General features: G+C 43.3%; 59 protein-coding genes, 1 tRNA gene and 1 pseudogene (1 of these 61 running past the window's edge). 23 read left to right on the top strand and 38 right to left on the bottom strand.

Going from position 1 to position 57,671, the window contains the following annotated elements; translation table 11 throughout:
* From recQ to HC733_RS00280, 4 genes are all read left to right on the top strand, one after another.
* On the top strand, positions 1 to 626 hold the 3' portion of the coding sequence (gene recQ, locus HC733_RS00295; protein WP_190363069.1) for a DNA helicase RecQ. The gene continues 1,192 nt to the left of window position 1, outside the view; 626 of the gene's 1,818 nt are visible here — the last part of the coding sequence; the start codon falls outside the window, past its left edge; its stop codon occupies positions 624 to 626.
* Between the two features lie 17 nt (positions 627 to 643).
* Positions 644 to 940, top strand: a complete 297-nt coding sequence (locus HC733_RS00290; protein ID WP_190363068.1) for a DUF3630 family protein — start codon at positions 644 to 646, stop codon at positions 938 to 940.
* Positions 941 to 1,018: 78 nt separating this feature from the next.
* The gene (locus HC733_RS00285; RefSeq protein ID WP_190363067.1) at positions 1,019 to 2,716 is read left to right on the top strand and encodes a hypothetical protein; all 1,698 of its coding nucleotides are present in this window, start codon (positions 1,019 to 1,021) and stop codon (positions 2,714 to 2,716) included.
* A 71-nt stretch (positions 2,717 to 2,787) separates the two neighbouring features.
* Entirely contained in the window at positions 2,788 to 3,339 is a 552-nt protein-coding gene (locus tag HC733_RS00280; protein ID WP_190363066.1) for a mechanosensitive ion channel family protein, read from the top strand.
* Positions 3,340 to 3,450: 111 nt separating this feature from the next.
* Here HC733_RS00280 and HC733_RS00275 read toward each other — a convergent pair whose 3' ends face one another.
* Genes HC733_RS00275 through HC733_RS00265 form a run of 3 tightly spaced genes read right to left on the bottom strand, consistent with a single transcriptional unit; the run spans position 3,451 to position 5,838 of the window.
* Entirely contained in the window at positions 3,451 to 4,509 is a 1,059-nt protein-coding gene (locus tag HC733_RS00275) for a succinylglutamate desuccinylase/aspartoacylase domain-containing protein (RefSeq protein WP_190363065.1), read from the bottom strand.
* On the bottom strand, positions 4,496 to 5,401 hold the full coding sequence (gene rimK / locus HC733_RS00270) for a 30S ribosomal protein S6--L-glutamate ligase (protein ID WP_190363064.1): 906 nt from the start codon (positions 5,399 to 5,401) through the stop codon (positions 4,496 to 4,498). Before rimK ends, HC733_RS00275 begins: the two co-directional genes overlap by 14 nt.
* Before the next feature lie 2 nt (positions 5,402 to 5,403).
* Positions 5,404 to 5,838, bottom strand: a complete 435-nt coding sequence (locus tag HC733_RS00265; RefSeq protein WP_190363063.1) for an ATP-dependent zinc protease family protein — start codon at positions 5,836 to 5,838, stop codon at positions 5,404 to 5,406.
* Between the two features lie 143 nt (positions 5,839 to 5,981).
* Here HC733_RS00265 and HC733_RS00260 point away from each other — a divergent pair, with 143 nt between their 5' ends.
* Positions 5,982 to 6,953: a zinc transporter ZntB gene (locus HC733_RS00260; RefSeq protein WP_190363062.1), complete on the top strand. Its 972-nt coding sequence runs from the start codon at positions 5,982 to 5,984 to the stop codon at positions 6,951 to 6,953.
* 22 nt (positions 6,954 to 6,975) lie between these two features.
* Here the strand turns inward: HC733_RS00260 and HC733_RS00255 are convergent.
* A tRNA-Arg gene (locus HC733_RS00255) sits at positions 6,976 to 7,050 on the bottom strand.
* 245 nt (positions 7,051 to 7,295) lie between these two features.
* Here HC733_RS00255 and HC733_RS00250 point away from each other — a divergent pair.
* On the top strand, positions 7,296 to 7,478 hold the full coding sequence (locus HC733_RS00250) for a helix-turn-helix domain-containing protein (RefSeq protein ID WP_171627051.1): 183 nt from the start codon (positions 7,296 to 7,298) through the stop codon (positions 7,476 to 7,478).
* Here HC733_RS00250 and HC733_RS00245 read toward each other — a convergent pair.
* The 9 genes from HC733_RS00245 to HC733_RS00205 all read right to left on the bottom strand — a co-directional run bounded on the left by HC733_RS00245 (position 7,457) and on the right by HC733_RS00205 (position 15,476).
* On the bottom strand, positions 7,457 to 8,311 hold the full coding sequence (locus HC733_RS00245; RefSeq protein ID WP_190363061.1) for a phosphotransferase: 855 nt from the start codon (positions 8,309 to 8,311) through the stop codon (positions 7,457 to 7,459). The two genes, HC733_RS00250 and HC733_RS00245, sit on opposite strands and share 22 nt — an antisense overlap.
* Entirely contained in the window at positions 8,274 to 8,900 is a 627-nt protein-coding gene (gene pnuC, locus HC733_RS00240; RefSeq protein ID WP_190363060.1) for a nicotinamide riboside transporter PnuC, read from the bottom strand. The genes HC733_RS00245 and pnuC overlap by 38 nt, the downstream gene beginning before the upstream one ends.
* Entirely contained in the window at positions 8,900 to 9,148 is a 249-nt protein-coding gene (locus HC733_RS00235) for a hypothetical protein (RefSeq protein ID WP_190363059.1), read from the bottom strand. Before HC733_RS00235 ends, pnuC begins: the two co-directional genes overlap by 1 nt.
* Positions 9,149 to 9,160: 12 nt before the next feature.
* Positions 9,161 to 9,667, bottom strand: coding sequence for a nuclear transport factor 2 family protein (locus tag HC733_RS00230; protein WP_190363058.1), 507 nt, complete (start codon positions 9,665 to 9,667; stop codon positions 9,161 to 9,163).
* 32 nt (positions 9,668 to 9,699) lie between these two features.
* Positions 9,700 to 11,082 carry a Gfo/Idh/MocA family protein gene (locus HC733_RS00225; RefSeq protein WP_190363057.1) on the bottom strand — a complete coding sequence of 461 codons (1,383 nt, stop codon included), beginning with the start codon at positions 11,080 to 11,082 and terminating at the stop codon, positions 9,700 to 9,702.
* 127 nt (positions 11,083 to 11,209) lie between these two features.
* Positions 11,210 to 12,283 carry a phosphotransferase enzyme family protein gene (locus HC733_RS00220; RefSeq protein WP_190363196.1) on the bottom strand — a complete coding sequence of 358 codons (1,074 nt, stop codon included), beginning with the start codon at positions 12,281 to 12,283 and terminating at the stop codon, positions 11,210 to 11,212.
* A gap of 52 nt (positions 12,284 to 12,335) precedes the next feature.
* The gene (locus HC733_RS00215; protein WP_238937384.1) at positions 12,336 to 13,211 is read right to left on the bottom strand and encodes an NTP transferase domain-containing protein; all 876 of its coding nucleotides are present in this window, start codon (positions 13,209 to 13,211) and stop codon (positions 12,336 to 12,338) included.
* 93 nt (positions 13,212 to 13,304) lie between these two features.
* Complete coding sequence (locus HC733_RS00210; protein WP_190363055.1) at positions 13,305 to 14,738, bottom strand: NAD-dependent succinate-semialdehyde dehydrogenase; 1,434 nt, start codon at positions 14,736 to 14,738, stop codon at positions 13,305 to 13,307.
* A gap of 102 nt (positions 14,739 to 14,840) precedes the next feature.
* Positions 14,841 to 15,476: an NAD(P)-dependent oxidoreductase gene (locus HC733_RS00205; RefSeq protein WP_190363054.1), complete on the bottom strand. Its 636-nt coding sequence runs from the start codon at positions 15,474 to 15,476 to the stop codon at positions 14,841 to 14,843.
* 121 nt (positions 15,477 to 15,597) lie between these two features.
* Here HC733_RS00205 and HC733_RS00200 point away from each other — a divergent pair, with 121 nt between their 5' ends.
* Positions 15,598 to 16,506: a LysR family transcriptional regulator gene (locus HC733_RS00200; RefSeq protein ID WP_190363053.1), complete on the top strand. Its 909-nt coding sequence runs from the start codon at positions 15,598 to 15,600 to the stop codon at positions 16,504 to 16,506.
* A gap of 195 nt (positions 16,507 to 16,701) precedes the next feature.
* Here the strand turns inward: HC733_RS00200 and fdx are convergent, their stop codons facing one another.
* The 8 genes from fdx to trmJ all read right to left on the bottom strand — a co-directional run bounded on the left by fdx (position 16,702) and on the right by trmJ (position 23,028).
* Positions 16,702 to 17,040, bottom strand: coding sequence for an ISC system 2Fe-2S type ferredoxin (gene fdx / locus HC733_RS00195; RefSeq protein WP_190363052.1), 339 nt, complete (start codon positions 17,038 to 17,040; stop codon positions 16,702 to 16,704).
* Position 17,041: 1 nt separating this feature from the next.
* Entirely contained in the window at positions 17,042 to 18,904 is a 1,863-nt protein-coding gene (gene hscA, locus HC733_RS00190) for a Fe-S protein assembly chaperone HscA (protein ID WP_190363051.1), read from the bottom strand.
* A 45-nt stretch (positions 18,905 to 18,949) separates the two neighbouring features.
* Positions 18,950 to 19,474 (bottom strand): co-chaperone HscB, encoded by a 525-nt coding sequence (gene hscB, locus HC733_RS00185; RefSeq protein ID WP_190363050.1) that lies wholly within the window; start codon positions 19,472 to 19,474, stop codon positions 18,950 to 18,952.
* A gap of 96 nt (positions 19,475 to 19,570) precedes the next feature.
* Positions 19,571 to 19,894 carry an iron-sulfur cluster assembly protein IscA gene (gene iscA / locus HC733_RS00180; RefSeq protein WP_190363049.1) on the bottom strand — a complete coding sequence of 108 codons (324 nt, stop codon included), beginning with the start codon at positions 19,892 to 19,894 and terminating at the stop codon, positions 19,571 to 19,573.
* Positions 19,895 to 19,906: 12 nt separating this feature from the next.
* Positions 19,907 to 20,290, bottom strand: a complete 384-nt coding sequence (gene iscU, locus HC733_RS00175) for a Fe-S cluster assembly scaffold IscU (RefSeq protein ID WP_190363048.1) — start codon at positions 20,288 to 20,290, stop codon at positions 19,907 to 19,909.
* Between the two features lie 52 nt (positions 20,291 to 20,342).
* Positions 20,343 to 21,557 (bottom strand): IscS subfamily cysteine desulfurase, encoded by a 1,215-nt coding sequence (locus tag HC733_RS00170; RefSeq protein WP_190363047.1) that lies wholly within the window; start codon positions 21,555 to 21,557, stop codon positions 20,343 to 20,345.
* Positions 21,558 to 21,581: 24 nt separating this feature from the next.
* Positions 21,582 to 22,073, bottom strand: a complete 492-nt coding sequence (gene iscR / locus HC733_RS00165; RefSeq protein ID WP_190363046.1) for a Fe-S cluster assembly transcriptional regulator IscR — start codon at positions 22,071 to 22,073, stop codon at positions 21,582 to 21,584.
* Between the two features lie 226 nt (positions 22,074 to 22,299).
* A complete protein-coding gene (gene trmJ, locus HC733_RS00160) occupies positions 22,300 to 23,028 on the bottom strand; it encodes a tRNA (cytosine(32)/uridine(32)-2'-O)-methyltransferase TrmJ (RefSeq protein ID WP_190363045.1) in 729 nt (242 codons plus the stop codon).
* A 235-nt stretch (positions 23,029 to 23,263) separates the two neighbouring features.
* Here trmJ and suhB point away from each other — a divergent pair, with 235 nt between their 5' ends.
* Complete coding sequence (suhB, locus tag HC733_RS00155; protein WP_152084996.1) at positions 23,264 to 24,067, top strand: inositol-1-monophosphatase; 804 nt, start codon at positions 23,264 to 23,266, stop codon at positions 24,065 to 24,067.
* 54 nt (positions 24,068 to 24,121) lie between these two features.
* Here the strand turns inward: suhB and HC733_RS00150 are convergent, their stop codons facing one another.
* Positions 24,122 to 24,994: a substrate-binding periplasmic protein gene (locus HC733_RS00150; protein WP_190363044.1), complete on the bottom strand. Its 873-nt coding sequence runs from the start codon at positions 24,992 to 24,994 to the stop codon at positions 24,122 to 24,124.
* A 125-nt stretch (positions 24,995 to 25,119) separates the two neighbouring features.
* The gene (locus HC733_RS00145; protein WP_342365970.1) at positions 25,120 to 26,919 is read right to left on the bottom strand and encodes a GGDEF domain-containing protein; all 1,800 of its coding nucleotides are present in this window, start codon (positions 26,917 to 26,919) and stop codon (positions 25,120 to 25,122) included.
* A 366-nt stretch (positions 26,920 to 27,285) separates the two neighbouring features.
* Between HC733_RS00145 and HC733_RS00140 the strand changes: the two genes are divergently transcribed.
* The 9 genes from HC733_RS00140 to HC733_RS00100 all read left to right on the top strand — a co-directional run bounded on the left by HC733_RS00140 (position 27,286) and on the right by HC733_RS00100 (position 37,680).
* Positions 27,286 to 27,618 (top strand): hypothetical protein, encoded by a 333-nt coding sequence (locus HC733_RS00140; RefSeq protein ID WP_190363042.1) that lies wholly within the window; start codon positions 27,286 to 27,288, stop codon positions 27,616 to 27,618.
* 100 nt (positions 27,619 to 27,718) lie between these two features.
* Positions 27,719 to 29,104 (top strand): TolC family protein, encoded by a 1,386-nt coding sequence (locus HC733_RS00135; protein ID WP_190363041.1) that lies wholly within the window; start codon positions 27,719 to 27,721, stop codon positions 29,102 to 29,104.
* Positions 29,104 to 30,849, top strand: a complete 1,746-nt coding sequence (locus HC733_RS00130; RefSeq protein ID WP_190363040.1) for an efflux RND transporter periplasmic adaptor subunit — start codon at positions 29,104 to 29,106, stop codon at positions 30,847 to 30,849. The genes HC733_RS00135 and HC733_RS00130 overlap by 1 nt, the downstream gene beginning before the upstream one ends.
* 11 nt (positions 30,850 to 30,860) lie before the next feature.
* On the top strand, positions 30,861 to 34,019 hold the full coding sequence (locus tag HC733_RS00125) for an efflux RND transporter permease subunit (protein WP_190363039.1): 3,159 nt from the start codon (positions 30,861 to 30,863) through the stop codon (positions 34,017 to 34,019).
* Entirely contained in the window at positions 34,003 to 34,710 is a 708-nt protein-coding gene (locus tag HC733_RS00120; RefSeq protein WP_190363038.1) for a PepSY domain-containing protein, read from the top strand. Before HC733_RS00125 ends, HC733_RS00120 begins: the two co-directional genes overlap by 17 nt.
* 3 nt (positions 34,711 to 34,713) lie before the next feature.
* On the top strand, positions 34,714 to 35,748 hold the full coding sequence (locus HC733_RS00115) for a 2Fe-2S iron-sulfur cluster-binding protein (RefSeq protein WP_190363037.1): 1,035 nt from the start codon (positions 34,714 to 34,716) through the stop codon (positions 35,746 to 35,748).
* A 173-nt stretch (positions 35,749 to 35,921) separates the two neighbouring features.
* On the top strand, positions 35,922 to 36,140 hold the full coding sequence (locus tag HC733_RS00110) for a DUF6500 family protein (protein WP_171627022.1): 219 nt from the start codon (positions 35,922 to 35,924) through the stop codon (positions 36,138 to 36,140).
* Positions 36,141 to 36,928: 788 nt separating this feature from the next.
* Complete coding sequence (locus tag HC733_RS00105) at positions 36,929 to 37,087, top strand: hypothetical protein (protein ID WP_190363036.1); 159 nt, start codon at positions 36,929 to 36,931, stop codon at positions 37,085 to 37,087.
* 32 nt (positions 37,088 to 37,119) lie between these two features.
* Positions 37,120 to 37,680, top strand: coding sequence for a hypothetical protein (locus HC733_RS00100; protein ID WP_190363035.1), 561 nt, complete (start codon positions 37,120 to 37,122; stop codon positions 37,678 to 37,680).
* A gap of 277 nt (positions 37,681 to 37,957) precedes the next feature.
* On the opposite strand, the gene HC733_RS00095 is transcribed toward HC733_RS00100, so the two are convergent.
* Positions 37,958 to 39,499, bottom strand: a complete 1,542-nt coding sequence (locus tag HC733_RS00095) for a hypothetical protein (RefSeq protein ID WP_190363034.1) — start codon at positions 39,497 to 39,499, stop codon at positions 37,958 to 37,960.
* Between the two features lie 224 nt (positions 39,500 to 39,723).
* On the opposite strand from HC733_RS00095, the gene HC733_RS00090 reads away from it, so the two are divergent.
* The gene (locus HC733_RS00090) at positions 39,724 to 41,811 is read left to right on the top strand and encodes a winged helix-turn-helix domain-containing protein (protein ID WP_190363033.1); all 2,088 of its coding nucleotides are present in this window, start codon (positions 39,724 to 39,726) and stop codon (positions 41,809 to 41,811) included.
* 212 nt (positions 41,812 to 42,023) lie between these two features.
* On the opposite strand, the gene HC733_RS00085 is transcribed toward HC733_RS00090, so the two are convergent.
* From HC733_RS00085 to HC733_RS23365, 12 genes are all read right to left on the bottom strand, one after another.
* Positions 42,024 to 43,463 carry an MATE family efflux transporter gene (locus tag HC733_RS00085; protein ID WP_190363032.1) on the bottom strand — a complete coding sequence of 480 codons (1,440 nt, stop codon included), beginning with the start codon at positions 43,461 to 43,463 and terminating at the stop codon, positions 42,024 to 42,026.
* Positions 43,447 to 44,109 carry a GrpB family protein gene (locus tag HC733_RS00080; protein WP_190363031.1) on the bottom strand — a complete coding sequence of 221 codons (663 nt, stop codon included), beginning with the start codon at positions 44,107 to 44,109 and terminating at the stop codon, positions 43,447 to 43,449. Before HC733_RS00080 ends, HC733_RS00085 begins: the two co-directional genes overlap by 17 nt.
* A gap of 35 nt (positions 44,110 to 44,144) precedes the next feature.
* Complete coding sequence (locus HC733_RS00075; RefSeq protein ID WP_190363030.1) at positions 44,145 to 45,047, bottom strand: sulfotransferase family protein; 903 nt, start codon at positions 45,045 to 45,047, stop codon at positions 44,145 to 44,147.
* Positions 45,041 to 45,751, bottom strand: a complete 711-nt coding sequence (locus tag HC733_RS00070; protein WP_190363029.1) for an SDR family NAD(P)-dependent oxidoreductase — start codon at positions 45,749 to 45,751, stop codon at positions 45,041 to 45,043. The genes HC733_RS00075 and HC733_RS00070 overlap by 7 nt, the downstream gene beginning before the upstream one ends.
* 33 nt (positions 45,752 to 45,784) lie before the next feature.
* Entirely contained in the window at positions 45,785 to 46,534 is a 750-nt protein-coding gene (locus HC733_RS00065; RefSeq protein ID WP_190363028.1) for a sulfotransferase family 2 domain-containing protein, read from the bottom strand.
* A gap of 1 nt (position 46,535) precedes the next feature.
* On the bottom strand, positions 46,536 to 47,834 hold the full coding sequence (locus HC733_RS00060) for a coproporphyrinogen-III oxidase family protein (protein ID WP_190363027.1): 1,299 nt from the start codon (positions 47,832 to 47,834) through the stop codon (positions 46,536 to 46,538).
* A gap of 45 nt (positions 47,835 to 47,879) precedes the next feature.
* Positions 47,880 to 48,122 carry an acyl carrier protein gene (locus HC733_RS00055; protein ID WP_190363026.1) on the bottom strand — a complete coding sequence of 81 codons (243 nt, stop codon included), beginning with the start codon at positions 48,120 to 48,122 and terminating at the stop codon, positions 47,880 to 47,882.
* On the bottom strand, positions 48,115 to 49,515 hold the full coding sequence (locus tag HC733_RS00050; protein ID WP_190363025.1) for an AMP-binding protein: 1,401 nt from the start codon (positions 49,513 to 49,515) through the stop codon (positions 48,115 to 48,117). The genes HC733_RS00055 and HC733_RS00050 overlap by 8 nt, the downstream gene beginning before the upstream one ends.
* Positions 49,516 to 49,525: 10 nt before the next feature.
* A complete protein-coding gene (locus HC733_RS00045; RefSeq protein WP_190363024.1) occupies positions 49,526 to 50,110 on the bottom strand; it encodes a hypothetical protein in 585 nt (194 codons plus the stop codon).
* Positions 50,111 to 50,846: 736 nt separating this feature from the next.
* Positions 50,847 to 51,038: a hypothetical protein gene (locus tag HC733_RS23050; RefSeq protein WP_238937383.1), complete on the bottom strand. Its 192-nt coding sequence runs from the start codon at positions 51,036 to 51,038 to the stop codon at positions 50,847 to 50,849.
* Between the two features lie 23 nt (positions 51,039 to 51,061).
* Positions 51,062 to 51,436, bottom strand: coding sequence for an alpha/beta hydrolase-fold protein (locus HC733_RS23045; protein WP_342365968.1), 375 nt, complete (start codon positions 51,434 to 51,436; stop codon positions 51,062 to 51,064).
* Between the two features lie 55 nt (positions 51,437 to 51,491).
* Complete coding sequence (locus HC733_RS23365) at positions 51,492 to 51,626, bottom strand: hypothetical protein (protein WP_274602005.1); 135 nt, start codon at positions 51,624 to 51,626, stop codon at positions 51,492 to 51,494.
* 577 nt (positions 51,627 to 52,203) lie between these two features.
* On the opposite strand from HC733_RS23365, the gene HC733_RS00035 reads away from it, so the two are divergent.
* The 4 genes from HC733_RS00035 (at position 52,204) to HC733_RS00020 (ending at position 54,728) form a co-directional block, all read left to right on the top strand.
* A complete protein-coding gene (locus HC733_RS00035; RefSeq protein ID WP_190363023.1) occupies positions 52,204 to 53,136 on the top strand; it encodes a restriction endonuclease in 933 nt (310 codons plus the stop codon).
* Positions 53,137 to 53,167: 31 nt separating this feature from the next.
* The gene (locus tag HC733_RS00030; RefSeq protein ID WP_190363022.1) at positions 53,168 to 53,443 is read left to right on the top strand and encodes a type I restriction-modification system subunit M N-terminal domain-containing protein; all 276 of its coding nucleotides are present in this window, start codon (positions 53,168 to 53,170) and stop codon (positions 53,441 to 53,443) included.
* Positions 53,444 to 53,532: 89 nt separating this feature from the next.
* Positions 53,533 to 53,670 carry a hypothetical protein gene (locus HC733_RS00025; RefSeq protein WP_190363021.1) on the top strand — a complete coding sequence of 46 codons (138 nt, stop codon included), beginning with the start codon at positions 53,533 to 53,535 and terminating at the stop codon, positions 53,668 to 53,670.
* Between the two features lie 35 nt (positions 53,671 to 53,705).
* Entirely contained in the window at positions 53,706 to 54,728 is a 1,023-nt protein-coding gene (locus HC733_RS00020; protein WP_190363020.1) for a Fic family protein, read from the top strand.
* Positions 54,729 to 54,816: 88 nt separating this feature from the next.
* On the opposite strand, the gene HC733_RS00015 is transcribed toward HC733_RS00020, so the two are convergent.
* Positions 54,817 to 56,004: an NAD(P)/FAD-dependent oxidoreductase gene (locus tag HC733_RS00015; protein ID WP_190363019.1), complete on the bottom strand. Its 1,188-nt coding sequence runs from the start codon at positions 56,002 to 56,004 to the stop codon at positions 54,817 to 54,819.
* Between the two features lie 499 nt (positions 56,005 to 56,503).
* Complete coding sequence (locus HC733_RS00010; protein ID WP_190363018.1) at positions 56,504 to 57,100, bottom strand: GNAT family N-acetyltransferase; 597 nt, start codon at positions 57,098 to 57,100, stop codon at positions 56,504 to 56,506.
* A 91-nt stretch (positions 57,101 to 57,191) separates the two neighbouring features.
* Here HC733_RS00010 and HC733_RS00005 point away from each other — a divergent pair.
* Positions 57,192 to 57,413, top strand: a pseudogene (locus tag HC733_RS00005) (integrase core domain-containing protein); the annotation flags it as partial.
* Positions 57,414 to 57,671: the final 258 nt, after the last annotated feature.

The raw sequence follows: 57,671 nt of genomic DNA, 5'->3' as shown, positions 1-57,671 counted from the left end.
GTAACTGCGATATTTGCCTCAACCCTCCGAAACGTTTTGACGGCACACTGGTGGCACAACAAGCCTTATCATGCGTATATCGTGCCGAGCAAAGATTTGGCTTAGGTTATATCGTCGATGTATTACGCGGTGCAAATACCAGTCGCATTAGAGATAATCAGCACCACACACTGAGCACTTACGGCATTGGTAAAGAGCACAGCAATGAGTATTGGCTCAGCGTACTCAGACAGTTAATCCACCATGGTTTGCTCACGCAAGATATTACTCAAGGTGCTAGCTTACGTTTAACCGAAGCGGCACGTGCGGTGTTAAAAGGCGAGTATGCTTTGCAACTTGCAGAGCCTAGATTACAGGCCAAACACGTTTATCAAGATAAACTTGCCCAGTTTAATTATGATAAAAAGCTGTTTGCGAAACTGCGTAGCTTGCGAAAAGAGCTAGCTGATGAAGATGATGTCCCACCTTATGTAGTATTCAATGATAAAACGTTGGCTGAAATGGCGCAGCTTATGCCAACTAACGACAGCGAATTTTTGAAAATTTCCGGTGTAGGATTTACCAAACTCAGTAAATATGGCGCGCCTTTTATGCAGTTGATCCGCAACTACCTTGCCGCTAGCTAATCACCAAGAGATATTAAATGAGCAAAATTGAACTTGATTTTGAACACCAAGTACTGGTCATTACCCCAAACTGCCTACCCGACGCGGACGAATTTGAACTATGGGCGAAAATATTTTTACACTTCCCTGAGCAGATAAAAATATTAGAATATGCCCAAGGCGCAGACCGCCATCAACTGCGCTTTTGCTACGCTGAGCATAACTTCAACCTTAACTTTGAGCACTACAGTGAGAGTATTTGGGTCTCGCCAGAAGGTCATGATGCACAAGCTCAGTTAGACAATTTAAAGCAATTGTTCCTATCAAATTCTTGATAATGCAATAGACTTAAAGGTAACAGGTTAACTATAGTAACAGATTCATATGACTAGATAATTCTTCGGGAGCTGTGAATGAAGGCGCTAAAATGCAATCTAATTCTCATCATTTTCAGCTTCCTCCTGAGCCCCTTGGTGCTGTCTAGCGAGTTCGGCAATATCATCCACAGTTGCGCAAATCAAAGACCGCTTGAGGCGCTTAATAGCGACCTTAATAGGCAATTAGATAAAGCGATAAAGCTACCTGAAGAAGGCAGCAACAAAAGAATAAAAACCATCAGCTTTCATCAACTCAACGTATTTGATACCAGCATCCCAGAAGAGAACAACGCGTTATTTCGTTTTGCTAACCGTGCTCATATAACGACGAAACCCGAAGTACTACGCAGTATATTATTGTTCCAAGAAGGCGACGGTTATTCTCAAAAGAAGCTAATCGAATCTGAGCGTTTACTACGTAGTCAAAACTTTTTATATGATGCCAGAGTATTTGCCGAAGAAGATTGTGATGGCAATATAGAGGTGAGTGTTGTTACCCGTGACTTGTGGACGCTACTGCCAGAACTGAGCTTTAGTCGCAGTGGCGGCGAAAATTCATCTAGGATCGGTTTTAGAGAAAGTAATTTATTTGGCTGGGGAAAACGTTTATCACTCACTCAAACCAATGATAAAGACCGCTCTGGATACTTATTTATCTACGATGACCCGCATATTTTATCAACCCGCTATCGGGGGCGCATTGAGTATGCAGACAACAGTGATGGAAAACGCCACTACCTAGGCATTCAATATCCTTTTTATTCTACCGATGCTCCTTATAGCTACGGGATATCGGATTTTCATAATCAACGCACGGAATCTTTATACCAAGCAGGTGAAGTTGTCTCTGAGTATGACCATACAAGTAAGGTCTCCGATATCTATTTGGGCGCAGCCACAGCGCTACAAAATAGCTGGACGCAGCGCTTGAGTCTTGGCGTTCGCAATCAAGAAGATACTTTTATTGCGACAGCAGCGACTAAATTGCCACTGGCAAAAAACAGAAGGCTTTCTTATCCCTATCTACAAGCACACTGGTTTGAAGACAATTTTATAAAAGTGCGAAATTTCGACTCGATATATCGCACAGAAGACCTCAATTTAGGATGGAATATCAATGCCTTGATTGGCTACTCCGATGACCAATTGAGTAACGATGAGAGTCACTTTATCTACCAACTCTCGTTGCAAAAAGCGCACTACACCTCAGATAGAAGCTTATGGCGAACCGAATTAGCACTCAATGGCCAGTGGAATAGTGAGCAAAATACGGCTCGTAATATGCTCTCTCAAGCCACGTTTGAATATTACTTAAACACGAGTTTGTATCAATCTTGGTATGCAAAAGTACAGCTACGCTTTGCCAAAAACCTAACTGAAGATGTGCAGTTAACACTGGGTGGAGAAACTGGTTTACGTGGCTACCCAATTAAATATCAACACGGAAGTAAAAGCGTTTTAGTTAATTTAGAAAAGCGCTACTACTGGGAATATGATTTACTGCAGTTATTTAAGGTCGGTGGTGCAATCTTTTTTGATATTGGTCGAGTCAGAGGTAATAGTTTAGTCAACAGCGACCCGAACTATCTTAAAAACATTGGTATGGGTCTGCGCCTCGCACCTAGTCGTGCTAATGCAGGGTTAGTGTTGCATTTAGATGTAGCCACGCCAATAAATGCTCCTGACAACATAGATGGCGTACAGTGGCTATTCACAGTTAAGAATCGCTTTTAACCAATCTTCCCTAGCGATATGATATAGCTATACTATTTCAGCTAAGAGATCACACTATTTTGTCTTATCTTATGACCTTTTTGAGCGAGCAATACCGTTTAATCGTCACTATTGTTGTTTTATTGCTCTTTCCAGTTATTTTAAAGTTCAGTCGACGTCTTTTAGAAAAAGTAACACAGGGCAAAATCGACCCTCACCGTCAGCTCAGAGCTGAGTTACTGCTTAAAATGATAACTGCTATGGTACTGGTGTGTATGCTATTGGTATTTTGGGGTATTGAATTGCGGGGCTTACTGGTACTTGGCTCTTCTTTGTTTGCTATGCTTGGCGTGGCGTTATTTGCCGCTTGGTCTTTACTGAGCAATCTCACCTCCTTCTTATTAATGTTTATACAAAATTACTGCCGTGTTGGTAACTGGGTTAGAATCGTTGACGGCGCAAACCACGTTGAAGGCTGCATTATTGAAATGGGATTGATGAATGTGGTGCTAAAAAGTGTTGATGGGAATCGCGTTATTTATCCAAATAACCTGTTTGTCACTCGGCCTGTTTTAGTGCTCAATCAAGAACCTAGCAAACCTAAAACGCCTACAATAAAACGCGTTTTAGGTCCTAAAAAGTGACATATTGGTTATTTTAATGTATCGCGAGCTTTCACTTTTACCGTATGAAAGCCGCTTTACAGGCTAAGCAATTGGCAGGCTTATAGTTTGCTCACTCATTGACTAGCTAGGTTAGTTATTGAGTATCACACCACCATTGGTTTCGTTACCATCGCTTAGTTCATCAATAAACGACTCTACCTGTTGCTCAACGATGCTATTTGCATGGGCAAAGAAAGCAAGATGAAACACGGCATCCCCTTCATTTACTAATGGCATTGTTTGTTGACCAATGACAATACCACTGCGTGGCGCCAACAAGGCTAGCTCGTTATTACCTAACGGGTTGTCTATGTAGGCCAGTACCTGCCCCTTCATAACTCTCTCACCGAGGTTTACCTGAGCACGGACGATGCCGTCAACTTCGGCCCTCACCCAGCTAGTTGACGCGGCTATCACTGCATCTGCACCCTTTTTGCGTCGGCGTCCTTTAAGCATTCTTAGCTTTCTAAGTACATTTTCAACGCCCTTTAAACCACCAGCTATCGCAACTGGGTCAAAACGCAGGGCTTCTCCGGCTTCATAAGTAATGACAGGGATATTACGACTACTTGCTTCACTGCGAAGCGAACCGTTACGTAATGTAGCGTCAATCACTACAGGCGTACCAAAAGCGTGTGCAATTTCAGCGGTTGCAGGGCACGATAAATCGGCACGCACTTGTGGCAAGTTAGAACGGTGTATTGAACCTGTGTGCAAATCAATAATATGCGTACATAAACTTGCTACCTGAGAAAAAAACATGTGCGCCATCCTAGCACCTAACGAGCCACGCTCAGAGCCAGGAAAGCAGCGATTGAGATCTCGTCTGTCGGGCAAGTAACGTGACTTTTGTACAAAGCCAAAGACATTCACAACAGGTACGGCAATGAGCGTGCCTTTTAAATCTTGCACATCTACTTTAGCAAGTAATTGTCGAACTATTTCAACGCCGTTGAGTTCATCCCCATGAATGGCAGCACAGACCAACACGACAGGCCCAGATTCCAAGCCATTTACAACTTCAATCGGAATAGTCAATGGCGTGTGGGTATACAGTTTTGCTATCTCTAGCGACAGCGTTTTTCTCTCACCCACACCAATAGATGTTTCTAGTAAAGTGAAAGGTCTATTTATTTTAGCCTTTGCCACGCGTTGCGGTCCTCCTAGATGCAGCATTTTTTTCAATAAAATCAATTATCATACCAGCAATATCCTTGCCTGTTGCTTTTTCAATACCTTCAAGGCCTGGAGAAGAGTTCACTTCCATCACCAATGGTCCACGGCTTGAACGAAGTAAATCCACACCAGCCACATTTAAACCCATGGCCTTTGCGGCTGCGACAGCAGTTTTTCGCTCTTCAGGTGTAATACGCACTAAGCTGGCGCTGCCTCCGCGGTGTAAGTTGGAGCGAAATTCACCTTCTTGCGCTTGACGCTTCATTGCTGCAATCACCTTATCACCAATAACAAAGCAGCGAATATCCGCGCCACCTGCTTCTTTGATGTATTCTTGCACCATGATATTCGCTTTAAGGCCCATAAATGCTTCAATAACACTCTCTGCAGCTTTACGCGTTTCAGCTAGCACTACACCAATGCCTTGGGTACCCTCTAGCAATTTAATCACCACAGGTGTACCACCCACCATTTCTAATAAGTCTTTAACATCATCTGGTTTACTAGCAAACCCAGTAATCGGCATACCCACACCTTTGCGAGACAATAATTGTAGCGATCTAAGTTTATCTCTTGAGCGCGTAATTGCCACTGACTCATTCAATGGGTATACACCCATCATTTCAAATTGACGAAGTACTGAGCAGCCGTAAAAGGTCACCGATGAACCAATTCGTGGTACAACTGCATCCACTTCAATGACCTTTTCACCTTTAAAGTGAATTTCAGGCTCATCTGAGTTGATATTCATATAACAACGCAGCGCATCCAGTACCAAAATATCATGACCACGTTGCTTAGCAGCTTCAATCAAGCGGCGTGTTGAATAAAGTTGTTTGTTACGTGATAAAATCGCAATTTTCATTGTTATTCCGTTTTTTTAGTTAAATACGAAGCGCTTGGGTCTACAACAATACGTCCGGCCATCGCCGTTCGTCCTAATAGCATTCTAAATTTCATGTTGTCACGGTTCGTGAGAGTTAGTTCAATTGGCCAACTTTGTCCTGCAATCACTACGTTACTTTCTATAACATAGCGCATTTCTTTGTGGCCTCCAGAGTCCGTAACTTGTCTTTCATCTTTGATTGGTGCTTCACAGTACACTTCAACATCAGTTCGCTCTTGCTCTGGATGCATCCAAAATCTCACCCATGCTTCGCCCTGTTTATCAAACTGTTCAACTTTAAATGCATGCAAACAAGAAGTGCGCGCGCCAGTATCAACCTTTGCTTTAATGCGAGCTATCCCAAGTTCAGGTAAAGATAGCCACTCACGCCAACCAACATTTATCATGTCAGACATACTCGCTCCTTAAAAAAACTGTCTTATACAGTAATTTCCAGCATATAACAGCAAATATTATTTATCCAAACAATTAGCAAATCACATTGAAGTATCAATAGTTTTGTACAATCATGATAACTAGAAAAGAAAAGGAAAGTATGATGAATTCAGGTTTAGTCCATGCAGTACAATTAGATGGTTCAGGCGGCGCGACACCGCTTGATGAGCTCACTGATATCACCCAATTACAGTCACAAAAAACACCGGTTTGGCTGCATTTTGATTATAGTTCAAACGAGACCATTGACTGGTTTAAAAGCCAGCCATTCTTAGAGGAGTGGGAGTGGCAGGCAATGACGACCGATGAAACTCGGCCTCGTGTCACACAAGCTGAGAATGGCCTGTTATTATTTTTACGAGGGGTTAATTTAAACCCACAGCAAAGTCCCGAAGATATGGTGTCTATTCGCTGTTTTGTAAATGAACATATTTTAATAACCTGTCGAAAGCGTCAGCTCATGTCTGCACAAGATATCCATAACGCTTTAAAAATGGGAAAAGGTCCGAAGAATATAGCGGAGCTTTTAAGTGCTCTAGTTCAAAGGCTTACAGCCAGAATGCAGGATGTTATCTATCAAATAGATGAACAGTTGGATATCTTCGAAGACATTCTAGATAACCATGATGGTCAAATTGATGCAACCGTGCTTTCTACCACGCGACGACAAACCATTGCCCTAAAACGTTATTTAAAACCACAAAAAGTGGCTATTAGTGAGTTGCTAGAGTGCCAGCTTCCGTGGCTAGATGACGTCACCGCACACAAAATTAATGAAGCTGACAACGCGTTAAGCCGTTATGTGGAAGAGCTTGAGTCAGCGATTGAACGAGCACAAGTTATCCAGCATAGTCTGTCCAACCAACTCAGTGAGCAACTAAACCAGCGTATGTATGTAATGTCAGTCGTTGCCGCGCTTTTCTTACCGCTGGGGTTTTTAACAGGTTTGTTGGGCGTTAATATCGGTGGTATACCAGGGACAGAATCGCCTTCTGCGTTTGCACTATTTGTGATTGCGTTGTGTTTATTAACAGGTGGAATTGGCTATTACTTTAGGGCAAAACATTGGCTTTAAAACAAACTTAGCAGAGTGACACTGGCGCTCTCGGCGGGGATCGAACCTGCAACTTAGCTTCCGGAGAGCTACGTGATATCCATTTCACCACGAGAGCGCGTCAGTCGCGACAATGATAATGGCATAGCCAAATAAATACTAGTATTTGTGTGCTATATGATTAATAAACAATCTAAAATTTAAAAAAACACTATACAAGACACAAAAAACACGATATTTAACTATGCTTAATAGATACAGATGTTTAGATTGGGCTCTGTAATCGGTAATGACAACGCAACTGTCGCACCATTTATACAACAAAGCGTCATTGCAATTTTATACATCAAGAGGATTTTATTTATGACCCCTATGACTACTGAGCAAGTTGCTGAATTTTTGGGTGTTAAAGTTGAACGCGTAAAACGTCTTGCAAGAGAAAACTTACTCGTGGCAAAAGACCAAGACCCTCAAGGGCACCCTATTTTTGATAAATCTGATGTTGAAAAGTATAAAGAGCTAGCTCAACGACTTGGTGGAATTTGAGCCACACATTGATCTAATTGACGCAGCAAGGGATCTGCCAGCTCAACATAACCTCTTTGTTCATACCATTGAATGCTTAAAAGCAAATATCCGCACCGATACGCGGCTAGTTTAATGTCCGCGTATTCAGGCAAGGGTTGCTGTTGTAAGTCGTAATAAAGCGCTAGCATGTTACTGCTTTGGCTCATTGTCATGTCAAAACTACAACATAATGCAGCTAAATCGAAAAAAATATCGTTAGAAGCACAATATTCAAAGTCGATTATTTTTGTCCTTTCCTTACTTATAATTAAATTCTCACGGACAAGGTCATTGTGGCAAAAGGCCTGTGTTTTAGGGTGTTGTTCAAGCTGGGCGATACTCCATGCCAACGCTTCTTTTACATTGCCTACCAAGCTTTTCTCTAACGGCTTAAGCAGTGGGATAATATCTAGGTAATTAGCTTCTAATGATGATGGCTCAAATTGATGCACAGTTATGACGGTTTGCAGCAGCTCTTTCGTCAGCGTTGTAGGAGAGTCAATACCAGGTAAAAACTCAAAAACGGCGATGCGCATTGCTTCGCTCCAAGCATGCACTTTCGCGGTCACTTCATGACAGTGAGCCAATTGCAGCTGAGAGTTTAAAGCCAAGATAGGAAAGTTGTCTCTATAACTTTTCAAAAGTAGAGGACCTATTGAAGACTCTATCAAAAAGTTATCGTTACTCAGGCCTTTTCCCAAAGGAGTTAGCTTAAAAACGCGCACATCTGGCATTAACGCTCGAAAATAATCAAGCATTACTTGGCTGTTAAGACTACAGGTTTGCAAGTGTTTTACCTTGTCTAAGCTCATAACTCTCGTACCAGCACTTATAGCCAACACAAGAAATCAAGGTAAGCAGCATTGCCAAAGCCAAAGTCGGATAATATCCTTTCATAAAATATAAATACATGGGCGCCATGTTAATAACAATCCAATATAGCCAGTTTTCTAGTACTTTTCTTACGACCAAATAAGTCACAACAACAGCAAAACACAGTGTAAAACTCTCCACATAGCTGAACCCGATATCACTTGAGAACTCTTGCATCAATGCGCCGAGAAATATGGCAAACAAAGAAGTTAGCACAATGATACACAGATGAACTTGCAAAGACCAAGATACGATAGGCAACGGGGTGTTTATAGTACCCTGTCGCCAGACCCACCATCCCATCACCGCCATGAGCATATAATAGAAATTCAGAATTGACTCAACCAATAAGCTTCCATGCCAGTACATAAGTGCATACATCGCAGTACTTACAAACCCAGCATACCAACACCACAGGCTTTCTCGCACGGCTAACACCACATACGTAAAGCCCAACAGCACTGCCGTATACTCCCAATAAGAGGAAGTTACTAGTGTGCTTAAAAACACTGAAAATGACTCTGGCATTAGGCTGACAAATCACCGCATATAAATTTACACACAAACACAATTTTTCCATATGCTTCAAAAGACTGCTTCATATGTGTTTGCAACAAAGGCATAACGACATCATACTCGCCAAATACTTGGGTAGACATGCAGTTAGTAACAACTTTAAGTTCCGAGTGCTGATTTAAACGTTCAATAAAGTCTTTAATGAAAGGAATATAATCTTCGTGTAAGGGGTATTTACTGATCTCTACTGATATTTTCATGTATTTTCCTTATTAATCGTTAGCTTGCACTGGCACATTCAAATTTTTGCTCTGTGTAATTAAGGAACGAGGTGTGTAATTTATCCAGTCTTGTTGATAAATAATTTTTCCTTGCTCATTAAACTGTAACTTAATTAAAAACCGCCAAGGCCCTAATTCTTTTCCAAAATAAGAAAAGCGATGAAACACCCCAGAAAAAATCGCTACTCTTTGGAGATTATCAACCACTTGCTGATCCACTGAAAAAAGCGGCATGCCCTCCAGTACTGTTAATTTGCTATTTGGCCAGTCATAAAACTCTGCTATGCCTTGACGATTGCTGGCATAGTGTCCGTACAGCATATCCTCAAGCTGTGCATCTGGGGCGTAAAATGACAGGAACTGCTCAAAGTTCTGACGTTTTTGAAACACTTCAATATACTGCTCTAAGGTATTCTCTAACTCAGTTGTGTTGGGGCTTGATTGACAAGCGCTCAACCCGATAGTGATAAATACGAAAAGTATTAGTTTGTTTATCATTACTATTGCTACTTGAAATCATGGGCGCAAGTTTACGCCCCAACTATGCCTAATGGTTTGCCTTGCTGCCAGGCACCACGAGTAAAATCAGGAATATCAATAGCAGCGCTTCTATTTGCCACTGATTGAGCTGAAAGTGGTGATATCACTGACCACGCAGCACCATCATATACATCTTGGTCGAGCGGCTCACCATTGCGCAAACAATAAATCATGCGCCAAAACATCAAAAAGTCCATACCACCATGCCCGCCATTGCGCTGAGCTTCTTCGCCCATTCTCAGCCAAAGTGGATGATCGTATTTGTCGTACCAAGTTTGCATCTCATAATCCCACTCATGAAAGCTCTTGTTACCATCTTGCTCAAGTGCGATACGATTTGGAAAACCGGCAAATACACCGTTCGTGCCTTGAATGAGATTATGCCTAGAGTAAGGCCTTGGTGTTGTTGTATCGTGCTGCACCATGATACTTCTACCTTGCACGGTTTTGATCATCGTGGTGTTCATATCACCTGCAATATACTTTGCTTGGTTGCGCTGATGATCTGCTGCAAATTCACGTTTAGCATATGCTGTGCGACCCAAAGACGGAGAACTCATTGAGGTCAAATAGTCAAAACGGTCACCTCGGTTGATATTCATGTACTGAGATACTGGCCCAAGACCATGGGTAGGATACAAGTTGCCATTACGCTTGGTATGCCAATCCGTACGCCAAGACCCTGTTTTATGTTCAACCTCTTTCATTTGCCAACGTAGTTCATGAATATACGCGGCTTCGCCGTGCAGTAGCTCACCAAATAGCCCTTGTCGAACCATATTGAGCACCATCAACTCATCACGACCATAGTTGACATTTTCCATCATCATACAATGACGTTGCGTGCGCTCAGCCGTGTCGACTATGTCCCACATTTCTTCTACGCTCAGCGCCAAAGGAACTTCTACAAACGCATGTTTGTTGCTGTTCATGGTATCGATTGCCATTGGTGCATGCCATTTCCATGGCGTGGAAATAATCACAATATCAATATCATCGCGCGCGATCATATCTTGATAAGCCAGTTCAGCCCCAGTATACACGCTAGGCTTTTGCAAACCTTGCTCAAGCAGATAATTAACCGAACGATTGAGCTCTTCGTCATGGGTATCACAAATCGCCACGATGCGTGTACCTTCTATCTGGCTCATTCTTTTTACATGACCAAAGCCACGCTGGCCTACGCCAATAAATGCCACTCGTACGATATCTAGTTTCTCGCTCACCAGTCCCATAACTGAACGACCTTGGCGAGATGGCGCTATATTTGATGCATTATGCTGGGCGCATCCAGATAACGTTGTGGTAAGCGCAGCAGCACCAACAGCACTCCCCGCGGCTTTTAAAAAATCACGGCGATTCATTTTTGTCATTATGATTGTTCCTTAAAAGATACTTCACCTAGCAAGCTACCCCATCTGAGTAACAATGCAAAGTGAATGCGATTAAGTAACGGGAGCTTAAAAACACAAGGCACTTTTACCGCCTTGTGTTATTTGATTAATACTGAGACAAAATGCGTGCTAGCGTTTTTTCTTTGGCTAAAACGTCTTGATATAGCTTGAACTGATTGCGAGCACGTTGCAGATTGTGTTGCGCTCGATGAGTTGCAAAATAATTATCACCATCTAAATAGTCGGTCAAAAAACGTAAACCTATCATAAACGGCATTACTTTAGCGCCTAGCAGAAAACTTTGCTTTTCCTGTGTAGTTAAGACATCGGCAAGAGGCTCAACATAGCCTTTTACTATTGCGCTAAAAATCTCTTCTCGCACAATCACATTATCTAAGTTGAGCGAATCTTCCGCCTCAGGAGAGCAAAACGTTCGTACCATATCACCAAAGTCAAACAACCAATAACCAGGCATACAGGTATCCATATCGATAACCGCTTTGCTTTCGTTGGTTTTGCTACAAAACAACATATTGTTGATTTTTGTATCGTTATGGCAAGGTCTCAACGGAATTGTTTTGCATGTACTTTGTAACTCATCGGCGAGAGAAAACTGAGATTGGCAAAATGCGATAACATCTTCACAGTGTGCAGCACGCCCATGAGCATCATCCGCCAGCACTTTCTCAAATGTTTCAATGCGCTTAGCTAGATTATGAAAATCGGGGATAACATGATGTAATTGCTGCGCTTCAAAATCTTCAAGCGCTTTGGCAAACAATCCAAATGCATTGGCCGCAGTTTGTGCTTTGTCGATTGAATCGACCACATCTTCACTATAACTGCCGCCAATGAATTCTAATGCTCGCCATACACCACCGCTTAAATTCACTAAGTAGTCATTTTCTACCGTTGGTAAGTGCTTAATTATATTTAAACTATATTCGCCATTATTGGCTTTTTCAGCCAAGTGCTGTTCAATAGCTCTGGCGTTTTCTACCAAGTGCTCAGGCTTTGGGAATACATCTGTATTTAGTTTTTGTACTACTACCGCTTGCTTGCCATCTTTAAGCAACATCGTCGTATTAATGTGGCCATTGCCAATTGGGTTCATTACGGGTTGCTCACCTGCCAACCCAAATTGTTGTGATAGTTGTGCCGCTACTGCACTATTTTCCATGCTAACCTCATTGACTAATGGCATACAACTGTTGAGAGCCTCACTCTCATTATTAGCGTTGTTCATTTATTTTTCCTGCCACCGCTGCTAATTCTTCTTTAAACGTAACGCCATACCAATGATCTTCTGCTGAATAGACAGTCAAGTCCATATGTTTTGATACGATACATCGTTCTATACAATTCGGTAAATAATACTCTTTTTTGACATCGCTGTCATAAGTTCTTAGAAACTCGTTAAAGCCACACTCAAGTTCAGCAAAAAGAGCCTCTGTTACGCCCCAAAATGTCATTGAGGCCAATGCTGTGCCTGGCAAAATGTGAACATTACTGTCGAGCTCCCCGACTATCTCTCGTTCGCTCTTTTGGATATTTTTATATTCTTTAACAGCAACGAGTCTATTGCCTTGTAACTGGCATATCCCTCGGTTAACTCCTCCTAACGACGAAAGCGTGTCAGCCAACGCATAAGCGACCATAGCCATATTGTGAGGATAATGTTGAAAGTGACGAACCATCTGGATATATGCTTGTTTGCCATAGTAATCATCAGCCGTAATAACAATGGCGGGCCCTGTGATATGAGGCTTTGCCGTTAACAATGCATGCCCTGTTCCCCAAGGTTTTTCGCGTTGTTTGGCTAGTTCAATGAACTGCTCAGGCACATCGCTCACACGCTGCTCAACCAAAATTACTTCAAGCTCTTTCGGTAAGCGCGGTAATATTTGCTGTTCAATGGTTTGTCGAATGTGCGCATTGATCACTAATACCGTACGCCTTACACCCGCCGCAAAAGCATCTTCAATGCTTAACTCCATAATGGTGCGCTCAATACCGGGTAATAGCGCTATTTGCTTGTTACCACCAAAGCGGCTACCTAAGCCAGCAGCTAATATCACTAATGTAGGGGCGTCTACTAGTTGTTGCAACGACATTGCTCCTTGCAAAAAAGATAAAAAAGTAATCAGACGCGAAAGTGTATCTCTCTTTACAACTAATGAAAAGTCATTGCAAAAATAGCGCTAATCAAACTTTTGGCATAGATATTTAATATCAAGATACTCATCTAACCCTTGATGAGCGCCTTCACGACCTAAACCTGAATGTTTTACCCCGCCAAATGGCGCTACAGGGTTAGAGACCATCCCCTCGTTAATACCTACCATACCGTATTCAAGAGACATAGACACTCGGTGTATTTGTGAGACATCCTGCGAATAAAAATATGCCGCAAGCCCCTCTTTTACACCATTGGCGATACTCAAAGCCTGCCTTTCATCAGTAAATGACATAACACTGACCACCGGTGCAAAGATCTCTTGTTGGGCAATCTGCATTTGCGGTGTTACCCCTGTTAAAATCATCGGAGCCATAAAGCAGCCACCTAGCTCTTCTCCTTGGTACACAACCTTTGCCCCTTGCTCAACCGCTTCAGCAACAAGTTTTTGCGCCTTTTGTTTTGCTTCAAGGGTGATCAGCGGGCCAATGTCTACCCCTTCGCTTAGACCATCACCAACAACGAGTTGTGCTACTGCTTTTACGAGATGCGCTAATACCGCTTGTTCAATACTTTGTTGAATTAAAAGTCGGTTGGCAGCAACACAAGTTTGCCCAGCATTTCTAAATTTAGCTGCCATTAAACCAGTGATTGCATGATCTATATTTGCTGATTCAAAAATAATAAACGGCGCATTGCCACCTAGTTCCATAGACGTGCGCTTAATTGTGCCTGCACACTGAGAAAGTAAGGTAGCCCCAACCTTTGTTGAGCCTGTAAAAGTCAGCTTGCGGATATCCGGATTGTCGCACAGAGGTTTGATTATCCCTGCTGAATCAGAGGTGAGGAGTACTTGGAACGCCCCCTTCTCCATACCCGCTTCGAGGGCAAGTTTTGCCAGCGCAATGGCACTTAATGGGGTCTGCTCCGATGGCTTTAAAATAAAGCTACAGCCTGCGGCATACGCAGGTGCCACTTTGCGGGTGATCATCGCCAGCGGAAAATTCCACGGTGTGATACCAAGCACCACACCCACACCTTGCTTAACAGTGCTTAGCTGATGTTGTGGATCATTGGCTGGAATAATCTCGCCATAGCAGCGCTTAGCTTGCTCAGCAAACCACTGGATAAAACCAGCAGCATAGTCGACTTCTCCCATGGCCTCTTGTAGTGGCTTACCCTGCTCTTGTGTGAGCAAACGTGCCAACATTGGTTTGTGCTCAATCACCAATTCAAACCAACGCTGTAGCACCTCACTGCGCTGTGCTGCACTTGTTTGTTTTAACGCACTAAATGTAGCCAACGCGCTGTTCAGAGCCAACTCTACGCCTTGCTCGTCCACTTCTGACACATAAGCTAGTTGCTCATCATTAGCTGGATTCAACACACAAAAGTGCCGCTCCCCTGTGTATGCCTCGCCCGCTATCAGTGAATGGTTTAGCTCTGTTAACAAACTCATCTCACGCCTCCTAAAAACGCAAAAACCGTAGTATTCACTACGGTTTATATTTTATCTAATGATGTAATACTAATCTCAAACTCACATTAGAACAAACCTCAGTTAATAAGCCACACTGATCCTTTGGCGTTGATACCGATTGTTTTGCGCTTCATCAATAAGCGCCTTTGCGTAGTCCTGCACAGAAATTTTGCTGTTACCATCCGCATCCGTTAGCAACTCGTCACCACCAATGCGATATTCCCCCAAACGCTCACTAGGAAATATTTGTGCAGCAGGGCTGACGAACAACCAATTTAGTGCACTTTGGCTAGTAATGAATACCTCTAGTGCTTGCCCCTGCGCAACCGCTTCGCCCTTGTACTCGTTGGGAAAATCAGCTTGAGACAAGAGCGTTTCTCCATTTGCAACTTTTAAACTTCCCGCGCCTCCTACCCAAATAAGTCGCTCGACACCTAGTTCAGGTAGCTCCTTTAATAGCCGAGTGGCTGTGTTTGGTACAATACTATGCTCCCCATTTGCTCTGCCGCCAATGGCACTTATGACCGCATCAGCATCTGCTAACGCTTCTTTGAGTCCACCTTGTGCCAGTAAATCTAAAGCGTAGGTCGTTACATTAGAGCGATCTATCGTTGGTGCCTGACGGCTGATGGCGATCACTTGATGGCCCTGCTCAAGTGCTTCATTAACGACTGTTGAACCTATCCAACCTGTTGCGCCAATCACTGCTATTTTCATCTTTATCTCCACATCTATAACTTTATCGTTAGGACTGACGCTATTATCCAGTGGCAATAAATTGTAATAAATACTGATTTATGCACATAATTAGTTCATAAAATGAAACAAAACAATCATTATGGATAAATTTGAAGCACTGAAAAGTTTTGCTGAAGTGGCCAGTACTGGCAGTTACACACAAGCTGCTGAGCAGCTCGGTATCAGCCGCGTCAAAGTGACAAGACAAATCAAGGAGCTTGAAGACTGGCTAAACGTTCGCTTGTTGCATCGAACAACCCGCAAAGTTAGCCTAACAGCGCCTGGAGAGGAGTTAATAACACAATGTGAACGCATACTGCATGAGGTATCTCAGTTAGAGAGCATCGCTCACAGTCACAATGAAGAGCTTATTGGCGAGATCCGTATAGCTTGTCCGATTGGGCTTGGCCAAAATTTACTGTACAACGCCTTAGTCCCTTTTACTTTTAAACATCCTAAAGTACGTGTGCAGCTGGTTATGTCTGACAGCAACGCGCAACTGGTTGAAGAGCATATTGATGTAGCACTGCGTTACACCAATCAACCCAGTGACACACTCATCGCACGTAAATTAATGAGTATTGATAGTACCCTATGCTGCTCGCCACAATACTTACAAAAGCATGGGCAAATTAACTCCCTCACGCAGCTAAGTAAACACAATTGTCTTGTGCATATTCCACAAAGTAGTTGGACGTTTGTAGAACAAGAGCAGCTAAGCACTATCAGAGTGAATGGCAATATCAAAGCCAATGATGTGTCTGTGCTGATCAGGGCATGTATTGACGGTTTGGGGCTCGCCTATTTACCCTGTGACTTAGCTAACCCTCATTTACAATCTGGAAAGCTCGTTCGGCTATTACCTCACACCGTACTACCCAGCATGTCGTTATGGGCAGTGTATTTGTCTAGAAGCTATCAAAGACCGGCCGTGCGAGCATTTATTGACCATTTGGCAGCACAATGGAAAACAGATATCAAAGCACCTTATACCAATCCGCTTAACTAAGTGGTCAATTTTGAGGTAAGGCAAAAACTTAGTGATTTAGTTGTTCTAAATGAGAAGTTTTTAACGCAGCCAGCGTCAGGTTTAATCCCTCAAAATGATTAAGTGTTATTGCTAATTAGTATTAAGTTTGCCTAAATACAAAAAAGCCACAGCATGTGCTGTGGCTTTTAGAATACTTTAAATAGAGCGAAGTACTTAGTGTTCTTCATTCACTATATTTAGGTTGTACTTAGGAATTTCAACAACAAGGTCTTCATCAGCAATCACTGCTTGACAACCTAAGCGTGACTCAGCTTCTAAACCCCATGCTTTGTCTAGCATGTCATCTTCTAGCTCATCACTTTCTTCTAAAGAGTCAAACCCTTCACGAACAATAATGTGACAAGTAGTACAAGCACATGACTTTTCACAAGCATGTGGAATGCTAATGCCATTTTTAAGCGCTGCGTCTAATACCGTTTGTCCTTTTGGTGCTTCAATGGCTGCGCCTTCTGGACAAAGCTCTTCATGGGGTAAAAAGATGATTTGTGGCATATTAAACCTCGTCTACCGACTGCCCTTGCAGTGCTTTTTTGATTGATACATCCATGCGGCGCGAAGCAAACTCACTGCTCGCCGCGTCTACTTTTTCAATCGCATTTTTAATTTCATCTGGCGATTGAGCCTGCTCACGCGCTTGAGCAAGCAAAGTCATTTGTTCACGTAAGTGAGTCAGTTCTTGCTCACTGAGCAGCGCGCTGTCTGTTGCAAGTGACGCTTCTAATGCTTCTAGTACACGTAGTGCTTCCACTTGCTGCTCTTTGAGCATACGCGCTTGCATGTCTTCTTTAGCATTACTCATTGACTCTTTGAGCATTTGCGCCACTTGGTCATCGGATAAACCAAATGAAGGTTTCACCTGAATTTCAGCCTGCACGCCCGTTGATTTTTCCATCGCTGAAACACTTAGCAAACCATCCGCATCAACTTTAAAGGTCACACGAATATGCGCCGCACCCGCCGCCATCGGTGGAATGCCTTTGAGGCTAAACTTTGCTAATGAACGGCAGTCATCTACTAGCTCACGCTCACCTTGCAACACGTGCAATGACATAGCGGTTTGACCATCTTTAAAAGTAGTAAATTCTTGCGCTCGAGCAACTGGAATAGTGGTATTACGAGGAATGATTTTTTCAACCAGCCCACCCATGGTCTCTAACCCTAGCGACAATGGCAGTACATCTAACAGCAACATGTCTGAGTCAGGTTTGTTACCAACAAGAATGTCGGCTTGGATAGCCGCGCCAATCGCCACAACTCTATCAGGGTCAATTGAGGTAAGCGGTTGCTTTTCAAAAAACGCCTCTACTTGCTCACGAATAACCGGCATGCGGGTTGAACCACCGACCATAACTACTTGTAGGATTTCTTCATTACTGACACCGGCATCTTTTGCCGCACGACGACATGCGCGTAGCGTTTTTTTCACCAGCGGCATTACCAGCTCTGCAAACTCAGCGCGAGTGATAGTGACTGTGTGACTTTGCTCACGCAGTTCAAGCTTCACATTAACGGTTTCGTAGCTGCTAAGCGCTTCTTTACAGGCTTTGGCTTTATTGATGAATAAGCGCAACTCTTTGGCATTTAGATCATTAATACCCGTTTGCTGCTTAAATACGCTCACTAGCGCAGAGTCAAAATCATCACCACCTAAGCTTGAGTCACCGCCCGTGGCCAGTACTTCAAACACACCTTGGTTTAAACGTAAGATAGAAATATCAAACGTGCCGCCGCCTAAATCATATACGGCTATCACGCCTTCTTGGCCCGAGTCTAAACCATACGCCACCGCTGCAGCGGTTGGTTCATTGAGTAAACGCAGTACTTTTAAACCGGCAAGCTCTGCGGCGTCTTTAGTGCTTTGGCGCTGCGCGTCATCAAAATACGCGGGTACTGTGATCACTGCACCTTGCAACTCTTCACCGGCAAAGCTGGCCTCTGCGCGAGCGCGTAGGCTTCTTAAAATTTCAGCAGAGGCTTGCACTGGGCTTATCGGCCCTGCTACGGTGTTAACCGCCAAGCCGCTGTCAGTTTGCACAAACTCATAAGGCAATTGACCATAACTTTGCTCAATTTCTGGTTGCGTTTTACCCAAAAAGCGTTTTACTGAGATCAAGGTATTCGTTGGGTCTTCAGCCGACGCTTGTTGCGCCGCACTGCCCACAACAACATCGTCACTTTGGTAGCGTACCACCGATGGCAACATCACTGAGCCATCAAAATCAGCCAGTGTTTTTGCTTCACCGCTTTGTACTGTGGCTACCAAAGAGTTAGTCGTACCAAGGTCAATACCGACTGCTAATTTATGTTCATGTGGTGCCGCGCTCTGCCCCGGCTCAGCAATTTGCAATAATGCCATAATGCTCTTTCACTTTTAGACTCGCTTTAACAACGGGTCGAGAAATTAATCAAATAAATTGTCTTCGATACGCGCTAATTCGTCACGCAACTTGTATACAAACTTAAGCTTACGAATATTGTCGGCAGCTAACTGTAAATCTTGCTCACTGTCGCTGCTAAGTTGCTGTGCCAATTGCTGGCTAAATTCAACATCCAGCGCTTTTATTTGTTGCTCAAACTGCTCAATCGCCGCTTCCACATCATCACTTTGCGGCAACTCTTCAAGCGCTTCACGCATCTCCATTTGCTGCATCAAAAATATCGGATCTTGCAGTGTTTGCTGCTCAGCACGTATATCAACACCGCGCTCGCTAAGCATGTATTCAGCGCGTTTTACTGGATGTTTTAGTACCGCAAGTGCATCGTTTATTTCCGCTGTTTTTTGTACTGCCAGCAGTTTTTCTCGTTCACCTTTTCCGGCGAAGCGATCGGGATGCACCACGCGTTGCAGCTCTAGGTATTGCTGATTTATTTTTGCAAGATCAACATTATAATCGACTGGAATGTTAAATAACTCAAAATAGCGCATGTCTTTTACTTACCTAAGATGTGCGCTTTACGCGCATTGCAAATATACGACAAAGCCCTACCAAGGCAGGGCTTTGAAAATCAACCAGTTCGGCGTTTATACCGTAAAGCTCTCGCCACAACCACATTCGTCTTTTTGATTTGGGTTATTAAACTTAAACCCTTCATTAAGACCTTCTTTGGTGTAATCAAGCTCGGTGCCGTCAATATAAACTAGGCTTTTGGCATCGACGATGATTTTTACATCATTGTGCTCAAATACTTCATCGCCTTCGCCTAGTTCGTCAACAAACTCTAGTACATATGCAAGACCTGAACAGCCCGTGGTTTTAATGCCAACACGTAAACCAATGCCTTTGCCACGATTTGCTAAAAAGGCCTGAACTCGGTTTGCCGCTGCGTCTGTCAATGTCACTGCCATGGTTCTTTACTCTTACTTCGCTTGTTTACTTTTATAATCTGCAATTGCTGCTTGAATGGCGTCTTCTGCCAAAATTGAGCAGTGAATTTTCACTGGCGGTAGCTCTAGCTCAGCGCTAATATCTGTATTTTTGATAGTCGCCGCTTCTTCTAGCGTTTTACCTTTAACCCACTCAGTTACTAATGATGATGATGCAATTGCACTACCACAACCGTATGTTTTAAATTTAGCGTCTTCGATAATACCTTGATCAGACACCTTAATTTGTAGCTTCATTACATCACCACACGCAGGCGCACCTACCATACCAGTTGCTACGCTTGGGTCATTTTTATCTAATGAACCAACGTTACGTGGGTTTTCCACGTGGTCTATTACTTTTTCACTGTAAGCCATAACTATTTCCTCACTATGTGCTCATAACGCTTGGCTACAAGCAAAAATTTGCTTAATGATGTGCCCATTCAACGCTATCTAGGTCGATGCCTTCTTGATGCATTTCCCAAAGCGGTGACATTTCACGTAAACGGCCAATTGAATTTTTGATTAGGTTGACGGTGTAATCAATTTCTTCTTCCGTTGTGAAGCGGCCAATACTAAAACGAATTGAGCTATGCGCTAATTCATCGTTACGCCCTAATGCGCGTAGCACATAAGAGGGCTCTAAGCTTGCTGACGTACAAGCTGAACCAGATGAAACCGCAATGTCTTTTACTGCCATCAACAATGACTCACCTTCAACAAAGTTAAAGCTGATGTTCACAATGCCTGGTACCGACTGGTCAATAGCGCCGTTAAAATACACTTCATCCATATCCATTACGCCGTCAATTAAACGCTGACGTAATGCGCTGATGTGAGCGTGGTCTTTTTCAAAGTCTTCTTTAGCGATACGAAACGCAGTGCCCATACCAACTAACTGGTGTGTTGCTAATGTGCCAGAGCGCATACCACGCTCATGACCACCACCGTGCATTTGCGCTTCTAAGCGTGCACGTGGCTTACGGCGAACATACAACGCACCAACGCCTTTAGGGCCATACACTTTGTGACCTGAGAATGACATGAAATCAACTTTCAATTCTTGTAAGTCAATTTTTACTTTGCCAGCGCTTTGTGCCCCATCAACATGAAACATAATTTTGCGCTCACGGCACATTTCGCCAATTGTGGCAATATCTTGAATAACGCCTAGCTCATTGTTCACGTGCATTACGCTCACTAAAATAGTGTCGTCACGCATTGCCGCTTCAAGCTTTTTCAAATCAAGTAAACCGTTTTCTTCCACTTCCATGTACGTAACTTCGAAGCCTTGACGCTCAAGTTCACGACACGTATCTAGCACTGCTTTGTGCTCGGTTTTAACGGTAATAATGTGCTTGCCTTTCTTTTTATAGAAATGCGCCGCACCTTTAATTGCCAAGTTATTTGACTCAGTAGCACCCGAAGTGAATACGATCTCGCGCGGATCCGCGTTAATTAAATCAGCGATATCATTACGCGCTTGGTCCACTAATTCTTCAGCCTGCCAACCGAAACGGTGCGAGCGTGAAGCTGGGTTACCAAAATTGCCATCCATTGTCAGGCATTGCATCATTTCGTCTGCAACGCGCTGATCAACCGGAGTGGTTGCTGCATAATCTAGATAAATCGGTAATTTCATTTGTTTCTCCGCTTGACGTCAACCTTACAGTTGACAGCTCACTTGAATATTGTCTAATTGCTTCATCGCACTGTTGACGCTTCTGTCCTGACGCGATGCAACAGATTGCACATCAGAATTAGCGACTAACTCGGCAAGGGAAATATTGTTTAAAAACTCTTCGATGCGCACACTTAAATCTGACCAAAGTGTATGAGTTAAGCAACGCATACCACTTTGGCAACCGCCCCCTTCTCCGTGGCAACGCGTAGCGTCTACAGACTCATCAACCGCATTGATAACATCTCCCACCGAAATACTCTGCACATCACGACCAAGTAGATAGCCGCCGCCCGGACCACGCACAGATCTGACTAATCCGTGTTTACGTAATCGAGCAAATAATTGTTCAAGGTAAGATAAAGATATTTCCTGACGCTCTGAAATATCTGCCAGCGGGACCGGACCAATTTCGGCATGCAAGGCAACGTCTAACATTGCTGTTACTGCGTATCTGCCTTTTGATGTCAGTTTCATGAAGCCCCCTAGCTTTTTTACCAAGCCGCAAATTTTAATTACCTGACTAGGATAGTCAAGTATTACTAACGAGTAATACGACTAAAGTTAGCCAATACCCGAGTAAAATAGTCAAGTACTAACTTCATTGTAATTACCTGAGTAATTTAGTCAAGTATTATCTCCGTCAATAGCCGCTCATTTTTAAAGCATAAAAGTACCTTTCAAAACGGCGAGACGGCTGAGGTTATTTGTTGTTTGTTGACTTATTAATTGAAGTCAAAATACCACGCAAAATATTGAGTTCTTGATCTTCTGGTCGTGCGCGATTGAATAAACGCTTAAGTTTGGTCATCACCATGCCTGGGTGTTGCTTGATGATAAAACCCGTTTCATTGAGTGTGCTCTCTAAGTGCTCGTAAAATAGCGCCATTTGCTTAGCACTTGGGTAAACAGCGTCATCTACTTCAGGTTGTGCATCTTGCGTATCTAAAAACGCCATGCGCGTTTCGTAGGTAAGCGTTTGCACAGCCATCGCTAAATTTAACGAGCTGTATTCAGGGTTAGCAGGAATACAAACATGGTAGTTACATAGTTGTAGTTCTTCGTTTGTTAGCCCACTGTTTTCACGACCAAAAACCAGTGCCACAGGCCCATAATTCGATTCATTTACTAACTTTTGTGCACATTCTCTTGGTTCAACCATTGGCCAAGAAAGTGTACGAGAGCGCGCACTCGTACCGATTGTCAGCGCACAGTCTTCAATTGCTTCTGATAGCTCTTTAACAATCGTCGCATTACCCAAAACATCCGTCGCGCCTGCCGCCAATGCACTGGCGTGGCTGTCTACTTCACATGCTGGGTCGACTAAATATAATTTAGATAGACCCATGGTTTTCATCGCACGAGCTACTGAGCCAATGTTACCTGAGTGAGATGTGTTTACTAACACGATACGAATGTCTTCTAATGCCATTGATAAACAAGCCTTGAAAAAAATAATGGCGAAGTTTACCACAGCCACGGGGGGGCACCATAGTAAAAAGCGCATTAACTAACCCGAACGCGAGATAACTAATTCCTTTTTCAGAACAGTGCAGTACAAAAAAGCAGCGATTTTATTTCTGTTTGCTTATTTACTTTGTAATAAAAATCGCTAAAATACGCCGGCTCTATACGAATATGTTCTTTTACAACTCAAAGGTAATGCTATGCATCCAATGTTAAACATTGCGGTACGCGCTGCGCGTAATGCAGGTAAAGTGATCTTACGTGCATGTGAAGATTTATCAAAAGTCGAAGCTCAACAAAAGGGTACTAACGACTTTGTTACTAACGTAGACAAAGACGCTGAAGCCGTCATCCGTGATACCATTCTTAAAGCCTTTCCTGAACACTCTATTGTGGGTGAAGAACTAGGAGTAATTGAAGGCAAAGATGCTGATTACCAATGGGTTATCGATCCTCTTGATGGCACAACTAACTTCATCAAAGGCATTCCTCATTTTGCTGTTTCTATCGCCTTAAAAGTAAAAGGCCGTGTTGAACAGGCTGTTATTTATGATCCAATCCGCAGTGAGCTTTTCACCGCGTCACGTGGTCAAGGCGCGCAGTTAAACTCTAAGCGTATCCGCGTTACAAAAAGTACTGAGATTGCAGGCTCTGTTCTTGGCACTGGTTTCCCATTTAAGCAAAAACATCACATTGATGCGTACACAGAAGCATTTAAAGCACTGTTTGTACACACAGCTGACATCCGTCGTGCAGGTTCTGCAGCGCTTGATATGGCTTATGTTGCGGCAGGTCGTCTAGATGGTTTCTTTGAAATCGGCCTTAAGCCTTGGGATACAGCGGCAGGTGAACTACTGGTTAAAGAAGCCGGCGGTATGGTAATGGACTTTGCAGGTGGTGCAGGTTACAACCAAAGCGGTAACATTATCTGTGGTGCCCCTAAACTTTGCCAATTAATGGTAAAAGAAATGCGTCCAGTACTTACTGAGTCACTACTACGCTAATAACATTGTGCATTACGTAATGTAAAAAGGAGCCTAGGCTCCTTTTTTAATGCCTCACTTTTCTTGCTCGGCGGGTAAATTATCATTCAATACCACCGCAGGTGCGGGTAATTCTGCCACTGTAGGCATGTTGAAATACGGATTTTCCAACTCCAGTACCGTGGTGTTTTCATCAAACGGTAGCTGTGCCAACATACCTGCAAAGTAGCGCTCAAACAACGCATCAAATTCACCTGACGCTTGTAGCTTAGCAAGCCCCACTGTTAACGCATTGGCCAGTTGTGGCTTATCTTTGTTAACGAAAAAATAAAAGGCACTGGGGTAGTACAAATACACGCTCGGTAAAATCACCAAGTTATCAACATTTTGCGCTGTCAACTCGGCGCCTACTTCAATAAACGAGCGAGGAAAATAATCTAGCCGACCACGCGAAACCATTGCAAACATGGCAGGATAATTAGCCATAGGTCTAACCGTTAAGTTATTGTGGCCTAATATTTTTGTATCGGGCCAATCATGTCCTTGCACGGCGCTTAATTTAGCTAACTCGGCCAAAGACTTTACATCATCAAATTGAGATAAATGGGTTTTATTCACCAGTAATGCACGTTTACCAATAAAGCCTTTGAACAGTGGTACTCGAATGGCTGTGGCAAGTTGCTCTCGCTCGGGGCTGGTCATACTCCAGTGTAAGTCTACTTCACCTTGACCAAGTGCAAGCAAGGTTCGCTGCTGATGAGGATGCACCTTTACGTGTTCAATTTTTACATCATAGTCAGCTTTTTTGAGGGCTAAATCGAGCAGCTCGTATAAATATAAATCTCTGTCGTATAAAGTACGCTGTTCTTTGGCGACATAAATGGTTTGTGTCGCAACTACGGAGCTCGCCCAACTACACAATAGGCACAGTAATACGAATTTACGCATATATCTGTTCCACACTTGTTTTTGTTTACGCTACACCCAGCCGAGTTTTTACTCAAGTATTTATGAATGTTTTTATTGCACAATACGCACCCATTGAGTCCAAAAAGCCGTCCTTTGCGGTGTTATTATGCAGAACACTCGGTCTGTACCTGCCCATGTCTCACAGTGGAAACAGTTGGACGACGTCGATTACAAACAAATAAATAGCTATTTCGATAACGTTTGGCTTCCTTTTTCGCATCCGTTGCTAACGCTGCAACCTGATGACTGTTTTTACAGCTCTCTAAATCAGGCCTTACCAATCCTATAGAAAGCGTTAAAAGCGGCACAAACTGCTTTTGGCCTTCACGATTTGTTGCCCAATACCCACCAGACTTAACATGCTCAGGGGTAAAGAATGCTTTTGATTGTTGCTCAAACTCACTGATTATTTGGTGGCAAAGCTGCTGTGCATCATCACCATCAAACACCACCATAAAATCATCGCCACCGATATGCCCAACAAAACAAGGGCTGTTCTCACAGGCTTGAACGGTCACCTCGGCGAGTAGCTTGATCACGCTGTCGCCACTGGCATAGCCATATAGATCATTAAATTGCTTAAAATGGTTTAAGTCTATGTAAGCCAATGAAAAACCTGATTGTTTGCGCAAGCGTGTTTCAATCGCCTCATTAATCGCAACGTTGCCAGGCAGCATAGTTAAGGGGTTAGCATGTTGCGCATGACGAATTTTTTCTTCGGTGATATGTTTTAGTATGTCCCGCAAAGGCGCTAAGCCTAAATATTTGCTTTCTCGGGTAATAATGATGTGGCGGCGAATATCAAACTCTTGCTCGGTGATCTGTTGGCTCACCTGATCAAGCTGCGCATTTTCATCAACAACAAGTGGCTGCTTATCCATCAGCTCCATCACTGATTTTTTGGCATAGAGCGCATGACCATAAGGCGCCGCAAATACTTCTGTAAGTTGGTCTCTGTGCAACAAGCCAATGGGTTCTCGATTATCGTTAACCACCGCTAAGCTCATCAACTTTTTATCTAATTCAAAGCTTTTGTGCGCATCTTTACATTGCGTACACTGATGAATGGCATTTTGTGCCATTGCCAACCAGCCTATCGACATCGAATGCTCGTTAGAAGGTACTTGTGGCTTTAGATTTAATGCCGACCATTGACTGGCATCTAAGTCTATTACCGGCTCACTTTGCGGGTACGCCAGCAAAAAACCTTGGGCATTTACAATGCCTAGTTTTTCGAGCAAGACAAGCTCTTCAACCCGCTCTATTCCCTCAGCGATTACCGATGTACTGGTGGCTTTAGCTAATTCAATAATAGATTTTAAGAACTCTCGTTTAACAATGCTTTGGTCACAAAAGTCGATAAAATAGCGGTCAACTTTAACATATTCAGGGCATAACTCTGACCACTGCTTTAAACCTGAGTAACCCGCACCTAAATCGTCAATAGCGATGTTAAAACCAAGCTGGCGATAATGCTCAATGGTTTTAAGCAGTAAAAAACCATCATCAACTCGGTCTTGCTCGGTTACTTCAATCACAACTCGATTGGCTGCTAAACCGTATTTTTCGACCAAGTCACGAGTTTCACCTCTAGGGTGACTTGGATCAAGTAATGCACTGGGGCTGACATTCAAGAACAATTTACCAGGCAATTGCTGCATCATAAATCGCTCTATCGCTTTTTCACGACATAACAATTCAAGCTCCGACAACTTGTTATGTACACTGGCCGCTTGAAATAGCCTGTCGGGCATTTCTAAGCAACCCACACCGCGACTTAAGGCCTCAAACCCAAGTACCTCTTGCTTGCTAATATCATAAATTGGTTGAAATAAAGTTGTTACAGTGCCGTGCTCTAATATGTTCTGTAGTATATTTTTTTCTAGCTCAGCGACTTTATTCACACCCATAACCAACAAACAATTGACCAAATAATAGCCCAGCAAACTAGCAAGGTTTCATGACATTTTTGTGTCAATTATAGGAATATATCAGCGTGCTATTACTCTAATAATCTCAACAAAGACACGCTTACCGCGCAATCGTGCTGTGCAGCTGGGATTATGCCCTTGCCTACAACAGAGTGTTTATTAGATTGAAATTTATTCAGCAATTTTGAGTCTGAGTTATTTAATACTTGAATTAATATCACGCAAATTATTAACAAATTTATGGATCTTGGTATCAGCGTTTTATTTTAAAAACCTTGGCAATTTACTTACCATAAAAATTGTCGTAGCATTCGTACTACTTATGCTATTGAGTTTGCCATGTTTAAGCCAATTTCTACCATATTAGTTGCATTAGCTATCTTGATTGCTCTGACAGGGCAAGCGATGGCGGTGGCTACTATGCCGTGCGAAATGGCGCTAACTAATCATCAAAGCATGATGAGTATGGATCATGAGCAAATGCAAGGCGCCATGGACTGCTGTGATACACAATGTACTTGCCCTGCCAGCGCATGTTTATCCATAGTCTATCTAGATACCGTGCACCTTCTTGCGTTTGAGTATCTCCTAGCAGAGCCTAGACTACCTCTTTTACCACAATCTCCCCACGCGGTTAGCGCTTCTCTTTATCGTCCACCGATTTTTGCCTAATACGGGACAGGTGCGCCTAAAATTTGGTGTATCTACCGCTTACTTTGTTTAAAAAACCACTATTATCATATAATTAAATCCAATTTAGGTTGGTAAAACCATGACAAAATTATTTATACAAGCGGCATTAGCGAGTTTATTGATACCACTTTGTGCCAGCGCCAATGCTGAGCAAACTGATCAACAAATAATATCGCTCAATGATGCCATTTCGCTGGCGCAGCAAAACGACCCTTGGTTACATAGCAGTCGTTTAAAGCAAAGCGCTGTTGAGCATCAGAGTGTTGCAGCAGGAACGCTCGCTGACCCAAAAGTGTCTATCGGTATGATGAACTTACCCACTGATGGCTGGGATTTTGCGCAAGAAGGGATGACCCAGTTTAAAGTGGGTGTATCGCAAATGTTCCCAAGAGGCGATAGCTTGGCGATTAAATCTGCTCAGCTAAAAACCTCTGCACAACAATTCCCATTACAGCGAGAAGACCGCCACGCGCAACTCACACAGCTCATTTCAAAGCTGTGGTTAGAAGCCTATTTAGCTCAGCGCACCATCGCATTAATTAATCAAGACCGTGTCTTGTTTGAACAGATGGCCCAAATCGCCAAAGCCAATTATTCCAACGCGATTGGTAAAACAAGACAGCAAGATGTCATTCGAGCGCAGTTAGAAATCATTCAGCTTGAGGACCGTTTAACGGTTGAGCAGCAAAAGCTAGACACCGCTTTGGAACGTTTAAATGAGTGGTTACAGTTATTCAGTGTAGATAGTCTTGATGATCTGCAAAGTTTAAAAGCTGCCACGCTCCCTATTGTGTTGCCCAATGAGCTACCCAAAATCACTTTGGCATATGCACAACAGCTCAAACCTACTGCATACAAACGCAGCGAGGCTGTAACACTACTGCTTAACCACCCTGCACTGCGCGCGATTGATGTAAAGCACCAAGTTTCTAAAAAGGCAATCGAACTCACTGAGCAACAATATAAACCGCAATGGGGCGTTAATGCCAGCTATGGCTATCGCGACGATATGCCCTCAGGCAGCAGTCGAGCAGACTTGTTCTCTATAGGTGTGTCGTTTGATTTGCCTTTATTTACCGAGAATAAACAAGATAAGCAAGTTGCGGCGGCCGTGGCCGAATCTGAAGCTATCAAAACAGACAAATACGTTATGCTAAAACAAATGCTCAGCGAGCTGGAAAAAGAACTGGCACAGTTACAGCGTTTATCTGAGCGACAAGCGCTATACAAACAGCAACTTATTGAGCAAACCCATCATCAAGCTGAGGCGGCATTAACGGCCTATACCAATGACGATGGCGATTTTTCTGACGTGGTTCGCGCTAGGATCACAGAACTCAATGCCAATATTGCCGCATTAAAAATTGATGTGGATGCACTGAAATCCGTAGCCAAAATCAACTATCTATTAACGCAATCCAATCACAGCGTCGCTGAGCAAACAAACCAGCAAGGAGACCAATAATGTCAGAGAATAAAACAACGCTTATTGCCTTAGTGGTCGGCCTAGCATTGGGTGTAGGGATAACTGCCAGCTTGCAAAATACAGACTCAAGCAACGACTCACATTCAGCACAAACAGATAGTTCTGGAGAAAAAAAGCCACTGTATTGGGTTGCGCCAATGGACTCGAACTACCGTCGCGATAAGCCAGGGAAATCGCCCATGGGCATGGACTTAGTGCCTATTTATGAAGAAAATAGCGGTGACTACAGTGGCCCAGGTAGCGTTAAAATTGCCCCTCACGTGGTCAATAATCTAGGGGTGAGAACCGCCCCGGTTGAATTTAAGAGCATGCACACGCAAATATCTACCGTGGGTTATGTACAATACGACGAAGATCAACTAGTGCATATCCACCCACGAGTCGATGGTTGGGTCGAAAAACTTTACATCAAAGCAGTAGGTAACCCAGTTGAAAAAGGCCAAGCGTTATATACCTTGTACTCTCCACAATTGGTAAATGCTCAAGAAGAGCTACTGATTGCCTTAAAGCGTAACAATGGCTCGCTTATCAATGCTGCTAAAGACAGGCTTAAAGCCCTGCAACTATCTGAGCAGTTTATTCACGAGTTAGAAAAAACCCAAAAGGTACATCAAACCATTACCTTCTACTCACCGCAATCTGGAGTGATTGATGGGCTGAAGATCCGCGAAGGCTTCTATGTCAAACCGGGCAATACTTTAATGAGCATTGCTAAGTTGGATCAGGTGTGGGTTGAGGCTGAGGTTTTCGAGCGCGATACCGCGTTAATTAAACAAGGTCTACCAGTAACCATGACGCTAGATTACCTGCCCGGTAAAACATGGCAAGGCAGCGTTGATTACGTCTACCCGGTGCTTAACAGTAAAACGCGCACACTACGAGTACGTCTTAAATTTGATAACCCAAATTATGAGCTAAAACCCAATATGTTTGCGCAAGTGGCCATTGACGCAAACCTTGATGATCCGGTGATTTTGGTGCCTAAAGAATCGGTGATCCGCACTGGTAAGCAAGACCGCGTGGTATTAGCACTCGGTGACGGTCAATTTAAATCAGTCGCAGTAACCATTGGCCGTGTGGGTGAGCAGTACATCGAGGTGTTAGAAGGGTTGAACCAAGATGACAAAGTCGTCACCTCTGCACAGTTCTTGATCGACTCAGAATCAAGCAAGAACTCCGACTTTAAACGTATGGAAGACAATGCACCCGCCAACGCAGTTTGGATGCAAGGTGAAATAAACAGCGTAATGGCCAGTCACAACATGGTGAATATTACCCATGACCCTGTTAAAGAATGGGATTGGCCTGCGATGACGATGGACTTTGATGTTGCCGAGCAAGTAGACATCAACACCTTAAAAGCCGGTCAAACTCTGCATTTTGAAGTAACTAAAACCGATGATGGTAACTATCAAGTAACTGGCATTCACATTATGTCAGAGCCTTCAGATGAGGTGTCTAGCGCAACCGTTGATGGCCTGATCAATACTATCGATAAACAAAGCAGAGTGTTAAATATTAGCCGTGGCGCGATAGAAAAGTGGGACCGCCCTGCTGCCACTATGGACTTTTTAGTCAGCGATGAAATTGATTTGAGCCAATTCAGCACAGGGGATGAAATTACCTTTACCTTTGAGATTAGAGATGACTTTGTAGTCACCGAGATAGCGCTCAAAGCCCTTGATAATAGCGATGCGCACAATGCGCACGCAGATCATAAATAAGGGGTGCCAGCATGATTGAAGCAGTCATTAGATGGTCTGTGGGCAACCGCTTTTTTGTTTTGCTCACCACCTTGATCATCGCCTTTGCGGGGGTATTTTCACTAAAAAACACCCCCGTTGACGCCATCCCAGATTTATCTGACGTGCAGGTGATCATTAAAACCAGTTATCCAGGGCAAGCGCCGCAAGTGGTACAAGATCAGGTGACGTTTCCACTGACCACCGCCATGTTATCTGTGCCGGGGGCGCAAACGGTGCGTGGTTATTCGTTCTTTGGCGACTCCTACGTCTACATTATTTTTGATGATGACACCGACCTTTATTGGGCCAGAAGCCGCGTACTTGAGTATTTAAGCCAAGTGGCGGCAAGCTTACCCGATAGCGCTAAGCCACAGCTTGGGCCTGATGCAACTGGTGTGGGCTGGGTATACATTTATGCCTTAACCGACAAAACCGGTAAACATGATTTGAGTCAACTAAGAAGCCTACAAGACTGGTTTTTAAAGTATGAATTACAAACCGTACAGGGCGTGTCGGAAGTAGCCGCCGTAGGGGGCATGGTCAAGCAGTACCAAGTACAGGTGGACCCTGATAAATTACGCGCTTACAACATTCCGCTGAATCATATTCAAACCGCGCTTAAACGCGGTAACCAAGAAACTGGCGCATCGGTTGTTGAAATGACTGAAGCAGAATACATGGTTACTGCAACAGGTTATATTCAGTCGGTCGGCGACATTGAAAAAATTCCACTGGGGATCAATGAGCAAGGCACACCATTGCGGGTTGGCGATGTGGCAACCGTTAACTTGGGTCCGCAAATGCGCCGAGGAATAGCCGAGCTCAATGGTGAAGGTGAAGTGGTTGGTGGTGTCGTGGTGATGCGCTTTGGCGAAAATGCCCAAAAAACCATTCAAGGAGTCAAAGCTAAACTCGCGTCACTGCAAGACTCGTTGCCTGAGGGCGTAGAAGTCGTTACGGTTTACGACCGCTCAAAACTGATTGAAAATGCCGTAGATAACCTTTGGAGCAAACTACTCGAAGAACTAGCCGTGGTGGCGATTGTCTGCGTGGTGTTTTTATTTCACTTACGCTCATCTATCGTGGCAGTCATTACTCTACCATTGGGTATTTTGGTGTCGTTTATCATCATGTATATGCAGGGGATCAACGCTAATATCATGTCGCTAGGTGGGATTGCCATTGCCATTGGCGCGATGACCGACGGTGCTATCGTAATGATTGAAAATATGCACAAGCATATGGAAAAAACCCCATTGACCGATGAAAACCGCTGGCAAATCGTTGCCAAATCGGCATCGGAAGTTGGTCCTGCACTGTTCTTTAGCCTGTTGATCATTACAGTGTCTTTCTTGCCAGTATTTATCTTAGAAGCGCAAGAAGGACGCATGTTTGCACCTTTGGCCTACACAAAAACCTATGCAATGGCAGCGGCAGCTGGCCTTGCTATCACGCTAGTGCCAGTACTGATGGGTTATTTTATCCGTGGCAAAGTGATATCAGAGCAAAAGAACCCATTGAATCGCATGTTAATTGCAATGTATATGCCTGTGCTAAAACAAGTGATGAAGTTTCCAAAGCTCACTATCGTATTCGCAATCGCGATAACCGTCGTCGGTTTTTATCCAGTTAATAAGATTGGCAGTGAGTTTATTCCTCCTTTGGACGAAGGCGACTTAATGTATATGCCTACCACTTATCCAGGTATTTCAATAGGTAAAGCGCGCGAATTACTGCAGCAAACCGACAAGCTTATTCGCACCGTGCCTGAGGTAGAAAACGTATTTGGTAAAGTGGGCCGAGCTGAAACCGCCACCGATCCTGCGCCTTTAACGATGATTGAAACATTCATTCAGTTAAAGCCAAAATCACAATGGCGAGCAGGGGTAACAACCGAAAGCCTCAAAGCCGAGTTAAACGAGTTAGTCACCTTCCCTGGGCTCACTAACGCTTGGGTTATGCCGATAAAAACACGCATAGATATGTTGGCTACGGGTATTAAAACTCCAGTGGGTATTAAAGTAGCCGGCGCTGATCTTGATGTTATTCAAGATATTGGCCAGCAGATTGAGCGTATTTTACCAGAGGTCGCTGGCACGGCATCGGTCTACTCTGAGCGAGTTGCCGGTGGGCGCTACATTAAGGTGGATATTTCGCGGCAAAAAGCCAGTCGATTTGGCTTAAACATCGCTGATGTACAACAAGTGGTTGCCACGGCCATAGGTGGTATGAACGTAACTCAAACCATCGAAGGACAAGAGCGTTATCCGGTTAACTTACGTTACCCTCAAGACTACCGCGACTCGCCTGAGCAGCTTGCCCGCTTACCTGTCGTTACCCCATCCGGCGAGCGCATTGCACTGGGTGATGTAGCACGTGTTTATATTGAGACTGGCCCACCGGGAATAAAAAGTGAAAACGCCCGTATTAACGGTTGGACTTTTATCGATATCGACGGCGTGGACGTTGGCAGCTATGTTGCCAATGCTCAGGCGCATTTAGCCAAGAATCTTGATTTACCAGCAGGTTATTCAATCACTTGGGCAGGTCAGTATGAATACATGGAACGTGCAAAAGCTAAACTCAGCTACGTACTGCCACTGACTTTAGCCATCATCATCATACTGCTTTATTTAAATTTCAGAGCGTTAAGTGAGGTAGCCATTATTATTGTAACCCTGCCAATGGCAATGATCGGTGGATTATGGCTAATGTATCTAGAAGGCTTTAATTTCTCGGTTGCGGTGGGTGTAGGCTTTATCGCACTGGCTGGGGTAGCTGTTGAAATTGGAGTGATCATGCTGGTTTATTTAAACCAAGCACTGCAAGAGCTCAAAGCTAATGCACAACAAGCGGGCCAAACGATCAGTCAACACATGTACCGCGAGGCGTTGTTACACGGAGCAGGCATGCGTGTACGCCCTGTCATGATGACAGTGGCCACCATTATTATTGGTTTGCTACCTATTTTATATGGTTCAGGCACGGGGTCAGAAGTAATGAGCCGCATTGCCGCGCCTATGGTTGGCGGTATGAGTAGTGCCGTATTACTCACGCTGATTGTGCTGCCAGCTATCTATAGTATGGTAAAGCAAGCTGATATTGCGCAGTTCAACAAAGGTATCGAAAATAATGATAAGAACAATTAGAAAATACCATAAGTGGTTAATGGCCTTTATAGGCGTGCAGTTTTTAATTTGGTCAATTACCGGGCTATATATGGTGACGATGGACATCCACTATATTCATGGTGAATCGCTGCAGCGCCAAAACCAACACCCAATTGCCGTTAACCAAGTAAACTACTCACTCAGCGATTTGCACAGTGAGTATCCTGGTGCGCACCAGGTAACGTTAACGCAGTTAATGGCTGAGCCCGTTTATCATTTTATTGATAAAGACCACACGCAGCGCCTTATCGATGCAAAAACCGGTCAGCTACTGCCACTCATTGATAAGCTGCAAGCGTTAAAAATCGCTAAACATCAATATACAAGCGGTGACGCAATCGCATCTGTGCAGCTAATCGACAACCAAAGTCAGCTGCCAAGTGAGCTTGCATCAAGACATTTACCCGTCTGGCAAGTGGTGTTCGACAACGTTTGGGCCCCCACCTTTTACATTAGCCAAAATAGCGGAGATATCGTTACCAAACGTCACTTCTTCTGGCGCTTATTTGATTGGATGTGGCGCTTTCATATCATGGATTATGACGACGGTGAAAATGTTGCCAACTGGTTCTTGCTGCTCATTGCACTGCTGGGCACGCTAGCAGCTTTATTTGGGGCTACGCTCACCTACCAGCGTGTATTTAAGCCAAACAGTCAAGGAGCTAACTAAACAATGTTCAAGTTAAATAAATCCTTACATAAATGGCTGTCATTATTGGTTGGATTACAACTTATTATCTGGCTTGCTACTGGCTTGTATTTTAATTTAATGGACCATAAAAAGGGCTCAGGCAACGCCAACCTGCGCCCTGTTGCACATACAGCCGGAAACCTAAATGCACCGCTACTCCCATTAAAAAGCTTAGAGTTTGCACCTGCAAAGCAAGTCAAACTGCTGTGGGTTTTGGGCCATCCTTATTATCAAATTACTCATCAGTCTGGTATTCATAGCTATCAGGCCAAGCAGGTTACTTTGCTAGATGCCTATACGGGGCAAAAGGCGACCATCAACGAGACATTAGCTCGCACCATCGCACTTAAGTCTTTTAAAGGTTCGGTTAATATCATCAGTGCAAACTTGCTTCAACCACCTATTGCAGAGCTGCCAAAGCACGAAAACCCGCTGTGGCAGGTAAAACTAAGTGATACTGAAAATACCAATGTGTATATCGATAGTAACTCGGGGCGTGTCATCGCGCATATTAATGACGATCGCAGGCTACGTGATTTGATGTTTACGCTGCACTTTATGGATTACTTTGGCACAGGTGGATTTAACCATTGGCTAATCATTCTGTTTGCCATAGCCACGCTGCTACTGTCTATGACTGGTGTCACTTGGTTGATTGAGCGCTTTAAAGCTGGGCAACTAAGCTTTGCTTTTAAATCTAATAAGCAGCGTATAAAGGTCATTGAACTGGCACAACAGCAAACTCATGAGCTTGAATTAAAAACAGGCATCAGTTTGTTTGATGGCTTGGCTGCTGCTGGTATTGCGCTGCCCTCTAACTGTGGTGGCGGTGGTACTTGCGGCCTGTGCAAAGTGCGGTGCAACGAGAATACACAAATGACCGACGCCGACAAAGCAAATCTATCCAACTCAAAACTTGAACAAGGTTATCGACTTGCTTGTCAGCACAACACAGCGGAAGTCACTGAAATTGAGGTACGCAGTCGCACGTTTAATAAACCTAAGAATAAGCCTTAACTTTAGTTTTTAACCGTATAAAGCCACTAAAATACCTCAGTTCTGTCGTATTTGAGTGGCTTTATGTATCTACATCGCTGCTCTACACAGCCCAAACCCAGAACTATTCCCCAATTGCTTAACGATGAATGTTACACTGAGCATCATCAACTCTCCAAAAGTAAGGACTCTCAATGAGAGCCAGTCTAAAAGCACGAATGATCGAAGTCTGTAACAGTAAAATTGCCTACAAAGGCGATAATGTCGGCTTGTCTTTTTATGCGTTCTTTTCTAATAAAAACAGTGATCCCGAACTACTCATGGAAGCAGCCACATGGTGGATACACACCCACCAGCTCGATCACTTTGAAAAAGCACTCAAAATAAAAACCATGGTAGAGCAAGAGTTGTAAACGAGAAGGCATTGCGGCTGCATTCCGCTAACATTACCAGCCTCAGCTAGAGATCTTACTAAAATAGCCTCATGTGAAAGTGTTGTATTTTTATCAACCTCAGGTGTAGATATGTGCATTGAAATAGTAAATGCCCGTGAAGTGACTAACGTATATTCACTTTGCTGAGCAACGCCAACCATTTGAGGTTATTTAAACCGTGAGCAACAATATCATGCCATTCGCTTAAGATATCCTGATCTTCGTCAGGAAGACGGCAAGTGTTGTTTGGGCTGTGCCGTCTTGCGTGTTGGGCTTCTCATTCTGAACTTGCTTCGTCATTCTGACCTTGTTTTGCTATTCTCTGTTTGTTTCAAAACCTCTATAAACTCACACACTCTACACTCACCTAAAAAACGCGGTGCGCACGTACAACACCCTACCTTCCCTATGCTTTAATTGATTAAATCAACATAAATATACTTATAAATAAACAGCATAACGCATACATTCTCTATCAACGCAACGAATGCAATATATTTTATTGTTGAATAAAGCTTATCAATAAACATATCCGACAAGTGCTACTAATTAACTAAATTAATTGTTCAGCGCCGCCGAAAAAAGTACCATAACTTTGCCAACATGCGGAATATGTTATCGCACTAGGTATGAGAATATAAATAATTTCATACAAACCAAACCGTTAGCCCAAAATTAGGTTGATTATTTTGTTGCTATATTGTGTACCAAGGGTTAATATTGGGCAGTGAGGTGAGGAATGTATACCAGAGATAAGGAATTGGATAATGAAAACCTCAATTAAATTAAATATCAAAGCTAAAAAACTCAAAGAGCTATCAAAGGATAGAGCAAAGCTAGTTGGTGGTGGCGTGCCCGGAACTACAGTAGAGCCGAAGCAAGTTAATGGCAGTTATTGGCCTACGTTATTTACATGTAACTGCTAATAGATTTACAATTTATAAAGGATTAAATAAGCATGAATGAGTTTCTTTTTGCTATCAGTTGGGTAGTGATTGGGGTTGAATTTTTAATCGTTTTGTTTTGGCTACATAAATTTTATAGAATGCGTTGGAAACTGTTTTTCGGAGTGAAAAAGGATCTAAAATCCATCCAGCAGCATGAACTCTACTCATGCTTTTTAACAGCATTTTGTATGCTTATTTTCCATCTCGTTGGTTCGCAAACTGACAAGTTTATTCTTTCACTCAATATGGAAAAAGTAGAGCACATAAAATTGTTTTATACTAGTGGTGTAATAGTACAGTTTGCTTTTGCTATGACCTTAGTTTGCTTGCACTTAGTTAGAGGTTGTACTTATTCTCCTACGGCACGCATCTGCATGTACACGACAATTGTGTATATGGGGTTACTAGGGATGCAACTAATCGCAAGGGGTTATTACGATTATCACAATTTGAGTGTTTTATTCAAAACTGTGGGCTGGTTATGCAACATTATTGCCGTAGGCGCTCTATGCACTTACCCCATTCGCTCCATCAAAGAGCACTTTAAGCAAAGGCGCGCAGCCGCTGAGTAATTGATTTCAAAACTAAAATTTCATTCATGCAAAAATGGCGACCTTGGTCGCCATTTTTATTACCTACAAGCTGATTACCAATGTTAGTGACTGTGGTCATGCAATAAATAGTCTAACGCTATTACGGTATGCTTTTTCATCTATAAGCATCTTTGCTTTGACGCCCCCCACTACCATTTAGTGTGGTGGAGTCCATACATCGACCTTGTTTCAGAATCTCACATCTCAAATAAATAATATTTTGCGCAAATACACGCTTGTTATCACGGTAACCTGCTTAATTTGTTGCAAATAATCTTTTTAACAGCAACTCCTTTGACTGCAATTTTATACCTTTTGCCTGCTCAATATCCGCTTTGTTTGACACGCGATAATGATGCGATGACACAAGCTGCTCAACCTCAATGCCAAGCTCAGCCATTTTATCCATCAGTACCGCAAGCCGGTGATATGTATCTACATCGGGCCAATTGCTAGGCGAGTTAAAGGCCTTTTTAAAACTGCTGCCAAACATATCTTCTGTAAACAATAGCTTATGCTCAGGCAAGTAAATAACTAGGTTGTGATTCGCGTGGCTATTTGGCACATCAAATAGCTGTACCTTGCCAGCGGCCAGTTGCCCGTGTTCGCTCACTTTAATAAGCTGCTCAGCGAGAAGGGGATTATTTAAATGCGCTTGTACGGCAGCTGCGTGGTTTGGATGCATAACCAAGGCAGCACCTTGTGCAAGCACATCTTTTACCCCCATTAGGTGGTCGGTATGATGATGGCTGATCACATGTTGCTTTATCGGTTTGTTATTGCCCGTTGTTTGGCGCAGTAACGCCACATTACTCAGCCAATCTTGGCTTTGCTCATCCATTTGCCAAGCGCCTGCGGAGATAAAGTAATCTCCTACATCAATAAATAAGCTGTATGACCAATCTTGCCCAACATAATAAACACCCTGTGCCAATGCTCTTATCGTGCGCTTTGACACATCTACAGGGCTCACAGCGGGACGAGGCTTGTAATGCTCTGGCAGCAAAAACAGCATGTTATCTGTGGCGTTAAAAGACACCTCTCTGGCACTTAAGTAAAACAGCGGCCCTTTTTCAGTGCCTGCAAATAATTGCTTTGCCCAAACAAGCCCTTGGCTTTGTTGATGATTTAAAAAATCATAACTGATCTGTTGCCCGCCTTGCCTTTTTAACACCCGTGCTAGGTAGCCGGTTTGCTGATTGATGTACACCACATATTCTTGCTTTGTGCCCGCGAATACTGTGAGTACATCATGTGCCTGACCTTGAATAAATGCGATGTCGCTCCACAGGCTTGCTGCTTTATCATCATTTAACTGTTTAACAATGAGCGTGTCGACCAACTGGCTTTGCCCAAGGTCAGCATTGGCAAACGTCACCCGCTGTGACGCTATCGTTTGCTCTAAAGCATGGTCAATGCCATAGCCTTTGCCATCACTGTAGAGCCGATGCAAAACACTGGGACTATTTGAGCTATGAGCACCGACCAAATACGTTGTTGCCCGTTTAAATACCTTGCGCTGATTACTAAAGTCGATAGCAAACTCTAATTGCTGCTCATTTAAATAGCTCACCATATCGCCTTGCAGCACATGACCACTTTGCCACTGTGAAAAATGCAGTTGCGTATCGCGCACCGTAATACTGTTTAGTTCGGTGAGTTTTGCGCCTCCATAAGTGCTGATTGCGCGGTTAATAATTTGCTGTGCTTTTGGCCCTGCCCAAGTGGCTGTGCTTAGCAAAACGAGTAAAAACGCAGCCCCCCAAAAGCACACCCCAAGCCTACTTTTATTCCACATAATATTGCCTTTGTTTATGTAACTCATCGGCAGTGAACCTAAACAACAACGCGCACACCACAAAGCGCAGCTTATAAAAAGCTGATTATTAACTGATGGATTGTAAGTGATTATTTTAAAAGCTTATTTAAATTTATACACGGCTTAAGCACGCTTAATAGCAGCTAGACAGCCAATTCAATAGCCCATACACTGTGGCCAGATGTATTTGAGTAACCACCACGATGCAGCCAGCCATTTTTTATATTCAAGATTTTAAAATCGACTTATCACAGTCGTTGATTGTGCATGGTGAGCAGCACAAAAAAGTGGAACCTAAAGTACTCAAAGTATTGTATGTATTGGCGCAACATCGTAACGAAGTGGTCACGCATCAAGCTTTAATGGAGCAAGTTTGGCAAGGTGCAGAGGTGGTGCCCAATGCCTTGCAGCGCTGCATTGCCATTTTACGCAAAGAGCTAGGTGATGACGCTAAATCGCCTAAAATTATCGCCACTCATCCAAAAATAGGGTATCGGCTACTGAGCGAGGTAACGTGGCAACCTGCGCCGTGCGAGCGTACAAAACCAGCAAATAAAAAACACCTGCGCGTACTCAAGTTAACCCCTGCAACTTTTGGTTTAGTCTTTAGCGCCTTGCTGTTATTGCTGATCACCTTGTTTTGGCTCGACACCGAGCACATTCAATACACTAAACTGAGCGAACTAACACGCACAGATGCCCATGAATCGCATGCGATATACAGCCCTAATGCTCAGTATGTGGTATTTAATCGCTATGCAGGAAGTTGTAAAAGCCACATTTGGGCAAAAGAGCTGGCAACAGGAAAAGAGGTTCAACTGAGCGCAGATGCAGGGCAATTTGGTGCGATAAGCTTTACGAGCGATGGTAGAGAGTTAGTGTTTGCCGCGCATAATGAGTGTGATAAAACCCAAACCGATACGCAAGCACGCAGCCAATGCTGGGCACTGGCCACTTTAGATTTTGCACAAGCACTGAGCAACCCACAAACACCCCATAAGCGCTATCAATGCCAAGCGCAGCAATTAACTACGTCAAAAGCACTGGCAAATCATCAATATGCGTTTTTGCAATTTGATGGTAGCCGCTATTCGTTAATGCACTACAACGATTTAAACAAAGCCAATAAAACCTTGTACTCATCTAACGACCACTACATTTATCACTTTGATCACAGCGCCAAGCACCAGCAATTTGCGCTGTTTGCCCAAACCGAAAACGCACAAACTTTACTTATCTTGCTCGATGAGCAAGGTACAATACAACAGCAGATACAGTTAAAAAACGCATCATCAAATGGCGTGTTCGAGCCGCTGAAGGGCATTTATTCAGCTAAAGATGAGCACTTACTGGCAGTTAATGGCGGTCAACTTTTTAAGATTTCCTTTAATGGTCAAGTAAGTGAAATAACAACCCCAAGCAGTCGCTTAGTATCGGTTGCACCACATCCAGATAAGCAAACACTTGTTGCGGTACAAGGCAGCAAAGACATCGATCTCGCGCTGATAGATGTAACCAACAACCTAGCTCAAAAAGCGAGCCATGATTTACACACCGTTGCCACCCCTTATCCAAGCCTTGCCCGCACGCCAGCGCAAGAGCGCCTAGCGCGCTTTGCCCCAAACGAGCAAAGCATTGTGTTTGTAAGCAATAGCACTGGCAACGACGAGCTATGGCTATGGCATAACAACCGCAAAACGCAGCTAACCGCCAACTTGCAAGGCGCAGCAATAAAAAGCTTTGCATGGTCAGCACATAACAACCATATCGCGTGGGCCAACAACGGTAAGCTCGCCATCACAGATTTAGCTGGCAACAGCCAATCGCTCACAACTCAAAAGCGCGTTTATCGGGTGCTAAATTGGGTGACAGACAACACGCTGCTGGTACTTATCAACAACACCGCAAACACTTTATATCTGCTTGATATCAAGCAAAACCAACTTACGTCACTTGATGTTGCTCATGTTCAAAACGCATGGTTAAAGCAAAACCTACTCATCTACAGCACCACGCAAGGCGAAGTATTTAGCCGCTTGCTTGCACCAAACCACAGCGATGCAATTCCCTTAAAGCACTTAAACGGCAACGCCTTACTGGTAAAAAATGAATTTATCTATAGCGTTGATAAAAAAAGCTTTGCACTTAACCAATACGATTTAACTGGCAACTTTATTAAGCCCATAACCCAGCTCAAACCCACCGCGTGGAAAGTAACCGATATCAAAGATAAGCAACTACTGCTTGAACAGTTTATTGCCATAGAGCAAGAGGTGGTTTTGTTGGAGTAACAAAACCATTTGTAATCAATAACGGTTGTATTGCTGGAGCCTGAGTTCCTAATCTCTACTGTGTCATTCTGACGAAGTTCGAGCTCTTGTTTGATTTCTTCGCTATTTCATTGAAAAATAAGCTCAATGCATTACCTGCTTGCACTATCAAGTAAGCGATTAAATAAAAATAGCGATTGCACCCTTTACCTTTTTGTTCTTGCCTACCTAACTTAAGGTCTAGGATTAACTTCGCATGTACTACTTGCGACAAATTTATTTGTGAGCATAATGCGTGTGTTATCCGTTGACTCTATCTCTAATACCGCCCGCTTTAATAAAGCCAGACATATCAGGATCAACACACACTGCCCCAAAAAAACACCTACAAATGCACCTTTTATATCAGCCACTAATAGTCCTAAAAAACACGGTAGTAAAAAGAGCCCATAAGAGCGGAATATGGTGAGATAAATTGAGTGCATGGGTTTTTTAACTGCATAATAAAAGGTATTTGTCACTATCATCAGGCCCAAACCAACCATACTGATAGGTACGAGTTGCATATAAAAAACAGCAAGATATTCGATGGCTGGATCACGACTAAAAGCACCAGTAATAGGCTTTGCATATAAGTATTGCACAGCGCTATTCAAAACGCCCCAAGCACATAGAAAAATGAGCGTGTAACGCAATACTTGTTTAACTTGGGCTCCCTGCTGCTGCTTTATCGCCGCACCCAAATAAGGCCCTATGGTATTGGCCAACGCAGACAGCAATACCATTGAAAAACCTTGTATTGCATTCACCAGTCCAAAACTGGCGACTGCGGCTTCAGAGTGCCATGCCATCAGTGCCGTAGCAAAAAGTGCCGCGATGGGCGTTTGTACGCGATTAAACATGGCGGTTAGACTAAGCTTTGCTACGTCTCTTGCCGCCGCTTTTAAGCGCGTAAAACACAAATCTGTTGAGCGTCGCCATTGATGCAACCTGTACAGGATCATTAAGGTATATCCGGCACCTCCAATCCTCGCGAACAGTGCTGCAATCGCTGCGCCTTCCATCCCAAGCGCAGGCACACTCAAGCAACCAAAAATAAACACAGGATCGAGACAACTACTGGTTATTGCTATGCCGACCATAATACGGCTCGCTTGAGCCATTTTTTTCTGCCCGCGCAGAATAGCAGCGCCAACCATACAAATCGCTAAAAATGGAAAACTGATCAACCAAAAAACAAGATAACCCGTACCTAACTCGATTAAACTCTCACTCCCTCCCATTTGCCTAAGAATCCAAGGCACAGCGAAGACCAGCCCAACACTTAACACAGCGGAAATAACGAACGAGAGTAACAAAAGTACGAGGTTTTGGTCTTTCTGTTTACCCTCAGCTTGCTGACTGCTCACCACACTGACACCGATCCCCAACCCAACAAGTAAAGCCAAAAGTAAATTGGCAATGGGGAGCACCAATGACAATGCAGCCAGTTCGCTCGTACCTAACTGACTCACAAAATAAGTGTCTATGAGATTGGCACTGAAAACTGCGATAAGCCCCAAAGATGTGATCAGAGTGGCTTTGAGCAAGTCCCAATAACTTTGGGTACGCAACAATTGCCTAGCCGATGGCTTTGACTGCTGGCTAACCTGCTCATTAGATTGATTTTTCATGGCGTATTAGAGCACCCCCACCCGGTTGCTTTGCTTTCCACTGACCAGCCATTTGAAAAAAATGACAATAGATACCCAGTTTAGATACTGAATACGATAAAAGATCTTGCTCAGACGAAATCAACCTTTGCTTTTCAGCAACATAATCTAATTGTGCCTGCCTGTTGTTATTCAGATACTCCGGAAACGCCACGATAAGCGCAATACAAGGGTTGTTGCTTTGGCAGATATGAACGACATAACTTACCTCTTCTAAAATGCGCCAACACCAAATGGCATCATTAGATATCGGGCTCACTCCATAATCTTGATATCCTAAGTCGGCTAACTGATTTAATAGCGCTCCATCTTTGGGCTTACAATCAACCACTAAAAGAATATCAATCACATTTTTTGCACTCATACCTTTAATAGCTGTACTGCCTATGTGAAAAGCATTAAAAACATGAGGTAAACCTTGCAATAATCGGCCTTTTTCAAGGTCAAAGTCACGTTGCCAACTCGCCTTAAAACTTTGTTGTTCTAGCGATAGTTCAGGCGCTTTTACCTGCAGCATACGCTTAAAAACCAGCTCAATCGGTTCGTGATTAAACACTTTGTGTTGACTTTTTAACGCTTTAAATGCTTTTAAATGTGCTGTTTTCATTGAATTTCCATTTCTATAAAGCCTGTTTTCATGCGTCATGAATACCACAGCTGACAAAGATCACGACCAAGTAGATCAGATAAGTCCGCCACCTGTTCTTTAAATTGCAATTTAAAATGTGCCAAATAGTCGGCTCGGTATTCGCTGACTGATGTTGTCTTATGTACTTGCACAAGTTTGGGGTGTATTTTATTTCGAACATGAGGTGCTAAGTTCTTGATTTGTTTTATTGCAATCGAGCGCACCCGCTGCTGCCCTTCACTTTGAGTTTTCGCCCAGTTTGAGTAAGGACTGATCTGCAAGAAATCACACACCTTAGCCAAAGTGCCTAGATTATCTTGCCTGTAATCATCAAACAAAAGAACACACAATTGCTCAGGTTTTAAATACTTACCATAGTGGCTCAGCATTTTTGCGTAATGCGTGTTTTCTATGTAGTTGAGTCCGTGAGAAAAATAATGCGTGCTGGGTAAACATTGTCCTTGCGCACGTTCAGCTGCTAAATCAATCGCACGCTCAAGGTCTGCAACTTCTTCGTTGCCCGTGCGTAAATAAAGAGAGTGCAACGACTGTATTTGCTCCCAAGGACGGCGTAACAAGACGATCACTTTTGCATCGGGGTTTAACGCAGCAATATGTTTTGCCGCATGCTGACTGCTTAAATACCAAACAGAACCTTCACCACGAATCGCAGTATCAGCCGAATTAAACAAACTTTGATAATCCTGCCAATCCGTTAAAGTGTGAGGCTGAATAGGCAAATCATCGGCCAAAAAATGAGGCTCTTTTAACACTGAAAGACTCACTTCAGGATGCTGCTTTAAGCTCAGATAAAGCGCGGTGGTACCGCTGCGAGGGGCACCGACAATAAACAAGTTAGGGCGCTGACTCATAGCCCAGTCGTCAGGACAAGGCGATTGTATCCAAGGTGTTACCATGGAAAAACTCCTCTGTCTTTGTAAAGTTTACCGCGGATCTGTTTGTCATTCGTCATACATAACCAAACTGCCGTTTCTGCGCCTTCTTCTACACTTCGCTCAGCACGCAAGCCACCTAAGTGCGTTCGCACCCACCCTGGCGTCATCGCGTTCACTAAAATGTCTTCATAATCTTTCACTTCATCGTCAAACATTTTGGTTAGGCCATTTAATGCTAACTTTGAAATGCGATACCCCGGATTATATCTATCTAGTTTGGCGTAAGTACCATGACCACTTGAGATATTAACTATCCTTCCATAGCCCTTTTCTTTCATTGAGCCAATACACATACGCGACAAACGCCAAGCGCCCCAAAAGTTGGTTTCTAGGGTTAACCGTGCATTTTCTTCAGATTCAGTGAGCACAGTGTCGGTCACTCCGCGAGAAATCCCCGCATTGTTAACCAAAATATCTATCCCCTCTCGGCACCAAGTTTTTTCTAGTGCCTGAAAGTCTTCATCACAGGTCATGTCAAGTTGCACTAAGCTGGTATACGCCAACGCATTCGGCAGTTGGCTTGCGAGTTTAGACTGTGCCTTTTGTGCCTTTTCCAAATTCCGACAGGCCATCACAACGTGAATGTCACGTGTGATCAACTGCCTGCATATTTCCAATCCGATCCCTCGGTTCGCACCCGTGACTAACGCGATTTTTTTATTCATGTTTCAATCCTTTTGCTCTTTACTTGAACTGCCTTAGTCACAACCCACTTGGTTTTGATAATAGGGAAAACGCTGAAATAACAACCGTTCTCTGTTACGAACAAAGGTTGCTAACTCGCTATGGAAATAAGGTTGCCAAGTATCTTGCGCTGGTCGCTTTGTGCCTTCTTTGGGCTGGAGTTTGTCTTGTTCCAAAATAAATTCAACCCGACTTGGCGCTAAGTTTTGTTGTTTTAAAAAGTCAACAAGCTGCTGATTGAGAGATTCAGTATGTAAAAATGTAACTGGATATTCAGCTTGTTGGTATGCCCCAGATTGAATGCTCTGTTCATCTAGTTCAGCATATACCTCCTTGGCATCGCGATAGAAGAAACGGATAAATTGTTCCGTGTGCCATCCCAAAGGCTCATCGGCTTTACGGTTTGCAAACCCGTTCGACTGCCCCTCAAAATGGCCTTTAAAATACGTATCACTCACGTAAATAAAATCGCCAAAGCTCATCGTTTTTGGATCAACCCCCATGTTTTGCCACTGCGCCTGTGAACAATACCTGTTGGGGTGCAAACGCCACCAGCCAAAGTGATATTGCGACACATATCGGTCCATGGGATGACGCACGATAGAGAGGATAGGCATACCTTTGGCCTGCTCTGGAATATCACTACAAGAGAGGTGTGTTTCTAGCTCAGTGGCATGTGGATAAACCCGCTTTAGCATATTTTGGACAAAAGTCCCACCCGTTTTTGGCATATGTACAAAAACAAAATCATCAGTGATCAACATATCAATACCCCGTGTCTAACCAAGCGCGAGCCAAACTCTTGCCACTAAAATCACCGTACATTACCCCTTGCTCCGTAAGCTTTAGAATATTGTTTTCTATGATTAAAAAACCTTTTTCAATAAGCAAATGCAGCATTTCATTACTTGGTGATGCCAGTGCAATGCCATGCTTATGTTCAAAGACGTTCAAATCGATTTGCGAGGTTTTCATACCCAGCACAATATCGCGCGCAATGACTTCCTTGCTATTGAGGTGCATACCTCGGTCAATGGGCAGTTCACCCTGATCGATTTTGTCTAAATAAGTTTGTGTATTGGCGGTATTTTGAATATATGCCCTTTCAAGAGAACTAAATGCAGAGACACCAAAGCCATAGGTATCTTCACCTCGCCAACGCTTAATGATGTGTCCTTGCGGGTAGTCACCGTTTTTAGTAAATGTAAAATACGTCGATGGCTGATAATTGGCCTTTTTCAGAGCCCCCATGGCCATACGCATAAACGCGATTTCTTCATTATCACTGGGTAGAACTATGGTATTTTTGCGAACTGCTGAAAAATACTTAGAGTTTTTATAAAGCTCCATCTTGTAAACAGTGATAGCATGAACATCTAAGGATATTGCCCGCTCTACTGAATGCTGCCAAGTTTCCATGGTTTCGCCTTCCAAACCACTTAACAAATCGATGTTAACTGTAACGCCTGTATCAAGCGCACGGCCAATCGCATCTACATTCATTTTCTCCGTGTCTTTACGACCCGTTTTGCTCACAATTTCATCAACAAATGATTGGATCCCAAAGCTCATTCTGGTGATACCAAATTGGCTAAGCTGCTTGGCTTTTGATTTGTTGTAAGTGATAGGTTCAACTTCAAAAACAAATTCACTCAAAGACATATTGAAATGTTTGTTAAGCTGCTCCAGTATTTTTTCCAAGTGATGGGGCTTGAGCAAGCTAGGTGTACCGCCACCAAAATACAAGGTATCTACCGGCCTTTGCTGCCACCCATACGCTTGGCTAACCATCGCTATTTCACGGCATAAATAGTCTACGTACTGATCCATTTGCTCTTGATCGCTGTCGGCTAACTCGGTGATCTTAAAAAAACAATAAGCGCATCGTTGAATACAGTAGGGAATATGAATATACAAATGGAGTCGATTATTTGCAGCCACTGTGGGACTAAAGCTGCTTTTCCAATATCGACTAGAGGGATAATTAGTAACGAACCCTCTACGATGTAATTCATCTTGTGGGAGGTGTGTTTGTTGTTCTTCTTGTTGTGGCTTGCTTTGCATATTCAACTCCTTGAATGCCAATAGTAAGCGTGTAAAGCGCTTAAGCTAGTTTAACTTTTGATTGATACGTTCGATGATCACGCCCAGCGTTTCAAAATTTTCAACTGTGAGTTCATCGTCGTCATACTCAAAGTTAAAGGCTTTTTCTAGCAACAAAATAAATTCAGTAAAAACAATTGAATCCATTGCTAATCCGCCTTCAAATAACGGTGTATTCTCGTCAAAAGAAGCCAAATTCAAATCGATATCGAGTTCTTTATCCATTAAGGCTTTGATTTGTTCAAACATGTGAAATTACTTCCTCTAATTTTCTTCGATTGAGTTTTCCATTTGCCAACCTTGGTAGGGGGTCGACTAATTTTATTTGCGACGGCACAGCATAAGCAGGTAAGTGACGACGCCACGCTTGTTTTAATGCACTAAACTGACTCTCAGCCACACCTTCACAACAGGCGATCAGTGTTTTGCCCTTGCTGTCTTGCGGTCCACAGACAAGTACCAATTCTTGTACAGAGACATTGAGGTTCAGAGCTTGTTTTTTTAATTCAATTTCTAGCTGAGCAAATGCCAACAAACGCCCTTCTCTATTCACACTAAAATCTGCTCGGCCATGCACACTAAAGCGCCCATCAGTTGCGACACGCCCCAAGTCTCCCGTTTTAAAAGGCTTTTCGGCAACGCTAAGAAACTGAGGGTGTGCGGGGCTCATTGCTATCAAGGCGTTTGAATTTAAATAACCAACAAAGGCGTGTGCTTGATGTACGTGCAGTTGCTCTTTGGAGCTGGCAACTTCAACCTCAGGACAAGGTGTAAAATAAGCTTGTTCAGCTTCATTGTTCATTAGGCCTTGATTGATAAGAGAAGCGATACCAATAACCCCCATTTCTGTACTGCCATAGAGGTTCAACCAAAACTGGGTTTTATTAACCCAAGCGTTTAAGTAGCGCGTGTTAACACAATCTCCTGCGGTGACTATTAGCTTTAACGTATGTTTATCGCTTAACTTAGCGCTCACCGCGTCAAGTAGAGATGACGTAAAGAATACACAGCTTGGCTGCCAAGTTTTTTCTATCTGCTTCCACTTCAATAAGTTAAGACCCTGAGTTAGGCACACCGATGCACCAGCGCATAAACTTGATAATGCAGCGGCACCAAAGCCATACATGTGAGAAATAGGCACAGGAATGAGTACATTATCTTGCAAAGACAGTGGTAAGAGATGAAGGGCATTTTGGCTATTTGCCACAAGCGAAGTAGGCTGGTGTAAAATCACCTTGGGTTCGCCAACACTGCCAGAACTCAAAAACCCCAACAAACCTTGTGATTCAGTGCTTTTTTGCGCACTGTCTCTTGTAACATGGCTAACTCGGCTAAAAGCTTGGGTACGACAGAGCACTTGGTTAGCATCGAGTTCGAACTGATCACAGTCTTTAAGCTGAGTAGGGATCTCACTTGTATTTGCTCGAAAAACAGCGGTTTTTTTAAGGCCAAAGCATGCCAACATCAGCGCCAGACTGTGCACACTTTGGGTGATGCTAAGCAAAAATGTGCCAGAGCAAGGAGTCTCTGAAAGTACCTCGTGATATTCACGGATCAACTGATTAAACGCGTAATAAGACAAAGTATTGTTATCGTCACTGATTTGAGCGTCAATGGCTGCGTTGAATTGAATTGGTGTCATAGAGGTCACATTATGCATAAACGTTGCTCTCATTTGTTGCGTATTGATGGACGCGGTAAAGGCTGTGTGCATTGACAACTTCTAACAATTTAGCCACTTTGAGATGTTTAAAATAAAGGTCAAAAGTGCGTAAATAATAGGGTCCATCAACGTGTAAAATACTTTCGTACTCATGTACTTGGGCTTTATGGTATCGAGAAGCTACTTTGCGCAAATGTTCGCACCCAAAGATATCGCCTATGGTGAGGTTTTGCTTGATCAGTGCATGTTTTTTAGTTTCTGAAAGTAGCGATAAATCAAATAAACATTCCGCATAAAGCAAGGGGGAACTCGGATCTTTTAAATATAAAACAGAGTGGCGAGTTAAAGTTTCTCCGACTTGGCATTGCTTGCGTACCTGTACGCTAATTTTTCGCTGTGCTTTTTCTTCCAAAAAAGCGGTTGTCGATGTGTTTAGTTTTAAGTAATCCTTGAGTAATTGTTTACCACTGGCTCTTTGAACATCAGTATTCGCCTCAAAACAAGCCAAATCGTCGGTATTTACATCATCGATAGTTGAATTACAGGCACTCTGTGCCTTGCCGATCAATTCCATTGTTTTACTCCTAATCCCATAGCCTCGCTCCTAGAGAAATAACAGTTGAGCAAGACTGATAACGTCTGCTCTTACTGCCGTATTCCTTTGCTAATTCCTTTTTATTATTGTTCTTTATGAGCCAGCTAAAATGGCCTGTGCAACAAAACAATATAAAAATATTAATATGATTGTCAATCTACAGTCAACTATCTTTAATCAAGCAGCATTAAATATTTAAAAACAAATGGATAACACTATTGCAAAAATAAATATTGCAATTTTATTGCAAAAACGAGACGCAAACAAATAGATATAAAAAAACAAAACAAACAATTTCAAAAACAAAAATAAAGCCCCTTAAAAACCGAGATGAATTAAGACTTAAATCAAAATAATTCCATTTTCCAGCATAAATAAAACCACATCAAATCGTTAATTTTTATTTAAAAAAAGCAATTATATTTCAGTACTCACATTTTTATTGCAATAAAAAAAACACCCTTTTACGGTTAGTTTTTATTTTAGAAAAAGTGGGTTGTTTGGATTGTTAGGTTTTATTGCAAGAATGAACATGTTTTTGACTGTTATGATGTGCAGCTTTTAGCTTTGAACGTTGATAAACGTCGCCTTGTTTTCGCCTCGGTGTTGGAGCAAAGTAGGTCCCCTTTACTAAAGTCAGGCGCTTGTTTGCTAGTTTAGCTATTGAACACACCGTCTCCCTGACGAAAACTAGGCGCTTGTGAAAGCAGTAGCATCAATTCAACGTAGACAACCACTTTATGCTTTTACCCCCCATAATCGGGAACGAATCACTATGACCTGCAGAATCGAACACCACATGCTCAATGGTTGCAACACTAGGGTATTGTTTACTTTTTAAGGTAGTAACAAACTCATCAATATGGCCGCTCAACTTTTGCTCTTGCTGACCATAAGAAATATACACATTGATGCCCAATTTTTTATCTTTTAAAACATCACTTTGCTGATCAAATAGATAAGAGCCGTTGCGCCAAATAAACCACCTAAAGAAAAGCCAAAATAACTACGCGCTTGTGGTTTAGTCCGAAAGGCTTTTTCAACATAGCCAAACACATCATCACGAATAAATGCCAAATGCGCACTGGCTTGACCAAATTGATACTTTGCTTGCTTACTCTCATCTGTAGAAGGCTTAATTGAATAGTCTCGAAAACGACTGAAATAAGCACCTTCTTGTGCTTTTACTTGCTCAGCTATGTTTGTCTGCCATGAAATGCCAACTAAAATCACCTCTTCGAGTAAAAAATAGGTTGCACCTGATAACAACTCCATATGCCAAAATGCATCGGTAAAGTAGATCACAGGATAGCGTTTTGCGGTGTTCTCGCTATAACTTTTAGGCAGTTTGATATACAGCTTACTGCCGATTGTTTTTACTGTCTTGTACCGGCACCACTTGAGTACCAGAAATACTAACGGGCTTATATTCATTCGCGTTAACGATAAAAAACGGCAGCAGCGCAAACAGCGCAAAAAGCAAATTTGTTTTCATGTTGTTTTACCTAGTCTGGTTCAAAAGATGAGCACACACTACATAAAGCAAATATTAAAAACTTGAACTACAGATGATTTTTAGCTGACGCCTAACCGTGCAATATATAAAAGCATAACTTTTATAGCGTTACGTGGCTCAGAACCGTAATTTACACACCACTTTGTATAAGCAAAAGGCAGCAAAGACCACCTACTCAGGACAACCATACTAGCCCCGACTCCGTCATTCTGACGAAGGTCAGGATCTTGTTGTTTTTAAAGTATGAGTTATTAGGCATTGAGACCCTGAAACAAGTTCAGGGCGACACAGTTGGTTCAGGGTTATTGATGTCGGTTCTGGACTCGTCACGCAGCACAAACAACACCGTCATCCTCCCCCACTCCGTCATCCTGACGAAGGTCAGGATCTAACCTACCTAATCCACACAAACATATGCGCCTACACGCTAAACCAAAAAACAACATAATAAGCGCGGCACACCTGCGTTCCCATAACAAGGTTAAAGTAACGTAACAATTGAGCTTTATGGCGATTTCTCATATTCTGGACGTTCACTAGCAGTTAAGGACAAACCGTGATCCCCAATTACCAGCAGTTTATGCGGCCGTTATTAGAGGTGGCGCATAAAGCCAACGGGCAAGAAGTAAAACTACGCGACGCCATAGCACAGCTTGCCGAGCAGTTTAAGCTAACCGAGCAGGAACGTAACGAACCACTCCCCAGCGGCAAGCAAAGCATTTTAGACAACCGCATTGGTTGGGCACGCACCTACTTAACTAAAGCTGGCTTGCTAGATGTAACCCGCCGCGCCCATTTTGCTATTACGCCACGCGGTATTGAGGCTCTCAAAGAAAGCACCGAAATCAACAACGACTACCTTAACCGCTTTGATGAATTTATTGAGTTTAAACAAAAAAGTAATAACAACGCTGATAGCAACAATACAGCCAGCAACCCAACTCAAACACCAAATAGCGACAACGATATTACCCCCGACGAAGCCCTGCGCGCTGCCTATCGAAAAATAAACGACGCACTAGCCACCGAGCTACTAGAACGCACCCGCAAAGTGACCCCCGCTTTTTTTGAAGACTTACTCATAGAGCTACTGGTTGCCATGGGCTACGGCGGAACAGGCGAAGGCGCAGCCCATGCACTGGGTAAAACAGGCGACAACGGCGTAGATGGCGTAATCGACCAAGATCCACTGGGCGTTGACCAAATTTATATTCAAGCCAAACGCTACAGCGAAGGCAACAACATAGGCGCAGGCGATATTCGCGACTTTTTTGGCGCACTAAATCTTAAAAAAGCCCACAAAGGCATTTTTATCACCACCTCAGACTTTACCGCCGCCGCCGTCGACACCGCGCAAAACTTAGGCACTCGTATTGTTTTAATCAACGGAAAAGAGCTAGCTGGGCTTATGTTGCGTTACAATATCGGCAGCCGAGATGAACAGGTGTTACACCTGAAGAAAATAGACGAAGAATTTTTTGACATTTAAGTCACTTATTGAGTTTGAGAATTAAATACACATGAACCAACAAGAAATAAAGCAATTAGAAACTGAACTTTGGGATAGCGCCAACGCTCTACGAGCCAACTCAAAGCTCACCGCTGCGGAATATAAAGACCCAGTTCTAGGTTTAATTCTTTTACGCTACGCCCAAAACCGCTATGACCAAGCTAAAGAGCAAATTGAAGCCAGTATTCCTGAAACGCCTCGTGGCAAGCGCGCACTAAGCAAAGAAGACTTTTTGGCCGCAGGTGCCATGATGCTGCCAAAGAAGAAAAAGAAGTTAAAAAGGTAGCAATAGAAACCTTAGCTAAACTCAAAGAGGAAAAACTCAACATAGAGCGCTGGCAAGAAAGTACCCAGCTCAAGTCGCAAGTAAAGGTCATGATCAAAAATAGCTTAGACTGGTTGCCAACCAATGCCTATACCGATGACGAATTGCCGAATATGAGTTTACTGGTTTATCAGCATGTTTATGCAAACTATCAAGGGGCAGGAAATAGTACTTATGGCTCTTTCTAATTTTCAATCGTCGGATAAAAAGAGAGTGTAAGTTGGTGGCTAAACCCTACACCCCGCCTTTTACGCTAACACCTAAAATCATCAACTTGCTGGCTTTGATCAGCGAGCAAGTGGGTCGTTTAAGTGCGTTTGAAGAAAAAACAGCGCTTAAGCTTAGGCGTATCAACCAAATTAAAACCATTCAAGGCTCACTTGCCATTGAAGGCAATACGCTGAGTGAAGAGCAGATCACCGCTATTTTGGCAGGTAAGCCCGTTATTGCTCCGCCTAAAGATATCTTAGAGGCCAAAAATGCCATTGCAGCCTACGAGCGCTTTGCAAGTTGGCAACCTAGCAATGCTCAGCACTTGCTTAATGCGCATCAAGTTTTAATGCAGGGTCTCATTGATGATGCGGGAAATTACCGCAGTGGCAATGTTGGGGTAATGAAAGGCTCACAAGTTGTGCATATGGCGCCTCAGGCCGAGCGTGTTCCCGCACTTATGTCGCAGCTACTTAACTGGCTTAGCAACACAGATCAGCACCCTTTAATTAAGAGCTGTGTGTTTCACTACGAGTTTGAATTTATACACCCATTTAGTGATGGTAATGGTCGCATGGGAAGGCTTTGGCAAACATTGATTTTAACCCAATGGCAGCCGATTTTGGGCCAACTACCTGTTGAAAGTATTATTAATAATCACCAAGACGAATACTACCAAGCAATTAATGCGAGCAACCTTGCCACCGACTCTGCGCCATTTATTGAATTTATGATGCAGGTGATTTTAGAAACCTTACAAAATCATGGGGGGCAGAATACCCCCCAAGTTACCCCCCAAGTTACCCCCCAAGTCGAAAAGCTATTGCGTGTATTGGATGGGCAATCTGCGCCAATTGATAGAATCTCTTTACAACAGGCGCTTGAGTTAAAAGATAGAAAGTCGTTTCAAGCGCGTTATTTAAAACCCGCGCTTGAGTTGGGGTTGATTAAGATGACGCAGCCAGATAAACCCACCAGCCGTTTACAGCGGTATGTGTTGAGTGAAGCGGGCAAAGAGTTAGCTAAGCGACTCTAGCCTTCTGCACTATGTTGTCACCCTTGCCACTATACTGTCATCCTGACGAAGGTCAGGAGCTTAATGCCGAGTTTTACCTATACAACCCCTAAACCGCCTGCCCCGCTGCAAATCCACAGCTCCACGCATACTGAAAATTATACCCCCCTAACCAACCAGTTACATCGGTCACTTCGCCGATAAAGTACAGGCCTTGTTGTTTTTTGGCTTCGAAGGTTTTTGAGCTAAGTTCATCGGTGTCTACGCCGCCGAGTGTCACTTCGGCTGTGCGGTAGCCTTCGGTGCCGTTGGGTTTTATTTGCCAATTGTGGAGGTAGTTGGCAATAGCGTCTATTTCACTGTGGGTGAGCTGGTTTAGGGCTTTATCGGGGATGGCTTGCTCGGTTATAAGCACTTCAACAAAACGCTTAGGCAGGATTGCGCCTAAGGCGTTTTTCAACGATTTGCTGGCACTTTCGGTGCGCCATTGGTGTATGGTTTCGCTGAGATTTAGCTCTGGCAACAGGTTAATTGTCACCGCCTGCCCTGCTCGCCAAAATGACGATATTTGCAATATGGCCGGGCCTGACAGGCCACGGTGGGTAAATAAAATGTTTTCTTTGAATGTGGTGCCGCATTCGCTACTTACTTCACAAAAAATGCTAATACCTGATAAACCATCAAAGCGTATTTTGTCGTGTTCGTGCAAGGTAAATGGCACCAGCGCTGCCATGGTCGGTAACACTTTTAAGCCAAACTGTTCGGCAATTTTATAGCCGATGGGGGTTGCGCCTAGTTTTGGCATGGTTAAACCACCCGCGGCAACCACTAACGACTCGCATTCAAAGGTTTGCTCATTGGTGGTGATAATATAACCACCTTGTTCTTTGGCCTGCACGCTCAGCACTTCGTTGCGTAAAAATATTTGTACACCGGCCCACTCACATTCTGTTGTGAGTATATCAACAATATCTTGCGCGCTGTTGTCACAAAATAGCTGACCTAAGGTTTTATGGTGATAGGCCAAACCATGGCGGTCTACCAGCTCAATAAAGTCATGTTGGGTATAGCGGCTCAGGCACGATTTTACAAAGTGTGGATTAGTGCACAGGTAGTTGCTAGGCGATGCCCCTTCATTGGTAAAATTGCAGCGTCCTCCGCCACTTATCAAAATTTTACGGCCCGGCTTTTTGCCCATATCTAGCACTGCTACCGAGCGTCCACGGTAACCTGCTTGCGCCGCACACATCAATCCTGCGGCGCCCGCACCAATAACGACAACATCAAATTGCAACATGTTTTACCCAACTAACCAAACTCAATCGACTATTATACCCAGATTATCAGCGATGTCAGAGCCACATCTAACGATTGCAATAAACACCCGTCAATCGAACAAAAAACAGACACATAAAATAATCACAAACTGACGAACTTTTGCACAATTTTTTTTGTGCAGAGACAATAAAGTTTGCCCGTAAGGCGCACTAACAACTTAAAGTAGTGCCCCAATTGAATCACTGCTTAAGTCTCACATATCTATAAAGCATTGCGAAACTGTATAAGTATTCTCAAATTCGCTTTTTACGCAAACGCTTTAATTGAACACATTAAAGTGTATTAGTGTGAGGTTGAATCAGTTCAGACAGGATCTGACATTTCGATTTGAAAAATTGAGAGTTACCCGTTTTGATAAAGGTGTCGAATCTTTGTTCAAAACAACTAAGGAGTAAAGTTCTGGTGCGGATCACTGGTTGGAACGGACTTTGCTTCGGACTCCTTTAAGGTTCAAGCAATTATAAATGACAGGCCATTTCGTTCACATGCTCTTGATTAAAGCGATTGTGATAGTGTTCAGCCCTGTAATGGCATCGAACTGTTGTAAATCCGTGTTTGACCAATATTTGTTTTGAGGCTGGGTTTTGCGACCACACACCCGTTATTAGTGTCTGCAAACCTAAGCCTTCTTTTGCTATGTTTTTCAACTGCCCTAACGCTTGTGTAGCAAAACCCCTTCGCCAAAAAGGGTGTGCAACCCAATATGATAACCATGCAGATGAGCACTCGCGGTTCATTTGGCCTAACCCTATTACCCCAGCAAATTGCCCCTGATACAAAATCGCAAAATCTGCGCGTTCGGCATTTTTTGTCGCTGCAATCATATTATCTGCATCTTTGGCTTGAAATGGGTGTGGGAGGTCACAAGTTTGGGCAACCCGGATATCGCTGGCGTATTTTATTAGGTCATCTCGATGACTGGCAGATAAGGGGACCAGCTCGATTCGATTTAGCGGGGTTTGTTTATGCACTTTAGAAGATAAAGGAGGGCGCTGGTGACTGATATGTTCTATCACCAGCTGTGAGGTGTTGTTTTTTTTGCGTCTTAACCGCATCTTTTCTGTGTACTCCTTGTTTAATTTAGTTGTGGTGTGATGATTAGTTGAAAATGTATTATGAAGCAAGCGACTTGACCCCTTTTGTTACCTGGGGGATGTTGGTGCTTGTTGGGATAATGCAGTTGTTGAACGCTTCTTCGGCAGCTTAAAACATGATTGGTTGTTGAAAGTACCACAACTTACTCGCGAGCATATGAGAAATGATGTGACAGCGTATATGCGCTATTACAACTTAGAAAGACTTCATACAGCTAACGGTGATCTATCACCAGTAGAATATGAGCAAAGTTCCTTAAGAAAAGTGTCCTAAATTAGTTGTGCAGAACAAGGTGTGATGATTAGTTGAAAATGTATTATGAAGCAAGTGACTTGACCCCTTTTTACTAATGAATTCAGCTCCATACTTTAGTTCAGTTAAACAATTTAGCTTTATGGTAGAGTTATTTGTGGACCCTGTAACACATTTTGTGTAACTGCCAGTTTTAAATAACATCTTTTAATCGGTCTTCGAATTCGATCATAAATCGATTCAAGGCCGATTTCCAATTTCTTATCGGCATTGTCCATT

The sequence above is a fragment of the Pseudoalteromonas sp. S16_S37 genome (assembly GCF_014694405.1).
Lineage (GTDB): Bacteria > Pseudomonadota > Gammaproteobacteria > Enterobacterales > Alteromonadaceae > Pseudoalteromonas.
The sequence above is the reverse complement of the archived record's forward strand: the minus strand, read 5'-3'. Positions and strand labels throughout refer to the sequence as shown.

Coding starts and splice junctions, on each gene's coding strand:
- HC733_RS00045 (WP_190363024.1), bottom strand. CDS start 50,110: ATGGAATTGATCGGCAAGGCACAGAGTGCCTGTAATTCAACTATCGAT.
- HC733_RS00170 (WP_190363047.1), bottom strand. CDS start 21,557: ATGAAATTACCGATTTATCTAGATTATGCAGCAACCACTCCGGTTGAT.
- rimK (WP_190363064.1), bottom strand. CDS start 5,401: ATGAAAATTGCGATTTTATCACGTAACAAACAACTTTATTCAACACGC.
- HC733_RS00200 (WP_190363053.1), top strand. CDS start 15,598: ATGGATAAATTTGAAGCACTGAAAAGTTTTGCTGAAGTGGCCAGTACT.
- HC733_RS00280 (WP_190363066.1), top strand. CDS start 2,788: ATGACCTTTTTGAGCGAGCAATACCGTTTAATCGTCACTATTGTTGTT.
- HC733_RS00250 (WP_171627051.1), top strand. CDS start 7,296: ATGACCCCTATGACTACTGAGCAAGTTGCTGAATTTTTGGGTGTTAAA.
- HC733_RS00025 (WP_190363021.1), top strand. CDS start 53,533: ATGATCAAAAATAGCTTAGACTGGTTGCCAACCAATGCCTATACCGAT.
- HC733_RS00265 (WP_190363063.1), bottom strand. CDS start 5,838: ATGTCTGACATGATAAATGTTGGTTGGCGTGAGTGGCTATCTTTACCT.
- HC733_RS00205 (WP_190363054.1), bottom strand. CDS start 15,476: ATGAAAATAGCAGTGATTGGCGCAACAGGTTGGATAGGTTCAACAGTC.
- HC733_RS00135 (WP_190363041.1), top strand. CDS start 27,719: ATGACAAAATTATTTATACAAGCGGCATTAGCGAGTTTATTGATACCA.
- HC733_RS00100 (WP_190363035.1), top strand. CDS start 37,120: ATGAATGAGTTTCTTTTTGCTATCAGTTGGGTAGTGATTGGGGTTGAA.
- HC733_RS00245 (WP_190363061.1), bottom strand. CDS start 8,311: ATGAGCTTAGACAAGGTAAAACACTTGCAAACCTGTAGTCTTAACAGC.
- hscB (WP_190363050.1), bottom strand. CDS start 19,474: ATGCGCTATTTTGAGTTATTTAACATTCCAGTCGATTATAATGTTGAT.
- hscA (WP_190363051.1), bottom strand. CDS start 18,904: ATGGCATTATTGCAAATTGCTGAGCCGGGGCAGAGCGCGGCACCACAT.
- HC733_RS00095 (WP_190363034.1), bottom strand. CDS start 39,499: ATGTGGAATAAAAGTAGGCTTGGGGTGTGCTTTTGGGGGGCTGCGTTT.
- HC733_RS00060 (WP_190363027.1), bottom strand. CDS start 47,834: ATGCAAAGCAAGCCACAACAAGAAGAACAACAAACACACCTCCCACAA.
- HC733_RS00105 (WP_190363036.1), top strand. CDS start 36,929: ATGAAAACCTCAATTAAATTAAATATCAAAGCTAAAAAACTCAAAGAG.
- HC733_RS00085 (WP_190363032.1), bottom strand. CDS start 43,463: ATGAAAAATCAATCTAATGAGCAGGTTAGCCAGCAGTCAAAGCCATCG.
- HC733_RS00090 (WP_190363033.1), top strand. CDS start 39,724: ATGCAGCCAGCCATTTTTTATATTCAAGATTTTAAAATCGACTTATCA.
- HC733_RS00225 (WP_190363057.1), bottom strand. CDS start 11,082: ATGACAAAAATGAATCGCCGTGATTTTTTAAAAGCCGCGGGGAGTGCT.
- HC733_RS00120 (WP_190363038.1), top strand. CDS start 34,003: ATGATAAGAACAATTAGAAAATACCATAAGTGGTTAATGGCCTTTATA.
- HC733_RS00260 (WP_190363062.1), top strand. CDS start 5,982: ATGAATTCAGGTTTAGTCCATGCAGTACAATTAGATGGTTCAGGCGGC.
- trmJ (WP_190363045.1), bottom strand. CDS start 23,028: ATGGCATTAGAAGACATTCGTATCGTGTTAGTAAACACATCTCACTCA.
- HC733_RS00010 (WP_190363018.1), bottom strand. CDS start 57,100: ATGCGGTTAAGACGCAAAAAAAACAACACCTCACAGCTGGTGATAGAA.
- suhB (WP_152084996.1), top strand. CDS start 23,264: ATGCATCCAATGTTAAACATTGCGGTACGCGCTGCGCGTAATGCAGGT.
- HC733_RS00235 (WP_190363059.1), bottom strand. CDS start 9,148: ATGAAAATATCAGTAGAGATCAGTAAATACCCCTTACACGAAGATTAT.
- HC733_RS00055 (WP_190363026.1), bottom strand. CDS start 48,122: ATGTTTGAACAAATCAAAGCCTTAATGGATAAAGAACTCGATATCGAT.
- HC733_RS00130 (WP_190363040.1), top strand. CDS start 29,104: ATGTCAGAGAATAAAACAACGCTTATTGCCTTAGTGGTCGGCCTAGCA.
- HC733_RS00210 (WP_190363055.1), bottom strand. CDS start 14,738: ATGAGTTTGTTAACAGAGCTAAACCATTCACTGATAGCGGGCGAGGCA.
- HC733_RS00030 (WP_190363022.1), top strand. CDS start 53,168: ATGAACCAACAAGAAATAAAGCAATTAGAAACTGAACTTTGGGATAGC.
- HC733_RS00285 (WP_190363067.1), top strand. CDS start 1,019: ATGAAGGCGCTAAAATGCAATCTAATTCTCATCATTTTCAGCTTCCTC.
- HC733_RS00220 (WP_190363196.1), bottom strand. CDS start 12,283: ATGGAAAATAGTGCAGTAGCGGCACAACTATCACAACAATTTGGGTTG.
- fdx (WP_190363052.1), bottom strand. CDS start 17,040: ATGCCACAAATCATCTTTTTACCCCATGAAGAGCTTTGTCCAGAAGGC.
- iscR (WP_190363046.1), bottom strand. CDS start 22,073: ATGAAACTGACATCAAAAGGCAGATACGCAGTAACAGCAATGTTAGAC.
- HC733_RS00230 (WP_190363058.1), bottom strand. CDS start 9,667: ATGATAAACAAACTAATACTTTTCGTATTTATCACTATCGGGTTGAGC.
- HC733_RS00050 (WP_190363025.1), bottom strand. CDS start 49,515: ATGACACCAATTCAATTCAACGCAGCCATTGACGCTCAAATCAGTGAC.
- HC733_RS00115 (WP_190363037.1), top strand. CDS start 34,714: ATGTTCAAGTTAAATAAATCCTTACATAAATGGCTGTCATTATTGGTT.
- HC733_RS00075 (WP_190363030.1), bottom strand. CDS start 45,047: ATGGTAACACCTTGGATACAATCGCCTTGTCCTGACGACTGGGCTATG.
- HC733_RS00065 (WP_190363028.1), bottom strand. CDS start 46,534: ATGTTGATCACTGATGATTTTGTTTTTGTACATATGCCAAAAACGGGT.
- HC733_RS00150 (WP_190363044.1), bottom strand. CDS start 24,994: ATGCGTAAATTCGTATTACTGTGCCTATTGTGTAGTTGGGCGAGCTCC.
- HC733_RS00140 (WP_190363042.1), top strand. CDS start 27,286: ATGTTTAAGCCAATTTCTACCATATTAGTTGCATTAGCTATCTTGATT.
- HC733_RS00080 (WP_190363031.1), bottom strand. CDS start 44,109: ATGAAAACAGCACATTTAAAAGCATTTAAAGCGTTAAAAAGTCAACAC.
- iscU (WP_190363048.1), bottom strand. CDS start 20,290: ATGGCTTACAGTGAAAAAGTAATAGACCACGTGGAAAACCCACGTAAC.
- HC733_RS00110 (WP_171627022.1), top strand. CDS start 35,922: ATGAGAGCCAGTCTAAAAGCACGAATGATCGAAGTCTGTAACAGTAAA.
- HC733_RS00290 (WP_190363068.1), top strand. CDS start 644: ATGAGCAAAATTGAACTTGATTTTGAACACCAAGTACTGGTCATTACC.
- iscA (WP_190363049.1), bottom strand. CDS start 19,894: ATGGCAGTGACATTGACAGACGCAGCGGCAAACCGAGTTCAGGCCTTT.
- HC733_RS23365 (WP_274602005.1), bottom strand. CDS start 51,626: ATGAAAACAAATTTGCTTTTTGCGCTGTTTGCGCTGCTGCCGTTTTTT.
- HC733_RS00070 (WP_190363029.1), bottom strand. CDS start 45,751: ATGAATAAAAAAATCGCGTTAGTCACGGGTGCGAACCGAGGGATCGGA.
- HC733_RS00125 (WP_190363039.1), top strand. CDS start 30,861: ATGATTGAAGCAGTCATTAGATGGTCTGTGGGCAACCGCTTTTTTGTT.
- pnuC (WP_190363060.1), bottom strand. CDS start 8,900: ATGCCAGAGTCATTTTCAGTGTTTTTAAGCACACTAGTAACTTCCTCT.
- HC733_RS00015 (WP_190363019.1), bottom strand. CDS start 56,004: ATGTTGCAATTTGATGTTGTCGTTATTGGTGCGGGCGCCGCAGGATTG.